Here is a 54926-nt window from a genome sequence, read left to right as displayed (position 1 = left end):
CTTCTTGAAAAATTCCAGGCTTCCCCGGCCACTGATGCCCGCCGTGCTCAGATAACGCGCGCCCGCCAGATCGGCGGAGCTTTCCTGACCGCGCGAAAAGGCCAGGAATTTGGACATCGCCGCCTGCTGGCCGAGGCCCATAATCCCCATGCCCGCTTCCGCGCCGCCCGCTGCGATGGCGGCCGCCCCCAGCACCAGGCTGAGCAAAGTCACGCCGGTCGCTTCGCGAATCCCTTCGCCAAAGCGGACGATATGGCCGCCTTCTATATGGCCCAGTTCATGCGCCACCACGCCCTGTAACTGGTTCACATTGTCGGCCTGCGCGATCAGCCCGCTATGCACCCACACATATTGGCCGCCAGCGACGAAGGCGTTGATTTCGGGATCGTTGATGACCAGCACCTGGACATTGCGCGGGGCCATGCCCGCCGCCTTGACGAGCGGCGCGGACATGTCTGCCATGAACGCCTCTGTCTCGGCATCGCGCAAGATGCTCTGCGCCAGCGCCGGGCGCGCCATCAGCATGAACACGCCCAGCAGAAGGGCAAGCCATCGGATCAATCGGACCATCACGCGCCGCCCATGCCATGCAGGCCATGAACCGCCGGTGAAGCGGCGCGCCAAACGAAAAACGCCGCTGCCGACCGGGCATGACCGGATAAGCAGCGGCGCTTGTTCATGGGCGAGCGATCCGGCTTTTATTGGCCGAACGTACGCTGCCACCAGCCGCGACGCGGCGTGCCATCGTCATTGACGCCTTCGGATTCGCTTTCCGCCGCGACAGGCTCGGCGGCCGGCGCTTCCTCGGCCGGAGCCGGTGCCTCGACGGCAGGCGCGGCCGCTTCGGCTTCCGCTGCGACATCGGCCTTCTTGCGACGGGTGCGCTTGGGCTTGGCAGGGGCTTCTTCGGCAACCGGCGCCGCGGCCGCGGCCGCTTCCGCCGCAGCGGCATCAGCCTCGATCTGCGCCTTGGTGCGCCGACCACGGCGGGGCTTGGCTGGCGCCTTCTCGGCAACGACCTCTACCGGGGCTTCGGCTGCAACCTCGGCGGGCGCGTCCTCGGCGACGGCTTCGGTCGCCGGCGCGCTGTCGGCCTTGGGCTTGCGGGCGCGGGGACGACGACGGGTCTTGGGCGCTGCCTCGGCGGGCGCTTCCTCGACCGCAGCCTCTTGGGCCACAGCGTCTTCGGCGACAGATGCGTCCTCGGTCACCGCCTCGGTAGTTTCCGCGTTCGCATCGGTTGCCGCTTCACCGCCTTCACGACGACGGCGACCGCCACGGCGACCACGGCGGCCACGACGACGGGCAGCGCCTTCTTCCTCGGCTTCGACGGGAGTGACGGTGGCTTCCGCCTCGCCATCACTATCCTCGTCCGCTTCATCGGCGCCCGCTTCCTGTGCCTCACCGGCATCGTCCGCAGCTTCGCCCTCGACGCGATTTTCATCGCGCTGGCCGCCACGACGGCGACGGCGGCGACGGCGACGGCGGTTGCCATCGCGATCCTCGCCCCGGTCGCCCCGTTCGGAACGGTCGCGCTCGGCGGCGGCCTCTTCCTCTTCCTCGGCTTGCGGCTCTTCTTCTTCCTCTTCTTCCTCGATCAGGTCGAGTTCGTCGTCATCCTGATCCATCGGCGCATAGGTCACGACGCGTTCGGGGCGCGGGCCGCTCGGCTCGACCGACATGCGTGCGCCCTCCACCTCGCCATCGGGCAGGACGATGATGCTGACGCCGTAGCGCTGCTCGATCTCGTCCAGTTCGCGACGCTTGTTGTTGAGGACGTAGAAGGCGGCTTCCTGGCTGGCGCGCAGCGTGATGATGCTGCCGCGACCCCGCGCTGCTTCCTCTTCCAGCATGCGCAGCGCGGACAGGCCTGCCGACGATGCGGTGCGGACCAGGCCGGTGCCTTCGCAATGCGGGCACTGGCGGGTCGATGCTTCCAGCACGCCGGTGCGCAGGCGCTGGCGGCTCATTTCCATCAGGCCAAAGCCCGAAATCCGGCCGACCTGAATGCGCGCGCGATCGTCCTTCAGCGCTTCCTTCATCGCCTTCTCGACCTTGCGGATGTTGGAGTTCACCTCCATGTCGATGAAGTCGATGACGACCAGGCCCGCCATGTCGCGCAGGCGCAACTGACGCGCAATCTCGCGCGCCGCTTCCAGATTGGTCGCAACGGCGGTCTGCTCGATGCCATGCTCGCGGGTCGACCGGCCGGAGTTGATGTCGATCGACACCAGAGCTTCGGTCGGGTTGATGACCAGATAGCCGCCGGATTTCAGCTGCACCACCGGGTTGTACATGGCGGCCAGCTGATCCTCGACACCGGCGCGCTGGAACAGCGATACCGGGTCGGCATAGCCCTTCACCTTGCGCGCATGGCTGGGCATCAGCAGGCGCATGAAGTCCTTGGCGGCCTTATATCCATGCTCGCCCTCGACAATGACTTCCTCAATATCCTTGTTGTAGATATCGCGGATCGCCCGCTTGATCAGGTCGCTGTCATTGTGGATCAGCGCCGGAGCGGCCGACTTCATCGTATTTTCGCGGATTTCGTCCCACAGCCGGGCGAGATAGTCGAAGTCGCGCTTGATCTCGACCTTGGTGCGCTGAAGGCCGGCAGTCCGCACGATGCAGCCCATCGACGAAGGCAGCGCCATGTCGGCGATGATCGACTTCAACCGCTTGCGGTCCGCCGCATTGCTGATCTTGCGCGAAATGCCGCCGCCATGCGACGTGTTGGGCATCAGCACGCAGTAACGACCGGCCAGCGACAGATAGCTGGTCAGCGCTGCGCCCTTGTTGCCGCGCTCTTCCTTGACGACCTGGACCAGCAGCACCTGGCGGCGCTTGATGACGTCCTGAATCTTGTAGCGGCGGCGCAGCGCCATCCGCTTGCGGCGCAGTTCGTCGGCGGCATCGTCGCCACCCCGGCTACGGCCACGCCCGCGACCATTGCCGCGCCCGCCCTCGCCTTCGGCCTGTTCGCCGCTCTCCTGCTCGTCATGCGCATCGTCATCATCATGATGATGGGTCGCCTCGACGGTTTCGACGCTGCCGCCTTCGCCGTCCTCGTCATCCTCATCGTCCAGATCGGCGCGCAGCGCAGCCTCTTCCTCGGCATGGGCGCGTTCTTCGCGCAACAGCGCTTCGCGGTCCTCACGCGGGATCTGATAATAGTCGGGATGAATTTCGCTGAAAGCGAGGAAGCCGTGGCGGTTGCCGCCATAATCGACGAAGGCGGCCTGCAACGAGGGCTCGACCCGCGTTACCTTGGCCAGATAGATATTGCCCTTGAGCTGCTTGTGCTCAGCGGACTCGAAGTCGAATTCCTCGATCCGGTTACCCTTGACGACCGCGACACGGGTTTCTTCCCGGTGGCGCGCATCGATCAGCATACGCATTGTCATGTAATAGTCTCCGGCGTGGACGGGCTGCGGCACTTGGCCGCGCCGCCACGCGATAGTGAAGGGACGGCCGCGTGCGCGCCGAAAGGGGCGCAGGTTGCGACATCGTCCAGGTTTGAAGGAAATATTGCGCGTCTGCTGCGTCGGCAGGGCCGGACAATTCGCCGGGCCGGACCATCCACGCCGCATCGCCCGTTACCGGGGCAAGCGTGGAATGGAATTCATGCCTCATGCAGCGTCAACCTGTTACTGGCATCCTGTGGCGCGCAGGGTGCGCGCCGATGCCGCTCTTGTTTCCCCGCATCGCCACCGTGAAACAGGCTAGTCTTGCGGGAATATGAATGGGTAGCAGTCAAAGACCCACGGGGCAACGGCTGCCTGAAATATTATGTCGTGTTCGCGTCTGTTCAAAAATGGGCGGAGCAAAGCCCGTTCCAAACCAGCACCCGTATCGCCGCTCGTGCTGAAAATCCCGTTAACCCTCTCATTTTACGGAGCCACAACAGGCTTTGCTTAATCCGGGGTTTAGCGTGGGGACGCTGAACGGATAAGCGCATGACATTTGGCTGGACGGCCCGCATCCATGCGATGCACAAGCGGCGCATGTTACAAAGCCTTGCCCTTGCAAGCACTCTGACGATGGCGGCGCCCGGCAGCGCCGGCGGCATTTATGCCGTCGATGTACGCGACGATCGCGTCATTGTTCGCTTCGACGATCGGGTCGATGGCGCGTCTGCCTTCCTGCTCGATACGCCACGCCGTATCGCGCTCGACATCAGCGGCGCGCAGATCAGTCGCGGCCAGTTCGCGCCTGGTAATGGCACGATCGCCGCAGTGCGTCAGGGCCAGTTGAGCGAAAGCACCGCCCGCGTCGTTCTCGATCTCGCCAGTCCAGCGACGCTGGGCGATGCGCAGATCGCGCCCGACGGCAAATCGCTCAGCTTCTCGCTCAAGGGCGCGACCGACAGCGTCTTTCGCACGGCGGTGGGTAGGGGCCGTACCAATTTCGACGCGCCCGCCAATATGAGCGCCCGGCCGCGAAAGCGGCTCCATTCGATCACCGTGCCGATCCCGTCCATGGCGCGCGGCGTCGCGCTGCCGCCGATCGAGGGCGCGCGTGACGGCACCCGTCCCCTGATCGTGATCGATGCGGGCCATGGCGGCCATGATCCGGGCGCGATCAACAAGGACAATGGCAAGCGCGAAAAGGATGTGACGCTGGCCATCGCCCAGGCGATCCGCGACCAGTTGGTCAAGTCGGGCCGCGTGCGCGTGGCGCTGACGCGCGACGATGACAAATATCTTGTCCTTCAGGAACGCTATGGCATCGCCCGCAAGCTGGGCGCAGACCTGTTCATTTCGATCCATGCCGACGCAGCGGAAAATGCCGAAGCGCATGGGGCGACCGTCTATACATTGTCCGAAACCGCTTCCGATCGCGAAGCGGCGCGTCTGGCGGCGCGGGAGAACAAGGCGGATATTATCAATGGCGTGAATCTTGGCGGCCAGTCGGGCGACGTCTCCTCGATCCTCATCGACCTGACCCAGCGCGAATCGATGAACATCTCGGCCAATTTCGCGCGCCTGCTCCAGCGCGAAGCATCGCCTTATGTGGCCTTCCGCAGCGCCTATCACCGCTTTGCTTCTCTAATGGTGCTAAAAGCGCCCGATACGCCATCGGTCCTGTTTGAAACCGGCTATATCAGCAATGCCGAGGACGCGGCCTTTCTCGCCTCGCGCGAGGGGCAGCAGAAAATCGCCCGCGGCGTCGCCCGCGCGATCGAGGTTCACTTCGCCCGCAAGCTTGCGATGCACGGCGGCGCGGCCGGGGGCTGATCGCGCCGAAACGCGTCGCTGGCGGGGAAGGGGGGGCAGGTTCGACGATCTGCGCTGGCCTTGGCGGCAATTTGACCTTAGAGCCTGATCCGTCATGGAAGAGGCCCGTTCCAATCCGCCCGCATCGTCCTTTGCCTATCGCCTGCGTCGCGACGCGGGGGGCGTGCTGGATCGTCTGCGCCCGCTCTGGCAGCGCCGCCTGTTTCGCTGGAGCGCGATCCTGCTGGGCGGCTTCCTGCTCTTTTGCGCGCTGTTCTGGCTGATCTTCGCGCGCGGCTTGCCCGACGCGGCGACGCTGCTGGAATATGAGCCGCCGCTGCCTACCATCGTGCGCGACATTAATGGCCAGCCGGTTCACAGCTATGCCCGCGAACGGCGCGTCCAGCTGCAATTCAGCGACTATCCCCCGCAACTGATCCACGCCTATCTGGCGGCGGAGGACAAGACATTCTTTGACCATCATGGCGTCGACTTCCCCGGTTTCGCTGGGGCCGTGCTTGATTATGCCAGCAAATTGGGGTCTGGCCAGCGCGCCCGCGGCGGATCGACCATTACGCAGCAGGTGGCCAAGAATCTGCTGATCGGCGACGAATATTCGCCCACGCGCAAGGTGAAGGAGATGATCCTGGCGTGGCGCATGGAAAATGTGCTGACCAAGCAGCAAATCCTCGAACTCTATCTCAACCAGATATTTCTGGGTCGAAACGCCTATGGCGTGCAGGCTGCCGCGCGCGCCTATTTCGACAAGGACGTCGCCGACCTCAAGCTCCACGAAATGGCCTATCTGTCGATCCTGCCCAAGGGTCCGGCCAATTACCGCCCCGAAAGCCCGACCGGCCATGCCCGCGCGATCGAACGGCGCAACTGGGCGCTGGGCGAAATGGTGAAGAATAATTGGATCACCCCTGCACAGCGCGACGCGGCCGTGGCCCAGCCGCTCGGCACCGTTGCCGCGCACGGCTCCGGCTTCGACGCGCGGGCAGGCGGCTATTATATGGAAGAAGTGCGCCGCCGCCTGATCAGCCTGTTCGGCGAAAAGGCGAGCGATGGTCCCAACAGCGTCTATGCCGGTGGCCTGTGGGTGCGCAGCCCCTATGATCCGGTGGTGCAGGAAAGCACCAAGAATGCGCTGCGCGGCGGGCTGTTGCGTTTCGACGCCGGGCGCGGCTGGTCCGGCCCGGTTGGTCATATCAAGATAGACGATGGCTGGGAGCGGGAACTGGCCTCCAGCTATATCGACGTCGATTATGCCGATTGGCGCGTCGCCGTCATCGTCAGCCGCACATCGACCGACGCGCAGCTTGGCTTTGCCGACGGCAGCACGGGCACTCTCCCCGCCAGCGCCGCGCAGAGCCCCTATCGCAAAACAGGTGGTCCGGCCTTCTCTGCAATGAAGCCCGGCGACCTGATCGTCGTTGCGCGCAATGGATCGAACTGGGCGCTGCGTTCCATTCCCGAAGTGTCGGGCGGCATGATGGTGGAGGAGGTTCATTCGGGCCGCATCCGCGCGATGCAGGGCGGCTTTGATTCGCGCCTGTCCTCCTACAACCGCGCCACCCAGGCGCTCCGCCAGCCCGGTTCGACCATCAAGCCCTTCGTCTATGCCGCCGCGCTCGACAGCGGCATGACCCCGGCCTCGATCATCGTCGATGGGCCGCTGTGCGTCTATCAGGGCGCGGGCCTTGGCCAGAAATGCTTTCGCAACTTCTCCGGCGGCAGCGCCGGGCCGCAGACGATGCGCTGGGGCGTCGAACAGTCGCGCAACCTGATGACCGTGCGGGCCGCCAGCCAGACGGGCATGGAGCGGGTCGTCCGCACCATCAAGGGCATGGGGATTGGCGACTACCAGCCCTATCTGTCCTTCGCGCTGGGTGCTGGCGAAACCACGGTCGAACGCATGGTCAATGCTTATGCGGCGCTCGCCAATCAGGGGCGGCAATTCCCCTCGCGCGTGATGGATTATGTGCAGGACCGGCGTGGCAAGGTCATCTGGCCCGAACGCTGGCGCGCCTGCGATGGCTGCAACATGGCCAATTGGGACGGCAAGCCGATGCCGCGCTTCGGTTTTGAGGGCAAGCAGGTGATGAACCCGATGACCGCCTATCAGGTCGTCCACATCGCCGAAGGCGTGGTCCAGCGCGGTACCGCCACCGTACTGGCCGACCTTAAGCGTCCGCTTTTTGGCAAAACCGGCACCACCAACGGTCCGACCAATGTCTGGTTCGTCGGCGGATCGCCCGACCTCGTCGCTGGCGTCTATATCGGCTATGATCAGCCGCGCAGCCTCGGCGGCTGGGCGCAGGGCGGCCGCATCGCCGCGCCGATCTGGAAGGCGGCGATGGCCCCCATATTGGAAACCATGCCAAAGACGCCCTTCATCGCCCCTGCGGGCATCCGCATGGTGGCGATCGACCGGCGGTCGGGCAAGCGCGTGTACGGCGCCTGGCCGACCAGCGAACCCAAGGCGGCGGTCATCTGGGAAGCCTTCAAACCCGAATCCGAACCCCGCCGCACGATCCGCAAGGAAGAGGCCGAAGAGCAAGCCAAGGTCGCCGCCACCCGCGCCGCCAGCCGCACCAGAGCGCGCACCGACAGCGAATTCCTGTCTGATCAGGGCGGGATTTATTGAGGTTTGACAGGCCGACTTTCTGCTGAACTAACTGATACCAAAGTCGGATATTTTTGCGATGGCCGCATGATGTGGCTTCGGGACTATCTGTGAAATTCCTCCCCTGGCAGGGGAGGTGGCTGGTCGCAGGCCAGACGGAGGGGTAGGGTGCGGCCATGCTCCACGGCCCGAAAGACACGCAACGCCGCGCCCGAACGCTTCGCCATACCATGACCTTGCCCGAAGTCTTGCTCTGGCAGGCACTGCGCGCGCGCCCGGCTAATCTTCGCTTCCGCCGTCAGCATCCCGCAGGCATTTACGTTTTGGACTTCTTCTGCCCACGACACCGGCTTGCGATTGAGGTCGATGGCGAGATTCATGGGCGCGGCGACCAGCCCAAACATGACGCCGCGCGCGATGCTTGGTTGGTGGGCGAGGGGATCAAGGTGGTCCGCATCCCCGCCGCCGATGTCCTGCGTGATCTGGAGGCGGTTGTGCTTCACATCATCGCCCAGGCGCGGGGAGAACTACCCCTCCGACGGACCTTGGGTCCGCCACCTCCCCTGTCAGGGGAGGATTGATCTTCCCAAATTGGCAGGCCTCGGATAGGGGCAGGCGTTTAAGGCGTTCCTCAGTCGACGCATCTGCATATCTGGAGACCACCCATGCGCGCCGAAGCGCTGCAATATATTGACCGCATCGACGCCGCGCTTGCCCTGCTGCGCCAGTCGCTCGACTGGGACCGCGCGCTTCGCCGCCTTGACGAGCTGAACGCGCGCGTCGAGGATCCGACCTTGTGGGACAATGCCAAGCTGGCGCAGGAGGTCATGCGGGAGCGGACCAGGCTGGACAGCGCCATCGGGGCGACCCGTGCCATTGCATCGGAAAAGTCCGACACTGCCGAACTCATCGAAATGGCGGAAGCCGAAGGTGACGAGGACATGGTGTCCGAAGCCATCGCGGCGCTGAAGGCGCTGGCCGACCGCGCGGATGAGGACAAGATCAAGGCGCTGCTGTCTGGCGAGGCCGATGGCAGCGACACCTATCTGGAAATCCATGCCGGTGCTGGCGGTACCGAAAGCCAGGACTGGGCCGAAATCCTCAGCCGCATGTATCGCCGCTGGGCCGAACGGCGCGGTTACAAGGTCGAACTGGTCGATTATCAGGCGGGCGATCAGGCGGGCATCAAGTCCGCGACCTTCCTGATCAAGGGCGAGAATGCCTATGGCTATGCCAAGACCGAAAGCGGCGTCCATCGCCTGGTCCGCATCAGCCCCTATGACAGCGCCGCGCGCCGCCATACCAGCTTCTCGTCGGTCTGGGTCTATCCCGTGATCGACGATGATATCGACATTGAAGTCAAGGAATCCGACCTCAAGATCGACACCTATCGTGCGTCCGGCGCGGGCGGGCAGCATGTCAACACGACCGATTCGGCCGTCCGCATCACCCATATTCCGTCCGGCATCATCGTCGCGTCGCAGAATGACCGTTCGCAGCACAAGAACCGCGCAACCGCGATGAACATGCTCAAGGCGCGTCTCTATGAAGCGGAACTGGCCAAGCGCGAAGCCGTGACGGCTGGCGAATATGCCGCCAAGACGGAGATTGGCTGGGGCCACCAGATCCGTTCCTATGTGCTGCAACCCTATCAGCTGGTGAAGGATCTGCGCACCGGGGTCACCTCGACCGCGCCCGACGACGTGCTGGACGGCGCGCTTGATCCCTTCATGGCCGCAGCGCTCAGCCAGAAGGTGACCGGCGAAAAGGTCGATGTCGAGGATGTCGACTGACATGAGCATGCGGGCGGTTCTGGCGGGCGTGCTTGCCTTGCTCACCGCCTGCGACCGCCTGTCGCCCGGTAACGAAACGGAGCGTTCCCCCGCTGCCGCGCCTTTCCCGCTCGCGGACCGCCCGGTGGCCCCGATCGTGTCGACCCGCTGGTCGAGCGAGGAGGCGCGCGACCGGGTGAATGAGGCGGAGGACATCATGGACCGCGCCGGGATCCGTCCCGGCATGACCGTCGCGGATATTGGCGCGGGCGAGGGCTATTATACCGTGCGGCTGTCCGCCCGCGTCGGCAAGAACGGGCGGGTGCTGGCAGAGGATATCATGCCGGAAGTGATCGAGGCGCTGTCGCGCCGCATCACGCGCGAAAAGCTGGACAATGTCAGCGTGAAGCTGGGCGCGCCCGAAGATCCCCGCCTCCCGGTCAACAGCTTCGACCGCATCTTGATGGTCCATATGTATCATGAGATTGCCGAACCTTATGCCTTTCTCTGGCACCTCAGCCCGGCGCTGAAAAAGGATGGCGAACTGATCGTCGTCGATTCCAACAGGCCGACCGAACAGCATGGCACGCCGCCGCGCCTGCTTGCCTGCGAACTGTCGGCTATGGGCTTTCGGCTGGAAGAGGTCATCCCCAAGCCGAGCGCAGGGGGCTATTTCGCCCGTTTCCGCCGCATCGCGGCTCGGCCCGACCCGTCCAGTATCGTCACATGCGCCTATCGCAGCGAAAATTAGGGTTAACGCCGCCCTGATCCTTTCTGGTGATTGGCTGTTGCTCGCAACTGCAATATGACTGTGTCGGGGAGATTCCAATCATGACCGACCATGCATCGCTCGCCCCCTCCGGGACCAAACCCCGCATCGCCGCGCGGCACAAGATGTTCGAGCCGGTGGTGCTGCACCTGCGCGGTATGCCGCTGCGCGCGCATATATTGGATCTCTCGACAACCGGCGCGCTTGCCCATTGCGATCGTCCGCCCTCCACGGGGGATCGCGTCATGATAGAGACGAAAGGGATCATGGTCGTCGCCCATGTCGTATGGGTCCGCGCCAAGCGTTTCGGCGTGCATTTCGACATCGCCTTGTCCGACGCCATGGTGGCCAGCCTTGTAAACGGCCTTTAGAGCATCACGCTTGAAATAGGAATCGAGGGATTCCCAGAAGGTCTGGAATGTGATTCACCGTTGTTGGAGGTGGATCATGGGAAAGTCCTATTCAACCGATCTTCGGGATCGGATCGCGGATCACATTGCATCGGGGCAATCGCGCCGCTCAGCTTCCCGTCATTTTGGGGTAAGCCCCAGTTGTGCGGTGAAACTGGCGCAGCGCGTGGCGAGGACGGGATCGGCGGCGCCTGCCCGGCAAGGACGGCCGCCCGGTGAGGGCAAGCTGGCGCCCCACATGACGGTTTTGGTCAGGTGGGTTGATGCCGAGCCGGATATAACCATGCCTGAACTGTCGGCCCGGCTTGCCGCGGCCACCGGTGTTCGGGCGCACCCTGCCTCGCTGTCGCGCGCCTTGCTCAAGGCCGGCTACAGCTTCAAAAAAAACGCTGCTGGCATCGGAATGCGGACGCGATGATGTGGTCCAGGCGCGCCGGGCCTGGCGCGTCTATCGGCAGCCCGCCTTGCGCAAGGAGCCGCATCGGCTGGTGTTTATCGACGAGACCGCAACCACCACGAAGATGACGCGGCTACGGGGACGAGCGCGCCGTGACCAGCGCCTCAAAGCGCGTGCGCCCTTTGGCCATTGGAAAACCCAGACCTTCATCGCAGCCCTGCGCTGCGATGGACTGACCGCGCCATGGGTCATCGACTGCCCCATGAACCGCACGACTTTCGAGACCTATGTCGAAACGCAACTCGCCCCGACGCTTCAACCCGGCGACGTGGTCATCCTCGACAATCTCTCCAGCCATAAAAGCGAGAAAGCCAAGGCGATCCTGAAAGCGCGCGGCGCGTGGTTCCTCTTCACACCGCCCTACAGTCCCGACCTCAATCCGATCGAAATGGCCTTCTCCAAACTCAAGGCACATCTTCGCCGAACAGGAGCCAGAACCATCGATGCCCTCTGGAAGGCTATCGGAAATATCTGCGACATCTACCCCCTGACGAATGCCGAAACTTCCTCAAAGCCGCTGGATATGCGTCCGATTAAAGGCTCGATGCTCTAGTCCCTGCGCCGCCAGCGCCGGAATAGCGAAACCCCCAATATCCCGCTGCCCACCACCGCCGCGATCGCACCGCCAGCGGAAGCCAGCGCCCATGCGCCTGCCGCCAGCAACCCGGTCAGGAAATCGACGATGATAAGGGTGAGGTGGATCATCCGGGGAAGGATCGGGCTATTGCCCCAATTCCTTCGCCTCCTGATATTTCAGCTCCAGAAAGCGGTTCTGCGTCGCCAGCTTGTCCAGATCGCCGCTGGCCAGGCTCTCGCTCATCCGCCCGATCTCCGCATCGATTACCGCCAGCCCCTCGACCAACTGCTTTTCGGGCACCCGGCCATTGCGTTCCTCGCGCCGCAACGGCTGCGGGATCGACTGATAGCCTGTCACCAGTTCGGGCAGATGATCCGCCAGCAGCCTGCGCACTTCCAGGGCAGCGGGGTCTTGCGGTCCCAGCTTTTCCAGTTGTGGCGCCAATATCTCCAGCTTCGTGCCGATACTGTCGACCAATGTCACTGCTGGGGCCGGCAGCGCCTTGCGCTGATTTTCCAGCCAGATTTCGGTCTGGAGCGGCAGGGCGGTGAGCGGCGTTTCCGCCAGTGCCTCGGTCCGCACGCGGGTTTCCGTCGGCAGCAGGCCGATCAGCAGCAATGCAGCGATCAACACCCCCAGCGCGATCATCACGCCGGTCGTCCCCAGTGGCACGACAAAGCCCGCGACCGCGCTGCCCAATATCACCGCCAGCACCGCCCAGAAGGCATATTTGACCTTGCGGATCAGCCCCGCATTGCGCCGCTGCCGCGCCCGCGCGGTCAGGCTCTGCCCGCGCTCGCTATGACGCCGCAGCACCGCTTCGGCATCGGCCAGCACGCGATCGGACCGGCTCATAACGACCACCGGATGTTGCTGGTGAACATCCTCATCCCTCGATCGCACTCAGCAGGGGATTGTCGGCCCGCGCTTCCTTCGACGCCTGCGCCTGACCCTCGGCCCTTGCGATATAGCCCTTGGACTTCTCGACCTCGTTCGACAGCGTCGTCACCGTCGTTTTCATATTCTCCAGCGCCTTGAGCTTGAACGTATCGATATTGTCCATCGTGTCGTAGATATTCTGGAACGCGCGCTGCAACGTCTCGATCGGGATCGTGCTCGATGCGGCCTGCTCGTGAATCTGGGCGGTCTGGCTCTTGAGCAATTCGCCGGTCGAATCGATCATGTTCGCAGTCGTCGTGTTGAGCGCGCTGATCTGCTCCAGCACCAGACGCTGACCCACCAGCGCCTGCGCCACCGTCACAGCGGTGCGCAGCGCCGCGACCGTCGTGGTCGACGCGCGGTCGACGCCCTTGACCAGTTCGACATTATTCTTCTTCACCAGATCGAGCGCCAGATAGCCTTGCACCGTCACGGCCATCTGGGTCAGCAGATCCTGCGTGCGCTGACGAATGTAGAACAGCGCGCTCTCGCGGATCGCCTTCGCCTTGGTCGGGTCGGTCGAATCCAGTTCCAGCGCCTTGGCTTCCAGCCGCGCGTCCATCGTCTTGCTGATGTGGATCATCTGTTCCAGACGGCCCATCGTCGCCCACATATTCTGCCGCTCGACATCGATCGCGGCATTGTCCTTGATCAGCGTGTCCTTGCCGCTGGCCAGCGATCCCAGGATGGAATTGATGTGGCTCTGCGCACTTTTATAGCTGTCGAAATAGTCACGCATCTTGTTGCCGAACGGGATGATGCCGAACAGCTTTTTGCGGCTGGTCAGGCTGCCGCGCTTGCCGGGGTCCAGATCCTCGACCGTGCGGCGCAGCTCGGCCAGGTCCGCGCCGACCTTGCTGTCGCTGTCCATCGCCCGCACCGGCCGGTCGAGGAAGCGGTTGCTATGCCCCGCGGCCTCGGCAATTTCCTTGCGCCCCATATTGGTCAACTGGTCGACCCGCGCGCCGAACGCGGGCGAATTGGAATCCTGCGCCACAAGATCGTCGATGAAGGCGTCAACCTTCTCGTCCAGCTTGGATTTCTTCTCCGCATCGATCGGCACCAGCCCCGCCGCCCGCTCGGCGCTCACGACAGGCACCGGATCGGGCGGCGTCAGGTTGAACGGATCGCTGGAGGATGTCGTTGTCGCAGTAGCGGTCGTGGCCATGATATCTCCCTTGGTGTCATATTGATATAGAACACCCGCGCTTCAAGGCGCAATCGACAGGATAAACATAGGGGCCGTGCCGTCCAGTGGGAAGCGCGCCATATGTCGCGCCTGCCACGCGCCCTTGCCGCAACGCATCATTTCCTGTAGGGGCGCGCCCGAAGCCTCTGTGTGACCTTGTGTCGGCCAGGGGAGCCCATATCCCAAAGGCAAGACATGTCCCTGCGTAATATCGCGATCATCGCGCACGTCGATCACGGCAAGACCACCCTCGTCGATCAGCTTTTCCGCCAGTCCGGCACGTTCCGCGACAATCAGCGCGTTGAAGAGCGGGCGATGGACAGCAACGATCTCGAAAAAGAGCGCGGCATCACCATCCTGGCCAAGCCGACCTCGGTCGAATGGGAAGGCACCCGCATCAACATCGTCGACACGCCCGGCCACGCCGACTTTGGCGGCGAAGTCGAACGCATCCTCTCGATGGTCGATGGCGTCGTCCTGCTGGTCGATTCGTCGGAAGGCGCGATGCCCCAGACCAAGTTCGTCACCGGCAAGGCGCTGGCGCTGGGCCTGAAGCCGATCGTCGTCGTCAACAAGGTCGATCGCCCCGACGAACGGATTCAGGAAGTGCTGGACGAAGTGTTCGATCTGTTCGTGTCGCTCGACGCGACCGATGAACAGCTTGATTTCCCCGTCCTCTATGCGTCGGGCCGCAACGGCTACGCCAACGAAGATGCGTCGATGCGGTCAGGTACGCTGACCCCGCTGTTCCAGAAGATCGTCGACCATGTGCCGCCGCCAGCGCTCGACGTCGATGCGCCCTTCACCTTCCTGGTGACCCTGCTCGATCGCGACAATTTTCTTGGCCGCGTGCTGACCGGCCGCGTCACCAGCGGCAAGGTGCGCGCCAACCAGGCGATCCACGCGCTCGACATGGACGGCAAGATCATCGAAACCGGTCGCGCATCCAAGATCATGGCGTTTCGCGGCCTCGACCGCGTGCCTGTCGAAGAAGCGCAGGCCGGTGACATTATCAGCCTTGCCGGGCTGGCGGTCGCAACCGTGGCGAACACGATTGCCGACGTTTCCGTGACCGAACCGATCCAGGCCCAGCCGATCGATCCGCCGACCCTGTCGATGCGCTTCGCCGTCAATGATTCGCCCATGGCCGGCCGCGAAGGCTCCAAGGTGACGAGCCGCATGATCCGCGATCGTCTGGAGCGCGAAGCTGAATCCAACGTCGCGATCAAGGTGACGGAATCGGAAGACAAGGACAGTTTCGAAGTGGCTGGCCGCGGCGAACTTCAGCTTGGCGTGTTGATCGAAACGATGCGCCGCGAAGGGTTTGAGCTGTCGATCAGCCGCCCGCGCGTGCTGTTCGACACGGACGAGGACGGCAACAGGACCGAGCCTTATGAAACCGTCATGATCGACGTGGACGATGAATTTTCCGGCACGGTTGTCGAGAAGATGAACCTGCGCAAGGCGGAAATGACCGACATGCGCCCGTCGGGCGGCGGCAAGACCCGCATCACCTTCTCCGCCCCGTCGCGCGGCCTGATCGGCTATCATGGCGAATTTCTGTCGGACACGCGCGGCACCGGCATCATGAACCGCCTCTTCGAAAAATATGGTCCGCACAAGGGACCGATCGAAGGCCGCAAGAATGGCGTCTTGATCTCCAACGGATCGGGCGAGGCCAATGCCTACGCCCTGGGCCCGCTCGAAGAACGCGGCATCCTGATGGTGGGCGTTGGCGAAGCGCTGTATGAAGGCATGATCATCGGCCAGAACGCCAAGACCGAAGATCTGGAAGTCAATCCGATGAAGTCGAAGGCGCTCACCAATTTCCGCGCCAGCGGCAAGGATGACGCGGTCCGCCTGACGCCGCCCTGGAAGATGACGCTGGAACAGGCCATCGCCTATATCGACGACGATGAACTGGTCGAAGTCACGCCCAAGACCATTCGCCTGCGCAAGCGCTACCTCGATCCGAACGAGCGCAAGCGCATGAGCCGGTCCAAGGCAGCCTGATCAAGCCTCCCCCTTTGCGGGGGAGCGACCGGCCAGACCGGCACGGGGGCGGGCGGCAACGCTCCGCCCCCATATTTTTGAAGGAGCCGGAACATGGCCGACCTCTATCTTAAAGCCCTGACGTCCGAGCGCCGCGCACTGTGGGCCGAATGCCGCCTCAAGGGATTGGCCAAGGACACGCCCCAACGTCAGCGAATCGTCGAGATCGATGCGCTGCTCGCCGCGCACAAGGCGAAACAGGACGGCAAACCGCGCGCCTGATCGTCGGGACCACGTACCTACGTACGTAACTAGATTGCATATCACTACCCTCTCATGTCACTTTAGCCACTAGCGCAAACCGAATCGCAACCTTGCGGGTGTGATATGCTTTGGCTGGACCTTGTGATGCCTGTAGCTTGTTGACGGGCAAAAGCGTCCACGCAGGAGGAACGAAGGAGTGGCCGAAACCCTGCCAGCCTTGAGCGAGGGTGAAAAGCAGTGCCTGCGGCTGGTGTCGCAGGGCTTCAATTCCAAGGAAATCGCGCGACAGCTGCATGTGTCGGAACATACGGTGGATCAGCGCGTCCGCACCAGTTTGCGCAAGTTCGGCGTCCCGTCGCGCAAGGAAGCAGCCCGCCTGTTTGTTTCGATTGAGCAACCACAGCCCCAAACTGGCACATATCAGCCTTTGATACATCAATCGCAGCGGCTTGCTTCCGATGCATCTCCTGCGTCATCCATCGCTCAGCCGGACAGGCCGGATGAGCAGACGGAACGAAAAGGGTTCCTGCGACGCATCCTCGCCTTCGGCCCACCGCTAGGGGGATCGATCAATGAACTGAGTATCGATGGCCGCATATTGGCGATGATCCGCGCCGCCGTACTGACCGGCGTTGGTGTCGTCACTTTGCTGCTGCTCATTGCCGGGGCCTTCAAGGCACTGGCCTGATCCTTCCTGTATCGCCACGCTGAAAACGCACCGCCTCGCATGGCGCCGTGCGAAGGAGATGACTTGTGCTCAATCTTGATCCCGCAAAGACCCAGGCCGTCGCCGATCAGACCAAGCAGGCTTTTGCCTCGCTGGACGGCGCGCTGGTCGATACCGCGCACCTCACGACCGCTTTTCTCGCTGCCGCTCAGGATTCCGGCCTTACCGCCGCCGAAAGCCAGCGCATCATCCTGCGCATCCATGAAAGCGCGACCAAGATTATCGAAGGGCGCAGCGACATGATCCGCGCGACGGCCCTGCTGACCCGTTGCATCGAACAAAGCCAGCATGCAGTCACCGCCTTCGGATGCCCGTTGGGAATGGACGCGCCCGCTCAGGACGATGTGCAGCGCCACCTGACCCTGGTCGCTTGACCAGGTGGAGCCGTCGGCATTGGATACACGTTTGATTTCTCCCCCCTCTCAACGGTGATCAAATGCTGGCGGCTTCTTTTTGGCTATTGATGCTTTTAACCTGCGCCTTCGCACTGGCCTTTGGGGGGCGGGACGGGCGGCGCTTCGTTGTCATTTCGGCGGCGGCGGTGCTGCTCACCATTCCCGCCCAGCTCGCCGGGTCGTGGCAGGCGACGCAATATTGGCTGATGACGGTCGACCTCTTGGCCTTTATCGCATTGCTCTGGCTGATGCTGCAAAGCCAGCGCTACTGGCCGGTATGGGTCTCCGCCTGTCAATTGATGACGGTGCTGTCCCATGTCGCGACCCTGCTGCTGCAAAGTTTTTCAGACCGCATCTATGAAGGGCTGAGTACGGTCTGGATCATCCCCCTCATGCTGTTTGCCATCATCGGCATCGAACTTGATCGAAAGTCGCTCCATGACCGCGCATATTCCGCCTGAGAGCATCGTCCCCAGCCAGGAGGCGGCCGACCTGATCGTCGCGCTGCAACGCTGTCTCTCCAATGTGCATGCCCGGCAGGAGGATGCGGCGGTTCTGGATGGCACTGGGGAGGGCCATTTGGCCGCGCTTTCGCGCTATATTGAAGCACGGCGCGCGCGTGCCACGCTGCTAGGTCCGAACTTGTTCAGCGATCCCGCCTGGGACATACTGCTCCTCCTCTATCAGTCCGGGCTGAACGGACAAGCGCTGACACTGGAGCAACTGAGCGAACAATCGCGCCTGTCGATGAGCGTCATCGTCGGGCAAGTCGGCGTTCTGGAAAGGCGCGGCCTTCTGGACGAACATCAAACCTCGCCCAACAGCCGCCGACGCCGCGCCGTGCGTCTTTCGCCGCTGGCGGTAGATGCCATGTCCTCCTGGTCGTCGCTCGCGTTCGACGCAAACGGCTGACGCGCCCACCGGCGCCATTCGCCCGACATTGCGAGGGTGTTCGCTGCCACCGGGCGATCGGGAAGGACAGCTATCCCTCAACTCAGGCTGGCCATGCCCGCGCTCCGCTCATATAGTCGCGCGCAACATCCTTCCCGCGAAAGCCTTTCATGCATCTTCTCATCGGTCTTGCGGGCATCCTGCTCATCCTTGCCATCGCCATTGCCCTGTCGTCCGACCGTCGCGCCATCCGGCTCCGCGTCGTCGGCGCGGCCTTCCTGTTGCAGGCGGGCATTGCCCTGATGGTTCTCTATGTTCCTGCCGGGCGCGCGGTCATTGCGGGCATGTCGAAAGGCGTGTCCAATCTTCTTGGCTATGCGCAGGCGGGCACCAATTTCATCTTCGGCCCGCTTGCCAGTCCCGAAATCGGCGGGGCCAGTTTCGCCATTGCTGCGCTGCCCGTCATCATCTTCTTCGCCAGCCTCGTGTCGATCCTCTATTATCTGGGGGTCATGCAGTTCATCGTCCGCTGGGTTGGCGGCGCGATCGAGGCGGTGACCGGCGTGTCGAAGGTGGAAAGCCTGTGCGCCGCCGCCAATATCTTCGTGGGACAAAGCGAAAGCCCGCTTGTCATCCGTCCCTATCTGGCGGGCCTCACTCCGCCGCAATTGTTCACGGTGATGACCAGCGGCATGGCAGGCGTTGCCGGCACGATCCTCGCCGCTTACGCATCCATGGGGATCAAGATCGACTATCTCCTCGCCGCCAGCTTCATGGCCGCGCCCGGCGGGCTGCTGATGGCCAAGATCATGATGCCGGACGTGCGGCTTCCGGTGCAGGGCGAATTGCCGCTGGGTGACGATCCCGACATTCATCTGCCCGAAACCCGGATCAGCGGGGCAGGGCCTGCCGCCTTGCTGCCCGAAGGGACGCCGGGCGAACCCATGCCGGTCGCCAGCCATGACGAGGAAAAGCCCGCAAACATCATCATGGCCGCCGCGCAAGGGGCGCAGACCGGCGTGAAACTCGCCGTCGCGGTCGGCGCGATGGTGCTGGCCTTCGTCGCGCTGGTGGCGCTGGCCAACGGCATATTGGGCGGCATTGGCAGCATGTTCGGCTACCCGACGCTCAGCTTCCAGCAACTGCTGGGCTATGTCTTTTCGCCGGTCATGTATCTGCTCAATATCCCTTGGGAGGAAGCGCAGGTCGCAGGCGGCCTGTTCGGCACGAAGGTCGTGCTCAACGAATTCGTCGCCTATATCAATCTGGGCCAGGTGCAGGGCGCGCTGTCCCCGGCCAGCATCGCCATCGTCACCTTCGCCCTGTGCGGCTTTGCCAATTTCAGCTCGATCGCGATCCAGATGGCGGTGACCGGCAACCTCGCCCCCAACCAGCGCCCGATGATCGCCAAGCTTGGCCTCAAGGCGCTGGTCGCGGGCAGCCTCGCCAACCTGATGAGCGCAGCACTGGCGGGACTGATGCTCAGCCTGCGCTGATCGGTCATTATCTACCCGCAACGTTTGACTCTATCGCTGCGCGCATAAATCCATTATGGTTAACCCCATGGGGGCAAAGACAGTTTTCGCGGCCGCGCTGGCGGTTTCGCTCGGATCGCCAATGGCTGTGGCGCAGGCGCCAAAGCCGGGCCGGTTGGAAACCTATAAGGACTGGACGATCGGCTGCGACAATCGCAACCGATGCGAAGCGGTCTCGCTGCTGCCCGAAGGCGGCGATCTGCCCGACATACCGTTGATGATCGGCATCGTCCGCGCCGCCGGACCCGATGCCCAGACCGAAGTCTGGATCAGCCGCGAGGGCAAGGGCCAGGCCGACGTCACCCTGTCCGTCGATGGCCGCAAGATCGCCAGCGCCATTGCCCGCGACGGCGAAGCCACGATCCGCGGGCCGCAGGCATCTGCGCTCGCCATCGCCATGGCGCGGGGCACGAGCATGGAGGTGCGCGCTGGCGCAAGGCTGCTTGGCCGTCCCTCGCTCGCCGGATCAGGCGCGGCGCTGCGCTATATGGACGCGCGGCAGGGCCGGGCAGGGACCACGACCGCGTTGGTGGCGACCGGCACGCTTGGCCCGACGGCTGTAAAGCCCGCGCCCGTAGCACCCGCCATTCGCCGCGCGCTCGTCCCAGCCGGTCCAGCGCCCGCCGCCCTGTGGCGTGAGGAACTGACCGCGCTCGGCAAATATACCGGCTGCACTGATGACATGCGCAGCGATCAGACGCCGGACCTGCAACGCCTCTCCAAAACCGAAACCCTCATCCTCGTCCCCTGCGGATCGGGCGCCTATAATTTCTCGTCCGTGCCGGTCATCGCCACTGGCGTTCCGGGCCGCCGATCCTTTCGCTTTGCCGCTTTCGATTTCAAGCCGGGCTGGAGCGAGGAGGCGGGCCATCCCATGCTGGTCAATGTCGGCTGGAGCCCGGAAAAGTCCCGGCTGGACAGTTTCGCCAAGGGCCGTGGCCTGGGCGATTGCGGCGGCAGCGAAGCCTATGTCTGGGACGGTCAGCGCTTCCGCCTGATCGAGGCGACCAGCATGGGCGAATGTCGCGGCGCCTGGCACTGGATCACGACCTGGACCGCGCGCGTCGTCGAATAGGCGGCGTCACACCATCTGCACGACCGGCCCCGCGCGACAGATGCGGTCGCGCCCGGACTGTTTGGCGTCATAGAGCGCCGTGTCCGCCGCGCTCAATGCGCCGTCCACCGCATCCCCGGCCCAACGGGACAGACCGGCGGAAAAGCTGATCGGGCGGCCATGAATCCGGCCGATCGGGTCCAGCCGCATCTGGTTGGCGATACGCGCCAGCGACCAGCAGGCTTCATCCTCTGCCGCGCCATGAAAGAAAACCACAAACTCCTCGCCACCCCAGCGCGCGACCCGATCGACGCGGCGCAACTGCGCGGACAGGCGGTCGGCAAAGGCGGCCAGCACCCGGTCGCCCTCATCATGGCCCAACTGGTCGTTGACCTGCTTGAAATGATCGATGTCGATGATCGCGACACAGCCGCGGCGCTGGTCGTGGGGCAGGGCGTCGAGCTGCGCCAGAAAACCGCGCCGGTTGGCAACCCCCGTCAGCGGGTCTTCATGCGCGGCGACATGCAGGTCGTCGATCTGCGCCCGTGTCGTGCTGGCGGCGCGATGGACCCCGGCATAGAGTGTCTGGATCACGTCGCCGACTTCCGGCAGCGCGGCATCCGCCTTGCCGTTGAACGTCTCCGCCAGCGCATGAATGGGGTTGAGCAACGCCCCCATGCCAATCAGCGCGATCGCTGTGCCCAACAGCGTCATCAGCGTCAGCACGGCAAATTCGGTCAGCGCGATCCGCCCGGTCGCCAGCCCCCAGCCACAATAGCCCAGCAGCGGCAAATGGGTGGCGATGAAACAGAGGGTGAAGAGGCGCAGGCGCAGCGAGCGCGGAAAAATGAATGACGTCGCGAGATAGAAATGCATGAAAGGCCCCGTAATTGCGAATGGTGCGCAAAGTCAGGGGGGCGACTGAATGCTTTCCCAACAAACAGGGTTAATTTGGCCAGGTGGGACGAGCCGTGCCGTAGCTGAGTCAGACGGGGGCGATTGTCAGCGCGATCCGCCCGGCACCCATTTGATATCGGTAGCGCCATTATCATTCACGCGGCGCGCCAGCACGAACAGCAGGTCCGACAGCCGGTTGAGATAGGCCAGCGCCTGCGGGTTCAAGGCCACGTCCGTCGCGGCTGCGGTTGCGCTGCGTTCGGCCCGGCGCGTGATCGCACGGGCCAGGTGGATGGCGGCGGCGGCAGGCGATCCGCCGGGCAGGATGAAACTGTCGAGCGGGGCCAGATCGGCATTCATCGCGTCGATATGGTTTTCCAGCCGCTCGACCTGGCTGGCAATGATCCGCAATGCCCATGGTTCGTCCGCACCGTCGGGGACAGGCGTCGCGAAATCCGCGCCCAGATCGAACAGGTCGTTCTGGATCGTCGTCAGCCAGGCCGCTTCCGGCCTGTCGCCCATTGCAATGATCGCCAGCCCGATCGCGCTGTTGGCCTCATCGACATCGCCCACCGCCTGCATGCGCGGCGCATGCTTGGGCAGTCGCGATCCATCGACAAGCCCGGTCGTCCCCGCATCGCCGGTACGGGTGTAGATCTTGTTCAGCTTGACCATGGAATCGGCTAATTGCCCTTGGACAAGAGCAGGATCGCGACGATGATGATCGCCGCCGCCTGAAACAGCACGCGGTTCAGCATCATCTTATTCTGTTTGAGCCGCGACGGGCTTGGCCCGCTGCCTTCGGGCGCGTTCAATTCCTCCTTGGTGACCTGAAGGAAGGAGATGATGCCGCGGATCAACGCAAACAGCGTTGCGCCCATGGCCAGGATGAGGGCGATGACAAGGACGGTGTTCATAGCCTGTAACCTAGGCGCTTGCAGGCCCGATGCCAACCGGAAAGCGTCCACCCCTAAGGTCAGCGACCAGTGCCGCCGCGCCCATGCCCTGAGCGCGCAGGTCCGCCAGCGCAATCGACCCGCTTCGCTTGGCCAGGCGCCTGCCATCGGCATCCACGAGCAAAGGATGATGGATATAGGCTGGAGAGGGCAGGTCGAGCAGCGCCTGCAACAGGCGATGCACGTCCGTCGCCCCCAGCAGGTCGTCGCCGCGCAGCACATGGCTGATCCCCATCGCGGCATCGTCCAGCGTGCAGGACAGATGATAGCTTGCCGGAGCGTCCTTGCGCGCCAGCACCACGTCGCCATGGGTGAGGGGCTCGGCCTGGTGCAACGCCTGTGCCGCCATCTGCGGGCATGACAGCGGAGAAAAGGACATCGCCTGCCATGTCACTGTGCCTGCCCGCGCCACGGCTTCCTGCATATCGATCCGCCACGCATGCGCCTCCCCCGCGCCAATCCGCCGCGTCCGCTCCTCCTCGCTCAATCCCCGGCACGTCCCCGGATAAACCGGCCCTTCCGGCCCATGCGGCGCGCTCGTGCTGGCGGCAATGTCCGCCCGCGTACAGAAACAGGGATAGAGCAGCCCCATGTCGCGCAGCCGTTCCAGCGCCGCGTCATAACTTGGCAGCCGCCGCGACTGGAAAACCACCTCGCCATCCCAGCCTATTCCCAGCCAGGTCAGATCCTCGATGATCCCCGCGACATGCTCCGCCCGGCTGCGCGTGCCGTCAATATCCTCGATCCGCAGGCGGAACGTGCCGCCCGCCGCTCGTGCCATGTCATGCGCCAGCAGCGCCGACCAGGCATGGCCGACATGCAGCCGCCCGGTGGGGCTTGGCGCGAAGCGGGTAACAACATGCTGTGGTGCGACGGATGATGTCATACAGGCTCTTGACGGGCGATATTGGTTAATGCTGTCATGCGGGAGTCATGTTGCTGGTTGATCAGCGACGTCGGCAAGGGGGTAGAGGCTTTCTATGTACCATCCCGACCTTATACGGCATCCGGAAAACTGTCCGGCATTGGTTTTGAACGCAGATTACACGCCGCTCAGCTATTATCCGCTGAGCCTGTGGCCGTGGCAGACCGCGATCAAGGCGGTCTTTCTCGACCGGGTCGACATCATCGCCTCCTACGCGCGGCAGGTGCACAGCCCCAGTCTGGACATGAAAATCCCGTCGGTCATCGCGCTCAAACATTATGTGAAGCCGTCCGAACATCCAGCTTTCACCCGCTTCAACCTCTTCCTGCGCGACAAGTTCGCCTGCCAATATTGCGGCAGCACCAGCGATCTGACCTTCGATCATGTCGTGCCGCGCCGCGCCGGTGGGCGCACCACATGGGAAAATGTCGCGACCGCCTGTTCGCCCTGCAACCTTAAAAAGGGCGGGCGCACACCCAAAGAGGCAGGGATGCAACTCCACGTCCAGCCGATCCGCCCGACCAGCTGGCATTTGCAGGAGCATGGCCGCGCCTTTCCGCCCGGCTATCTGCACGAAAGCTGGCACGACTGGCTCTATTGGGATGTCGAATTGCTGGCGTAACGGCACGGCATTTGCCGCGCTGCCTGCTTTTATCCGACCGGCAACCAGTCCAGGTCCATATCCTTGTGCCGGTTGGTATAATGGCCGATTTCCTCCAGCCGCCCCATCTGGTGCAGCGTGATGCGACCGTTGGAGCGGCTGATCAGCCCTTCCTGTTCCATCTGGCGGATCATGCGGTTCACATGCACCGATGTCAGGCCGATCGAATCGCCAATCTCCTCCTGCGTCAGCTTCAGGTCGAAACTGTCGCTGACGCTGTCGTCGGTCACCCGCAGCCGGTCGAACATGTCGAGCAGGAAGGAAGCGACCCGCGCCTTGGCCGATGTGCGGCCCAGCGACGCCAGCCGATCGGTCATCGCCACCCGCTCCGCATTCGACAGCAGGAACAACAGCGCGGCAACCCGCGGATATTCCTCCAGCAACCGGCGCAGCGCATGCTTGTCGAACGGGCACACCACCACGTCGGTCAGCGCGACCAGCGATTCGGGGGCCTTGCTGTAAATGGTGCTGGCCGACCCGATGAAATCGCCGGGGAAATAGACGCGCAATATCTGGCGGCTGCCGTCGGGCAGGATGACAAAACTCATCACCCGTCCTTCGCGCAGCACGAACAATTCGGTAACCGTATCATTGACACGCTGGATCATCCCGCCTCGCTTCATTTTGCGAGGATTTTCCTCCAGCCGGGCCAGGGCCGCCTTTTCCGCGTCGGACAGCGGCACATGCTTGGCCAGCCTTTCTGCGAAACAACTCGTTACCACCAATAAACCTCTTAAAAATTCTCGTTACGATGGCAAAACGCCCGAAGCGCCTTTTGGCTGCATTTTGGTTAACCGCACTAAACTCGATCAAGGTCTGATTAATTGTTTCCGGTTTACGGCAGGGCCCCATAATTCGGCGCCGGGTTACCTTGCACGGCGCGCGTTTGCCGCTATTAACCCTGACCTAATGGACCGCATCATCATCCGCGGCGGCAAAGTGCTCAACGGCCGCCTTCCCATCTCTGGCGCGAAAAACGCAGCGTTGACATTGCTGCCTTGCGCCTTGCTGACTGACGAGCCGGTGACGCTGCGCAACCTGCCGCGCCTCGCCGACGTCGACAGCTTTGGTCATCTGCTCAACCAGTTGGGCGTTTCGACCATGATCGAAGGGGCAAGGCCGGAAGATTTCGGCCGGGTCATGACCATGCGGGCCGGGCGCGTCACATCGACCGAAGCGCCCTATGACATAGTGCGCAAGATGCGCGCCTCGATCCTGGTGCTTGGCCCCCTGCTGGCGCGCGCGGGCGAAGCGCGGGTATCGCTGCCCGGCGGCTGCGCGATCGGCAATCGGCCGATCGACCTGCATCTCAAGGCTTTGGAAGCCTTTGGCGCGATTATCGAGATTGCGGCGGGCTATGTCCGCGCCAGCCTGCCCGACGGCGGCCTGCCCGGCGGCATCTACACCTTCCCGGTGGTCTCGGTCGGTGCGACCGAAAACGCCCTGATGGCCGCTGTTTTGGCCAAGGGCACCTGCATTCTGGAAAATGCGGCGCGTGAGCCTGAAATCGTCGATCTGTGCCGCCTGTTGCTGGCCATGGGCGCGGATATAGAAGGCGTCGGCACCGACAAGCTCGTCATCCATGGTCGTGAGCGGCTCCATGGCGCGACCTACCGCGTCATGCCCGACCGGATCGAGGCGGGCAGCTATGCCTGCGCCGCAGCGATCACCGGCGGGTCGCTGGACCTGATCGGCGCCAATGGGGAGGATATGCACGCGATCATCGCCGCGCTGCGCGACGCAGGCGTGCAGGTGGACGTTCACAAGGATGGCATTCGCGTATCGTCCGACGGCAAGCTCAAGCCGCTGACCCTGTCAACCGCGCCGTTCCCGGCCTTCCCCACGGATATGCAGGCGCAGTTCATGGCGATGCTGACCATGGCGGACGGCGCATCGGTGCTGACCGAAACCATCTTTGAAAATCGCTACATGCATGTGCCTGAACTGGCGCGCATGGGTGCGGACATCGCGGTCAACGGGCGCACGGCGGTCGTGCGCGGCGTCGACAGGCTGGTCGGCGCGCCGGTGATGGCGACAGACCTGCGCGCGTCGATGAGCCTCATCCTGGCGGGTCTTGCGGCGGAAGGCGAAACCCAGGTCAATCGCGTCTATCATCTCGATCGCGGTTATGAGCGGCTGGAGGAAAAGCTCTCCGCCGTCGGCGCCGATATCGAACGCGCCAGCGATGGCTGACCATAGCGGTCTGGGCACCGATCGTGGGGCGCTTCTGGCACTCTATGATCTGGATGCCGGCGGGTTTCGTCATCTGGACGAGATTACCGCCTTCGCCTCGACGCTTTGCGATGCGCCCATCGCTCTTGTCAGCATCGTGGAGGAAGCGCGCCAGCGCTTTCTGGCGCGCACCGGCCTCGACGCGGAAGAAACCCCGCGCGACGTGTCCTTCTGCGCACTGGCCATGCTCGGCGACGATATTTTCGTCGTGCCCGATGCCTGCGGGGACCCGCGTTTTGCGGACAATGCTCTGGTTACCGGCCCACCGCATATCCGCTTTTACGCCGGCGCGCCGCTGATCGACAGCGCAGGCGTGCCGCTGGGCGCCCTGTGCGTCATCGATACGCAGCCCCGCGCTGATCTGACCCCGATGCAGCGGCAGGGGCTGACCCTGCTGGCGCGGCAGGTGATGGTCGAACTGGAGGGGCGTCGTCGCGACCGCGATGTCATAGCCCGCCAACGCCAGGACGCAGCGGCCATTGCCGATAGCGACCGCATGTTCCGTACCTTGGCGGACACCATGCCGCAGATGGTCTGGTCGACCCTGCCCGACGGCTATCACGATTATTATAACGCCCGCTGGTATGAATATACCGGCGTCTTGGCCGGATCGACCGATGGCGAAGGGTGGAATGACATGTTCCATCCTGACGATCAGGAACGCGCCTGGGGCCGCTGGCGCAAATCGCTGGAAACCGGCGAGCCTTATGAAATCGAATATCGGCTGCGCCATCATAGCGGCGACTATCGCTGGACGCTGGGCCGCGCCCTGCCGATCCGCGACGGGGCCGGCACCATATTGCGCTGGATCGGCACCTGCACCGACATCCACGAACAGAAATTGATGATGGAAGAGCGCGAGATGATCGCGCATGAGCTATCCCATCGGATCAAGAATATCTTTTCGGTGATCGCCGGGCTGATTGGCCTGTCGGCGCGCCAGCACCCGGAAATCGGCGCCGTTGCCGAAGATTTGCGCGATCGCATTCTTGCGCTTGGCCGCGCCCATGATTTCGTCCGCCCGCACAGCGCCGAATCCGCGCCGCAGGTCGGGCAGGGGCAGGGGCTGCTCTGGGGCATATTGGACCAGATTTTCGCGCCCTATAATGCGCGGGATCGCTCGCGCATCGCGCTGTCGGGCGACAATGTGCCGATTGATGATCGCTCGGCAACGCCTCTGGCGCTGCTATTCCATGAACTGGCGACCAATGCCGCCAAATATGGCGCGCTGTCGGTGCCGGATGGCCGGATAGCCCTGCATATCGCGCGTGAAGGGGCGGATGTGCGTATCGACTGGCAGGAATTGGGCGGGCCAGCGGTTCAGTCGATGCAGCCGGACGGTTTTGGCAGCCGCCTCATCACCTTGAGCGTGGAGCGGCAGCTGGGCGGGCGGATCGCGCGGGACTGGTCTGCTGACGGTCTGAAACTCAGCCTCTGGATACCAACCCGCTCGATGAGCCGCTCTGTAGGAACGGAATAAAGCCTGCAATCTCTGCGGCGTGCAATTCGGGCTCTTCCGCCGCGGCCAGTTGCAGCGCGGCGGAAATGCTTTGCGAACGAAACGGCTTCGTGATCACGCCGAGCGCCGCGACAGACGCCTCGCCGATTTGCGACGGATTGGCGGTCACATAGATAACACGAATGCCATAGCGGCTCGCCAGTTCCATGCCGATGATCGGCCCGGTCGGCCCATCGCGCAGATTGAGGTCGACCAAAGCTATGTCGCAGGATTCCGCGCAGGCCAGCGCAGCCGGACGATCGGCAGCAATCGCGCTGACATCGAATCCCGTTTCCTCGACAATCTGTTCAATCTCCAAAGCGACGAAAATCTCGTCCTCAACTATCAAAACTCTCTTGCTCATTCCTGGGGCCTGTATGATTTAGGACAAGAAATGCTCCGCTGCCCGCGCGGTTCCCCCCAGGCGACAAGAATCCCTTGGCGATGGGCCGACAGGCAGCATCACCCCTGCACGCTGCTCCAGATGGTCTCGAAGTTGGTGGCGTCCTTCATCAACAGGACAGAGGCTGGATAGCCGCCCTCGCTGGCCTTGCGCGCGGTATCCGTCGCACTCTCCAACGCCGCTGCCTGCGTGTCGAACGGGCCATAATAGGTGTTGTTCAGGTTGATTTTCCACACGCCCTCATGGGTCAGGACGATGTAGCGGGCATGGGGCAGGGTGGGGGACATGGATTACAAAACCTCTGTATTATAATGATGCCACGCCATGATGGCGGCGGCGCCGCGATGCGGACGCCAGGCTTCGGCAAGCTGGCGGGTCGCCTTTTCGCTTGGTCGTTCGGGCAGGCCCAATATCCGGCCCACCTCTATCTGCACCGCCAGATCACCCGCAGGCCAGATGTCGGGCCGTCCTTCGGCAAAGAGCAGATAGATTTCCGCCGACCAACGGCCAATCCCCTTGATCTGGATAAGCTGCGCAATCGCTTCCTCATCGTCGGCGGGCAGGGCGTTCAGATCCAGCGCCCCGCTCAGCACCATTTCCGCCAGACTGCGGGCATAGCCCTGCTTCTGGCGCGACAGGCCGCAGGCACGCAGCGCGTCATGATCGCGCGCCAGAAGTGCATCGGGCGCGCAGCCTGCGCCAAGGTCCGCCTCCAGCTTGCGCCACACCGCCGCTGCGGCCGCCACGCTGACCTGCTGACCGACGATCGTGCGCAGCAGCGTCTCATAGCCCGGCTCCCGCAGGCGCGGCTCAGGATAGCCAACCCGCGCCAGCGCCGCGACAAATCCCGGCTCGATCGCGGCGATGGCGTCCAGACTGCCGCGCAACGTCTCTGCTGTCGTCACCATCTGTTGTTTCCTTCCACCCTTGATTTCCCGACGTCTGTCCGTCAGAGCGGCGAAGAAAATTCTTGGGGACTGGATAGATGCCGAAACTGATTGTGGTCAACCGTGCGGGCGAAGAACAGGCTGTCGATGGCGACAATGGCCTGTCGGTGATGGAAGTCATCCGCGACAACGGCTTTGATGAACTGCTGGCCCTGTGCGGTGGCTGCTGCTCCTGCGCGACCTGCCATGTCTATGTCGACCCCGCCTTTGCCGATTCGCTTCCAGCGATGAGCGAGGATGAAAATGACCTGCTCGACAGTTCGGACCATCGCAACGACACCAGCCGTCTGTCCTGCCAGGTCGTTCTGACCGACGCACTGGATGGCCTGCGCGTCACCATCGCGCCGGAAGATTGATTTTAGACCGCACCGGCCCACGCCTCCACCCGGCCTCCCGCTCAGTATATATTGCGGTAGGTCGGGCAGACGTGCGGGCCGGTGCGGCTCCGTTCAGTAAAATTTACCGTTGCAGCCGCAGCGTGGCGGCGGGCGCCTCGCTGGTCAGCGGGGTAACCCGCCAGACGATACGCTTGCCATTGGCCGCCGTCTGCGCGCCATCTTCCTGATTCTGGCTGATAATCTCCGCATCGCTCGTCAGCGTGAAGCTGCCGTTCAGCGCCTTGGCCGCTGCTTCGCCCGGCCCGCCAGCGCCCAGCGATGGACCCTGGCTCTTGTCAAATCCGTTGGCAAAGCCCGGCGCCTTCACCCGCACCCGATCATCCCCGCGCAATTCCACCGCCACGAAGGGTAGCACGATCTGCGCGTCGATGTTGAAGGGAAACAGGAAGGCATGGGTCAGCCGACCGCTGATCGCATAATCGATGTCGAATATGCGATTCCCCATATAACGTACTGATTTAAAACCTTTTTCTTTCGTCAGCGCCTCGGCGATCGCGCGCATTTGCGCATCGTTACCATTGTCGGCTTCACTGTCGAACTTCTCCGCCGCAATTTGCAACAGCTGCGCTGGCGCGGTCTCTTCATCCTCGCTCGCCGGTTCAGGGATGCCCATCGCCCCCTTGCCGCTGTCAGACGCGATGATCTCGCCCTTATAGGCAAAGCTGAAACTGCGGTCGGCCCGAATATCGAGCGAGGAATCGAACTTGCCCGGCGTCACCAGGCACGCCGACAGCGCCATCACCCCCGGCAATGCCAGCATCCAACGCAACAGACGATTCATGGCGACGTCCCCCCAGACTTGGCCGCCCGGTCGGCTGCCTACCGGCTGGCGGCGGCGTACAGGGCGATGGCCGCGGCGTTGGATACGTTCAGGCTCTCCATCCGCGGACTGATCGGCAGTTTAGCCAAAATGTCGCAATGCGCCATGCTGTTGTGGCGCAGCCCTTCGCCTTCGGCGCCCAGCACCAGCGCCACCCGCGATTCGCCGATCGCGTCGCCCAGATTGGTATCGGCCTCGCCATCCAGCCCGATCCGCCAATAGCCCGCCTCGGCAATTTCGTCCAAAGCGCGCGCCAGATTGACCACCCGCACCCATGGCATGATTTCCAGCGCGCCGGACGCCGCCCGCGCCAGCACCCCCGATTCGGGCGGTGCATGCCGGTCCTGCGTGACGATGCACAGCGCATCGAACGCAGCGGCGGAGCGCAGGATGGCGCCGACATTATGCGGGTCGGTCACCTGATCCAGCACCAATATGGGCCGCGTGTCGTCACGCCCTTCGTCCAGCACGTCGCCCAGCCAGACATCGTCCAGCGGCTCGACCTCCGCGACGATGCCCTGATGGGGCGCGTCGGACGGGACCATGCGGCCCATATCGGCCACATCGGCATAGACGATCGGCAGCACCGGGGGCAGATCCAGCGCGCTCAGCGCTTCGCGGGTGCCCCATATCTTGCGCACGACGCGGTTGGGATTGGCCAGCGCCGCGGTGACGGCGTGACGACCATAGAAGCGCGGGAACGCGCCCTTGGGCTTGGCGGAACGATGACCTCTTTTCATGGAAGCGCTCTTTTCACATCCGACCATTGACAGGCAAGCCTCCTTTCGCCATTGAGCCGCCTCCAGCGCGGGAAAGAAGCTTTTTCCTCTCCGCGACGGGTATGGACAGGTGGCCGAGTGGTTAAAGGCAGCAGACTGTAAATCTGCCGGGCTACGCCCTACGTTGGTTCGAACCCAACCCTGTCCACCACCCTTTTCATCGGGTGGCGCGGATCAAGCCTCTCCCTGCAACAGCTTTATCTTTGGTGCCGCACGGTCAGCAGATAGTTGATCGCCTTGTTCTCTGACAAAGTGAAGCCGCGCGCCGGATCGAAGCTCAGGCCGCTACTGTCGATCACCTCCAGCCCGGCCTGCTCCAGCAACGTGGTCAGTTCGTCCGGCGTGATGAACTTGCCCCAGTCATGCGTTCCCTTGGGAATGCCGCCGATGCTCTCGCCGATCGTGATCATGGCCAGGCGGGACAGGGGGGTGCGGTTGGGCGTGGACAGAATCATAAGGCCATCGGGCGCCAGCTTGTCCGCCAGTGCGCGAACGAACGCCGCGGGATCGGCGACATGCTCGATCACCTCCATCGACGTCACCAGATCAAATCCCCCGTCCGCCACCGCTTCCACCGGCGTCGCACGATAATCGATCGCCAGACCCTGCGGCGCGGCATGGGCGCGCGCCGCCGCGATATTCTCCGGCGCGGCGTCCAGCCCGGTCACGCTTGCCCCCAGCCGTGCCAGCGGTTCGGCCAGCAGCCCCGCACCGCACCCCACATCCAGCGCGCGCTTGCCCGCAAGCGGCTCGAAATCATGCGTTTTGCCGGGCCAGTGCGCATCGATCGCGGCGCGAATATAGGCCAGCCGCACCGGGTTCAGCTTGTGCAGCATCGCGCTGCTGCCCTGCGGGTCCCACCACTCGGCCGCCATCGTGCCGAAATGGGCGGCCTCTTTGGGGTCGATGGTCGATGTTGCGTTGCTTGCCATATCCGTATCCGCTGCTAAAGAAGCGCCGTTTCGCCCTTCTGGGACATTTTCTGTCTCACTCCTATTCCTTTTGACAGGCAGGTTCGACAAGCAAATGGCGCGCATCGTGATGAAATTCGGCGGCACCTCCATGGCGGGGATGGAACGAATTCGCAACGTGGCCGCGCGGGTCAAACATGTCGTGGCCCAGGGCCATGAAGTCGCTGTCGTCGTGTCCGCCATGGCGGGCGAGACGGATCGCCTCGTCGGCTTCTGCAAGGAAGCGTCCGCCCTTTACGACCCGGCCGAATATGATGTCGTGGTCGCTGCCGGTGAACAGATCACCAGCGGCCTGCTGGCAATGACCTTGAAAGCCATGGACGTCGACGCGCGCAGCTGGCTTGGCTGGCAGCTGCCGATCAAGACGATCGAGGCCCATGCCAAGGCGCGGGTCAGCAGCATCGACACCGACGCGCTGCTCGCCGCGATGGGCGCGGGCCAGGTGGCCGTGATCCCCGGCTTTCAGGGGATGATGGCCGATGGCCGCGTCTCGACGCTGGGCCGGGGCGGCTCGGATACTTCTGCCGTCGCGGTCGCCGCCGCGATCAAGGCGGATCGCTGCGACATCTATACCGATGTCGATGGCGTCTATACCACCGACCCGCGCATCGTGTCGCGCGCACGCAAGCTTGACCTCGTCACCTATGAGGAGATGCTGGAACTGGCCTCGGTCGGCGCGAAGGTGCTGCAAACCCGGTCGGTCGGCCTCGCCATGAAGGAAGGCGTGGTCGTGCAGGTCTTGTCCTCCTTCGATGATCCCACCCAGACCGACCTGCCCGGCACGCTGATCGTCAGCGACGAGGAACTGGAAGCCAAGCGCAAGGAAAACAAGATGGAACGTCAGCTCATCACCGGCATCGCCCATGACAAGAATGAGGCGAAGATCATCGTGACCCGCGTGCCTGACAAGCCGGGCGCGGTCGCCAGCATCTTCACGCCGCTGGCGGACGCGGCGATCAACGTCGACATGATCATCCAGAATGACTCCAAGGATAACGAAGAGACGGACGTCACCTTCACCGTCCCGCGCGCTGACCTGGCGCGCAGCGTCGACATCCTTGAAGCCAACAAGGACGCGATCGGCTTCCGCCGCATCATCACCGACACCGAAGTCGCCAAGATCAGCGTCGTGGGTGTGGGCATGCGCAGCCATGCCGGTGTCGCCGCGACCATGTTCAAGACGCTGGCCGATCGCGGCATCAATATCGAAGCCATCTCCACCAGTGAGATCAAGGTCAGCGTGCTGATCGACGAGGATGAAACCGAACTGGCCGTCCGCGTGCTGCACACCGCTTATGGTCTCGACGCGCCGGCAGCCTAGTCGCTTCGCTCTTTACTTCCATCGTCATCCCCGCAAAGGCGGGGATCCATCTCCCGGCCTCACGACTGGCGGTGGCTTTTGCGCTTCTTTAGGTTCGACACATGACCAACGCCAAACTCACTGCACTCATGGCCCGCGGCACGCAGTTTCTGGGCTGCGACACCGCCATTTTGTGCGGGGCGATGAGCTGGGTGTCGGAACGGCATCTGGTGGCGGCCATATCCAATGCCGGGGGGTTTGGCGTGATTGCCTGCGGCGCGATGACGCCCGCCCTGCTGGACGCGGAAATCGCCGCGACCAAGGCGCTGACCGCCAAGCCTTTCGGCGTCAACCTCATCACCATGCACCCGCAACTGTTCGACCTGATCGACGTCTGTGCCAGGCACGACGTCACCCATGTCGTGCTGGCGGGCGGCTTGCCGCCCAAGGGCAGTATCGAGGCGATCAAGGCCAAGGGCGCGAAGCTGATCTGCTTCGCCCCCGCTCTGGCGCTGGCCAAGAAATTGGCCCGCTCCGGCGTCGATGCGCTGGTGGTGGAAGGCAATGAGGCGGGCGGCCATATCGGCCCGGTTGCGACCAGCGTGCTGGCGCAGGAAATCCTGCCCGAAATGAGCGGCCAGTTGCCGGTGTTCGTCGCGGGCGGCATTGGCCGGGGCGAAGCGATCGCCGCCTATCTGGAAATGGGGGCTGCGGGCGTGCAATTGGGCACCCGCTTTGCCTGCGCCACCGAAAGCATCGCCCATCCCGCCTTCAAAAAGGCCTTCTTCCGCGCGTCGGCTCGCGATGCCGTCGCCAGCGTCCAGATCGACCCGCGCCTGCCGGTCATCCCCGTGCGCGCGCTCAAAAATGCGGGCATGGACAATTTCACCGCCAAGCAGCGCGAAGTCGCCAACCTGCTCGATGCCGGTGCGGTCGACATGGGCGAAGCACAGTTGCAGATCGAACATTTCTGGGCTGGCGCACTGCGCCGCGCGGTGATCGACGGCGATGTCGATGGCGGGTCGCTGATGGCGGGCCAGTCGGTCGGGATGGTGACCAAGGAAGAACCCGTAGCCGACATCATCGCGCAACTGATGGCGGAGGCGGCAGTGGCGCTGGAGCGACGGGCTGCCTGAATTCGCGCGATGAACGGTTAATCCAGCATATTTCCTCCGGCCGGAATGCCCGGCATGACGGTGCGCAGCCCATCGGAGAAATTGATGATCGTCCTGCGCCGTTTTTATGGCCGTCTTTCGCTTGTGTCGCTGGCCGTGCTGGCGGCCTGTTCGACCCCTGTCGCGCCGCCCCCGCCACCCACGCCGCCGCCGCCGCTGGTCGAAACGGTCAGGCCTCGTCCGCCCATGGGCGCGGTGGAAAATATGAGCATCCCGGAAATTCAGGATGGCAAATATCTGACCCCCAATCGCAAGGTCACGTCGAACACGGCGCTATGGCATGTCCGCATGGCGCTGAACGTCGCGGCGCTATCCTGCCGCAGCTCTGCCGATCTTGCGCGTCTGCAATATAATCGCCTGCTGCATGTTCACGGCCCCATATTGACGCAGGCCAACGAAGCGGTCGATCGCAATTACAAGGTCGCCTATGGCGCCGCCGGGTTCGGCGCGCGTGAACGGCTCAACACCACCGTCTATAATTTCTTCTCGCTGCCGCCCGTCATGAAAAGCTTTTGCCCGGTGGCCGAAGCGGTGGGGGCCAAGCTGTTGGCGATGCCATCCAGCGCCCTGCTGGACTATGCCCCGACCGCGCTGGCCGAACTCGAAAAACCGTTTCAGGATTTCTACGCGGCCTATGCGGATTATCTGCGGCGGCTGGCCGAATGGCAATCGCGCTTTGGCGGAACGGTGACCGTATGGGCGGTGCCCAGCCCGCTGCCCCCGCCGCCCGTGCCGCCGGGCGAGGCGCCCCGCCAGGGCTTTGCCCCCAGCGTGACGAGCGCGATCCAGCAAAACCTGCCGCCACCGCCCGATGCGGCACCTGCGGCACAGCCGGCCCGTCCGCCTGCCGCAGCGCCAACCCAGCCCGCCACGCCGGGTCCAAAGCTGATGGTTCAGCCGCTGCCGACCAATACCGAATGAGCGCCCCCCGCCGTTGCGCATGAGCAGTGGCGGGCGCATCATGACCGGCGAGTCGTTTGACAGTTAGCCCGCATGCCGGCGCATCGCGGGGCCAAGGAGGAGAGAGACGATGGCCTATATGGACGGTTTCGTGATCCCGGTGCCCAAGGGCAACAGGCAAGCCTATCGCGATCTGGCCGCCATGGCCGCGCCGATCTTCATCGAACATGGCGCGATCCGCGTGGTCGAATGCTGGGGTGACGATATAAAGCCGGGCAAGGTCAACGACTTCCGCACGGCCGTAATGGCCGAGGAAGGGGAAGATGTCGTGTTCTCCTGGATCGAATGGCCCGACAAGGAAACCCGCGACGCCGGATCGGCCAAGGTCATGGCCGACGAGCGGATGAAGCCGGAGGATGGGCAGGACATGCCGTTCAGCGGCGCACGCCTCATCTATGGCGGCTTTTCGGTATTGGTCGACGAAAAGGCCTGAGCCGCTGGGCGGGAGATGGACAATGACTGATCGCAACGGGCAATTTTTCTGGGTCGAGCTGATGACCAGCGACCCGCAGGCGGCGCTCGCTTTCTACAGCGATGTCATAGGCTGGACCACTATGCCGTTCGGCGAGGATGGCGGCTATACGCTGGTCGTCGGCAGCGCCGGGCCGTTGGGCGGGGTGATGGCCATCCCGGATGAGGCCAGGGATTGCGGCATGACCCCCTGGTGGGGTGGCTATATCGCCTCGGCCGATGTCGATGCGGATGCCGCGCGGCTGGTCGCGGCAGGGGGCAGGATCAAGCGCCCGGCGGAAGATATTGCGGGCGTTGGCCGTTTCGCGGTGATGGGCGATCCGGGCGGCGCGACATTCATGCTGCTCAAAGGCTCCAGCCCTGATGGCGTGGATGCGCCGTCGCCCATGGCGCTGGGCCATGTCGGCTGGCACGAACTTTACAGCGGCAATTTCGACGCCGACATGGCCTTCTACACCGGCCAGTTCGGCTGGGCCAAAGGCGACGCCATGGATATGGGCGACATGGGCGTCTATCAACTCATCTCCCAAACGGGCGGCGGCGATTTTACGAGCATGACCGGGGGCATCATGCCTCTCCCCAAGGAAATGCCCGTGCCGCTCTGGCTCTTCTACTATGTCGTGGCCGACATTGACGCCGCGGCGCAGCGCGTCACCGCAGGCGGCGGCACCATTCTCAATGGCCCGTCCGAAGTGCCCGGCGGCAGCTGGATCATCCAGGCGCGCGACCCGCAGGGCGCGATGTTCGCGCTGGTGGGCGCGCGCGGGGCGGAAGCGGCATGAGCGAGGGCGCGCATGAGCTGTCGGTCAGTTGCACCATCGCAGCCCCGCGCGCGACATGCTGGGCGGTGTGGACCGACCGCAAGGCGGAATGGTTCTGTCCCAAACCCTGGCGGGCCGAAGTCATCGAGGAAGATTTGCGCCCCGGCGGTCGCAGCGCGGTCCAGATGTTCGGGCCGGATGGAGAGGAAACCGGCCCGATGGAGGGCGTTTTTCTGGAGGTGGTGCCGGGCCAGCGGGTTGTCACCACTGACGCCTATGCCGCAGGCTGGGTTCCGCAAACGCCCTTCATGACCGCCATCTGGACCTTCGCGGACGAGGGCGAAGCCACCCGCTTCACCGCCATTGCTCGTCATTGGGACGCAGAAGCCAAGGCCCGCCATGAGGCAATGGGCTTCCATCCCGGCTGGGATCAGATGATGGCGCAGTTCAAGGCCTTGTGCGAGGGCGCGGCGGGATAACGCCCTTCGCCGACGTCGCTACGGCCTCACCGCAGACCGCAACCTTTATCCGCTACTCTGTCCCATAGCGGGGCAGGGCGGCGTTAACCCCGTTCCTGTCTTGGTCGCTGCGTCGCGCGCGCCTATCCTTACCGCCATGCGCATCCTGTCCACCAGCCTCCTCGTCTCCGCCGCCATCGCCTCGACCGCGCTGGCGCAGGGCAATCCCGCCCCTTTCACGCTTGCCGAATCGGGCCGCGCCTTTGGCTCGCTGGCCGATGCGCTGGGCGCGATCGGCGATGGGCGCGGCACGGTGGTCGTTGCGCCGGGCACCTATCACCAATGTGGTGTCCAGCAGGGCGGCGATGTCACCATTCGCGCCGCGACGCCCGGCACGGTGATTTTCGACGGCGTCCCGTGCGAGGGCAAGGCGGCCCTGGTGCTGCGCGGGCGGGCGAGCACGGTCGACGGCATCATCTTTCAGAATATCCGCGTGCCCGATGGCAATGGCGCAGGCATCCGCCTGGAAAGCGGCAACCTGACCGTCCGCAACAGCCTGTTCCGCAATAGCGAGGAAGGCATATTGACCGGCGATTATGATGGCGGGCAGGTCAGCATCGACAAATCGACCTTCCGTCATCTGGGCCGTTGCGACCGCGATCTGGATTGCGCCCATGGCGTCTATATCGGGCGTCTGGCGGCACTGACCGTCACCAACAGCCGGTTCGACCTTGGCGATGGCGGCCATTATCTCAAGACCCGCACCGCCCGCGTCACCATCACCGGCAACAGCTTCGACGATAGCGGCGGCAAGCTCACCAATTACATGATCGACCTGTCCAACGGCGCGAGCGGCATCATCAGCGGCAATGAGATGGTGCAGGGCAAGGACAAGGATAATTGGTCCGCCTTCATCACCGTCGCCACCGAAGGCCGCGAACATGGAAGCGCGGGGCTGGTGATCGAAGGTAACAAGGCGGGTTTCGTGCCTGGCCTGGAGCGCAATTCCACCTTCGTCGCCAACTTCACCGACGACGCGGTGCGGATCGGCGCGAATGACCTTGCGCCAAGCATGAAGGTCAAGGACCGGCGATAGAGGATTATCGCAGCCCTCGTCCGGGCTGAGCCTGCCGGAAGCCATGCTTTTGTTGTGCCAGAGGACGACTTTTCGACAAGCTCAGGATGGGCGGGATATGGGGTTGTGTCGAACAATGGGTCGTCGGATACTGCGATCATGCGAACCACCTATGACAGCGCCGCCGTCCGGCTTTACCATCTGGGTGACGATGGCGGCGCGACGACATTGATGTACGGCCCCTTGAGCGAAGCGCTGCGCGTGGCCGAACAGCAGACGCAGGAAACGCAGGACGGCCTGTATCTGGCGACCGACAATGACGTGGTCGCCTATCTCGACCTGATCGAATCCTAGCCGTCGGCAAAGCCGAAGGGCGCGCGGGTCCGGCGATAATCGTCGGGCAGCATGTCCCGCCCGATCGGCGGGGCGGAGCGGGCCAGGCACTGGGGACGATGGCACAGGCGGCAGGTGACGCCGATCGGGGTCGGGTCCGGCGTCGGCTGGTCCTGCGTATAGACCAGCCGATGGGCGTGCTCGGCCGCGCAGCAGAGCGCAATCGCCCGCTCCACCCTTGGCGCGCCCCAGCCGCCGCCGCCCGCCGTGACGGTCCGGGCGATCGAGAAGAAGCGCTGCCCGTCCGGCAGTTCGAGCCATTGGGTAACGACTTCCCGCGGCGTCTCGAACACCCGATGCACCGACCAGAGCGGGCAGGAGCCACCATGGCGGGCAAAGGGAAATCCTGCCCCGTCGAGCCGCTTGGACGCATTGCCCGCCGGATCGACGCGCAGGAAGAAGAAGGGCACCCGCTCCTGTCCCGGTTTCTGCAAGGTGGTCAGCCGATGCGCGGTCTGCTCGAAACTGGTGCCGAACTGCCGCGCCAGCGCCTCGACATCGTAGCGCCGCGTTTCGACCGCCTTGGCGAAGGCGGAATAGGGGATCAGGATCGCCGCCGCCCCATAGCTGGCCAGCGCCCGCCGGGCGAGCCTGCGGCCGCTTTCCCCGGCAAACTGGCCGTCCTTCAGGATCGCGTCGAAACTTTTGCGCATCTCCAGATAGGCGATCTGAAGCGCCAGCTGGAATTGCGAACTGGCGGTGTCGAGCGTATCGTCCAGCAGCACCGCATCGCGATGCCGGTCATAGCGGCGCAATGATCCGGCCATGACGTCTGACGGCAGGCGGCGGACGCGCAGATTGTGTTTGACGCGCAACCATGCCGTCAGCCCGCCCTCGGCCTCCGCTTCCGCCGCCAGCTTTTCCGCCGCATCGTCGAGCAGCGGAAAACTGTTGCGGCGGGCGGCCAGGAAGCGGCGCGATTCGGCCACCGGATCGGGAACTTCCTCCGGCGCATCCTGCCCAACAGCGCGGTCGGCGAGCGCCAGATGCTCCTCCCTGTAGCTGGTGTAGAGCCGCAGTAGTGCTTCGGTAATACCGGGATAATTGACCGCGACATCCCCGGTGGCGAGAGTTGGCAGGTCCAGATCGGCGAACATCGGGTCTTTCAGCACCGCATGCAGTCGCGCGGTCTGCTCCGCGCCGCCATCGCCCGCCACCTCCGCCATATCCAGCTTGTAGGTCCGCGCGAGTCGCAGCAGCATATCGGCCGTCAGCGGCCGCTGGTTGCGCTCCAGCAGCGCGACATAAGAGGCGGAAATGTCCAGATCAGCAGCCATATCGGCCTGGGTCAGGCCAAGGTCGCGACGCAACCGCCGCAATCGCGGCCCCATATAAACCGGGCTATCCTTGCGCATTGCAGCGGCTCCTGTGCAGACTTTACAACTTTACAGCATAAATTTGTAAAGATCGACAACTGAACTTCAGCAGGACTGCCGCACTGCAACAGAGGGGATTAGGGCATGCCGCAACAGCTCACTTCCCACGCAAGGACGGCTCATGACCTATCAGGACAATATCGCAAAGGCGCAGCAGCTCATCGGCAGCCATCCCGGCACCTGGGACGGCATCAATGCCGAATCCGTCGCGCGCATGAAGCTGCAAAACCGTTTCAACACCGGCCTCGACATTGCGAAATATACCGCTGGCGTCATGCGCCGCGATATGGCCGCCTATGATCTGGACCCTGCCAACTACACCCAGTCGCTCGGCTGCTGGCACGGCTTCATCGGTCAGCAGAAGATGATCGCGATCAAGAAGCATTTCGGCACGACCAAGCAGAAATATCTGTACCTGTCGGGCTGGATGGTCGCGGCGCTGCGCAGCGACTTCGGCCCGCTGCCTGACCAGTCGATGCATGAAAAGACCAGCGTTCCCGCGCTGATCGAGGAACTATACACGTTCCTCAAGCAGGCCGACGCCCGCGAACTGGGCCTGATGTTCCGCGATCTCGACAAGGCGCGCGAAAGCGGCAACGCGGTCGAGGCTCAGCGCCTGACCCACGCGATCGACAATTATGAAACCCATGTCGTTCCGATCATCGCGGATATCGACGCAGGCTTCGGCAATGCGGAGGCGACCTACCTGCTCGCCAAGAAGATGATCGAGGCGGGCGCTTGCGCGCTCCAGATCGAAAATCAGGTCAGCGACGAAAAGCAGTGCGGTCATCAGGACGGCAAGGTCACGGTGCCGCATGAGGACTTCCTCGCCAAGGTTCGCGCCTGCCGCTACGCCTTTCTGGAACTGGGCGTTGACGATGGCATCATCGTCACCCGCACCGACTCGCTGGGCGCGGGCCTCACCAAGCAGATCGCGGTCAGCAAGGAACCGGGTGACATTGGCGACCAGTATAACAGCTTCCTGGATTGCGAGGAGATTGACCCCGCGAGGGCGAAGAATGGCGACGTCATCCTGAACCGCGATGGCAAGCTGCTGCGGCCCAAGCGCCTGCCCAGCAACCTGTTCCAGTTCCGCGAAGGCACTGGCGCAGACCGCTGCGTCCTCGACTGCATCACCTCGCTCCAGAATGGCGCGGACCTGCTGTGGATCGAAACGGAAAAGCCGCATATCGAGCAGATCGCCTCGATGGTCGACCGCATCCGCGAAGTCATCCCCAATGCCAAGCTGGTCTATAACAATTCGCCCAGCTTCAACTGGACGCTGAACTTCCGCCAGCAGGTCTATGATGCATGGGTCGAAGCGGGCAAGGATGTCAGCGCCTATGACCGGGCGCGCCTGATGAGTGTCGATTATGACGACACGGATCTGGGCCGGGAAGCGGATGACAGGATCCGGACCTTCCAGAAGGATGCAGCGGCGCGGGCGGGGATTTTCCACCACCTGATCACCCTGCCGACCTATCACACCGCGGCGCTCAGCACCGACAATCTGGCCAAGACCTATTTCGGCGAAGAAGGGATGCTCGGCTATGTCGAGGGCGTCCAGCGCAAGGAAATCCGTCAGGGCATCGCCTGCGTGAAGCATCAGAATATGAGCGGCAGCGACATTGGCGACGATCACAAGGATTATTTCGCCGGTGAAGCCGCGCTCAAGGCGGGCGGCGTCCACAACACGATGAACCAGTTTGCGGCCTGACGGCTGCTGAACTAGCCAGTTCGCGGGGTACTCGACACTCCTCCGCGATTTGGGTGGAAGGACTTGACGACCCGGCGGCGCACCGTCGGGTCGTTCTTTCCGTTTTAGTGGGTGTTGGTATTCCCGCGCAGGCGGGAACCCAGTCCCGCCGTCTGAACTGGATTCCCGCCTGCGCGGGAACACGCTGCGTTTCAATCGCTTCTTGGCGTCAAACAATGCCTGCCCGCTGCCGCACCGTCTTCTTCAATATGTCGAGCGGCATCGCGCCCAGCGTCAGCACGTCGTGAAACGCCTTGATGTCGAAAGCGGCGCCCTGCTTCTTCTTCACCTCGGCGCGCAAATCGTTCCAGACCGTGTGGCCGATCTTGTAGCTGCACGCCTGTCCCGGCCAGACGGTGTAGCGGTCGATCTCGCCCTGACTACGACCCCTTGCGATGCCGGTGGTGGCGATCAGATAGTCGGTCGCCTTTTCCCGGCTCCACCGTTTGACGTGCATCCCTGAGTCCACGACCAGCCGTGTCGCGCGGAACAGCAACGACTGGAGATAGCCGACCTGCCCCAGCGGATCGCCGTCGAACATCCCCATTTCGTCAGCCAACTGCTCGGAATAGAGCGCCCAGCCTTCCGAATAGCCGCTATAGCCGCCGCGTCGCCGGATCATCGGAATGGCGTCCGATTCCAGCGCGACCGACACTTGCAGATGATGACCCGGCACTGCCTCATGATGGGTCAGCGTCGCCAGCCCGAATTTGGGCCGGTCGAACGTGTCGCGCAGGTTGATATAATAGATGGCGGGGCGCGACCCATCGAGCGAGGCGTTCTGATAATAGCCGCCCGGTGCCCCCGCCTGGATCGTCACGGGAACGCGGCGGACCTCGACCGGCGCCTTGGGCACGGTGTTGAAGGCTTCGCCCAGCCGCTTTTGCATGGCGATGATCTGAAGGTTCAGTTGCGCCAGCAGCGCCTCTCGGCCCGCATCGGTATTGGGAAACAACTGGTCGGGGCGCTGGTTCAGCGCGACCAGACGCTCGCCGACGCTCCCCTGGCTCATCCCTTCGCCCTTCAGGATCGTGTCGATGCGTGCGCTGATCTGCGCCACCTGATCCAGGCCGATCTGATGGATTTCATCGCCGGTCAGCGCGGTGGTGGTCGCCGCTTCGGCGGCGGCGGCGTAAAAGGCTTCGCCGTCGGGCAGACGCCATACGCCCGCGTCATGGCTGGCCTTGGCCCGCAATGCCTGCACCAGCGCGCGCTGCCGGTCGAGCGCGGGGAATATCTTTTCCGCCACGATCTTTTCAGCCAGTGCCGCACGTTCGGGCGGCAGGCCAGCGGCAGCAAGTTTCTTTGCGAAGGACGCGACAAAGACCGTTTGCGCGGCCGGCTGATCGCGCAGCGCAGCCTGCATCTTGAGCGTCGTGTCGAGAATATAGTCGGGCGCGAACACACCCTTGGCGGCATCCGCCTTCTGCCGCGCAAGTTCGCCGTCCATGGACGCTGGGAAGGCTTCCAGTCGGGCCAGATAGGCATCGGCATCCGCCGCATCCCTGACCCGATGTTGCGAATCCAGAAAGTCAGGCGTCTCGCGATAGCTGCCGGTCAACTGGCTCAGCACATAGGGCGCATAGCGGCCCGCCGTCTCGCCATAGCCGAAGCGTTCGCCGCCAATAGAGCGCGCAAGCTGGTAAGTGACGACGTCGTAATCTAGCTTCGACGCATCGCTCAAGGCCGCGCGGTCGATGCTGGCGAGTTGCCGTGCCTGCGCCTTGCTGCGCGCCAGGTCGCGCGCGACCCCGGCGGCGGACGTGTCGCTCAGCTTGCCCCGCAGCGCCGCGCGCTCCCCGGTGTCGAGGCCAAGCCGGGTGGCCTGTTCGGGCGAATCCGCCAGCCGTTCGTAAAAGAAGCCATCGAGCATGGCGCGCAGCCGGGCATCGGCCGTAGCGGGCTGGGCAAAGGCGGGGGTGGCGGCGGCCGTCAGTGCGGTCGCGCCGCTGGTGGCAAGGAATTGGCGTCGGTTCACGACAGGAAACTCCGTCTGTCTGGGGAAGGGCGATAATGATGTAACGCCCGTGATGCCCCCTTGTGCCGCCCTTCCAAGGGCTTGGCTAGGTCTTGCCTCAGATAAGCCAGCCTTATGCTTTGCGTCGCTGGTTGCGGCTATACGGCCCCATGCCCATGCGATACGGCTGGACCTGCCTGTATCAGCGGAGCCATGCCATGCCCTACACACTCATCACCGCCAACCGCAATTACAGCAGCTGGTCGCTGCGCCCCTGGTTGTTGATGACCGCGCTCGGCATCCCCTTCATCGACCGGATCGAGCCCTTTGCGCAGGCCAGCAATTATGCCGCATTCCGCAGTTTTTCGCCGACGGGACAGGTGCCTGCGCTGATCGATGGCGACCGCACCGTCTGGGATTCGCTGGGCATCACCCTCTATCTCGCCGATCGCCATCCGGCCGTCTGGCCCACAGACGAAGCCGCGCGCGCCTGGGCGCAATGCGGGACGGCGGAAATGCACAGCGGCTTTGCGACCCTGCGCAATGATTGCACGATGAATGTCGGGGTACGGGTCGAGCCGCATATGCATTCACCCGCGCTCAACCGGGACATTGCGCGTCTGGCGGAGCTTTGGTCCGAAGGTCTGGCGCGCTTCGGCGGACCGTTCCTGGCCGGTTCGGCCTTCACCGCCGTCGATGCCTTCTACGCCCCGGTCGCATTCCGCGTACGCACCTATGGTCTGGATGTTGGCCCTGTGGGGCAGGCCTGGGTCGATCATATGCTCGCATTGCCCGCCATGCAGGCATGGGAAAAGGCCGCATTGGCAGAGACATGGCGTGAAGACAGTCATGAGGCAGAGATCGGCGCTGCCGGACGGATCGTCGCGGATTATCGCGCTGTGTAACTTTGTTGCCGACCAGATGGACAAAAGTGTCGTTTACTACCCGCTTCCCCCTTTTCCCCCGATCTTTCCGGGTCTAGGGGGGGAACCACTATGGTTAAGCTCCGCACCCTCTATGAGAAGATCTGGGACGCGCATGTCGTCGAGCGCCGCCCGGATGGCACCTGCCTGATCTATATTGATCGCCACCTCGTGCATGAGGTGACGTCGCCACAGGCGTTTGAGGGGCTTCGCCTGGCCGGGCGAACGGTGCGGCGGCCGGACCTGACGCTGGCCGTGCCGGATCACAATCTGCCCACCACGCCGCGCCGCGACGCCGATGGCAATCGCATCCCGATCGCCGACCCGGAAAGCGCGCAGCAACTCGCCGCGCTGGAACGCAATGCCCCCGAATTCGGCATCCGCCTGATCGGCGACGCCGATGTGGAACAGGGCATCGTCCATGTCGTGGGGCCGGAACAGGGCTTCACCCTGCCGGGCACGACCCTGGTATGCGGCGACAGTCATACATCATCGCATGGCGCGCTGGGTGCACTGGCCTTCGGCATTGGCACGTCGGAGGTCGAGCATGTGCTGGCGACGCAGACATTGCTGCTCAAACAATCGAAGACGATGGAGGTCGTGGTCGAAGGCGAACTGGGCTTTGGCGTAACCCCCAAGGATGTCGCGCTGGCGATTTGCGGCCATATCGGCACCGCTGGAGGCACCGGCTATGTCATGGAATATCGCGGCTCGGTGTTCCGCGACATGTCGATCGAGGGGCGGCTGACCGTCGCCAATATGTCGATCGAGGCCGGTGCGCGGTCGGGCTTGTTCGCGCCTGACGAAACGACTTTCGCCTATCTGAAAGGCCGCCCGATGGCGCCCAAGGGGGCCGACTGGGATGCTGCCGTCGCCTGGTGGCGCACGCTGGCGACCGACGAAGGGGCCGTTTTCGACAAGACGGTGGTCATCGACGCCGCCGACATCGTGCCGACCGTGACCTGGGGCACCAGCCCTGAAGATGTCGTCGCGGTGACGGGCGTGGTCCCGAACCCCGACAGTTTCGAGGACGCGTCCAAGCGGGCGGCGGCGCAAAAGTCGCTCGACTATATGGGGCTGACCGCCGGACAGAAACTGGCCGACGTGGCGATCGAGCATGTCTTTATCGGCAGTTGCACCAACAGCCGGATCGAGGATCTGCGTGCTGCTGCGGCTTTGCTCGACGGGCGGCACATCGCCAGCGGCATCAAGCACGCCATGGTGGTGCCGGGATCGGGTCTGGTCAAGCGGCAGGCCGAAGCCGAGGGGCTGGACCGCATCTTCACCCAGGCGGGCTTTGAATGGCGCGAGCCGGGCTGTTCGGCCTGCCTCGGCATGAACCCGGACAAGGTGCCGTCCGGCGAGCGCTGCGCATCGACCAGCAACCGCAACTTCATGGGCCGTCAGGGACCGGGCGCGCGCACGCATCTGGTATCGCCTGCAATGGCGGCGGCGGCGGCGATCACCGGCCGGCTGACCGACGTGCGCGAACTGTTGAAAAAAGAAGAGGGGATGGCACTGTGAAAAAGATCTTCTGGCTGCTCACGCTGGGCGCATTGGCAAGCGCGGCGATGGCCGCGACGCTGGGTCGGGCCGAGGATATTCCCGCCACGGAAGCAAAGCAGGCGCGCTGATGGACAAGCTGACGACGGTTGAGGGCAAGGCCTATCCGTTCGGGATGAAGAATGTCGACACCGACATCATCATTCCGTCGCACTGGCTCAAGACGATTTCGCGCAACGGCATGGGCAAGGGCGCGTTTGAAGTGCTGCGCAAGGAGCCGGGCAACGTCTTTGACGATCCGGCCTATGCCGGTAGCCCGATCCTGATTGCAGGCGACAATTTCGGCTGTGGCTCCAGCCGCGAACATGCCGCCTGGGCGCTGGACGATCTGGGCATCCGGGTGGTGATCGCGCCCAGCTTTTCCGACATTTTTTCCAGCAATGCGTTCAAGAACGGCATCTTGACCGTCGTTCTGCCGCAGCAGGCGATCGATCGGCTGATGGAAGTCGCGCAAGGCCCGGCAGGGACGCCCGACGAAATCCATGTCGATCTGGAACAGCAGACGGTCACGACCCGGTTTCAGGATCGTTTCAGCTTCGATATTGACCCGTTCCGCAAACATTGCCTGATGGGGGGACTGGATGAAATCGGCCTGACGCTGGGCGATGCCGATGGCATTGGCGTCTATGAAGCAAAAATGGCGCAGGATCGCCCCTGGACCATCCCCGTCGTTGCGTAACGACGCGCTTCTTCCTATCTCTTTTTCTACCATCAGGTTTCAGTGGGGCTTTTGGGCATGACGACTTTCGACGATCGCGAACGGGCCTTTGAAAATATGTTCGCGCATGATCAGGAAATGCAGTTCCGCATCCAGGCGCGCCGCAACCGCCTGCTGGGGGAATGGGCGGCGGCCAAGATGGGGCTGACGCCGGAAGAAACCGATGCCTATGCCAAGGCGGTGGTGCAGGCCGATTTCGAGGAAGCCGGTGACGAAGACGTCATCCGCAAGCTGGTGGGCGACATGACGTCGGCCGGTATCGACATTGACGAGCCGGGCGTGCGCGCCGCGCTGGAAGAACAAGCGGTGGTCGCCCGCCGCATGTTCATCGAAGCGCAGTAAGGCACGACCGATGCCAATGGCCGCCGATGACATTGCCGCCATGATCCGCGCGGCGATTCCCGATGCCGATGTCGAAATTACCGATCTCGCTGGGGATGGCGACCATTATGCCGCGCGGGTGGTGTCGGAAAGTTTCCGCGGGATGAGCCGGGTGGCGCAGCAGCGCGCCGTTTACGCGGCGCTTGGTGGACGGATGGGCGGCGTACTGCACGCCTTGCAACTGACCACCGCGGTTCCCAACTAGACACGCATCACAGATTCGCGCCCACAAGCGGTGCCAGACAGGAATGGACTTTCGATCATGACCGACGCCGTGCATCAGCGGATTGCCGAAATCGTGGGCGCCAATGACGTGGTGCTCTTCATGAAGGGTACGCCGCTCTTCCCCCAATGCGGCTTTTCCAGCCGCGCCATCGCGATCCTCGAACATCTCGGCGTCGCGTATGAAACGGTCGACGTCTTGCAGGACCAGGCCGTGCGGCAGGGGATCAAGGCCTTTTCCGACTGGCCGACCATCCCCCAGCTTTATGTGAAGGGCGAATTTATCGGCGGCAGCGACATCATGATGGAAATGTATGAAGCTGGCGAACTGCACCAGTTGATGACGGACCAGGGGGTCGCTGCGGCCAGCTGATCCTGACCGAAATATACTGCCATGCAGGGCGGTCCGTTGATCGGGCCGCCTTTTTTTGTGCCGATTATGGGGGGATTCACCGGGTTGGGGGTGCCGACGGAGACCTGGCAGCACCCCCAGGGTAGTTACACGGTGGGTTATGCAATGAAAGCTGCAACCGCCGTGCCACAATGATCGGAGCGCGCAAATCCGCGGTTACAAGGGTTAACGGCGCGTGCCGCCGACAGGCTTTTGTCAAAAATCCCGACATTTTCACGCTGCGTCGAGCGCCGTCTACCGGGCGGTCTTATCGCTATTGACTACAGTCGTAATCAATGCGACTACATCTGTAGTTGGAAAAGGAAGCGAGAGTCGCGTGGCGCAAGTGGGTGAAAAGATCAGCGAAGCCGAACTGGTGGTGATGGAGGCGCTGTGGGAACAGTCGCCGCTGACCGCCAATGACGTGGCCGATCGCGTCACCGCCGCGCGCGACTGGAGCGCCCAGACGGTCAAGACATTATTGTCGCGGCTGATGGCCAAGGATGTGATCGCCGCCGATCAGGATGGCCGCCGCTTCCTCTATCGGCCCCTTGTCGCGCGGGAGGATTATGTCGCCAGCGAATCGGGACGGCTGGTCAACCGGCTGTTCGGCGGGCGGGTGTCGCCGCTGGTCGCGCAGCTGGCCAGCCAGGATCAGTTGAGCGACGATGACATTGCCGAGCTTGAGGCAATCCTGAAAGGGCTGAAATCATGAGCGTCTGGATGGTTGAAACGCTGATTGCCACGACGCTGCTGATGGCGCTGGTCATGTTGTTGCGACGGCCGGTGGCGCGCTGGCTGGGGGCGGGGGCCGCCTATTGCCTTTGGGCGGTGCCGTTTGCGCGAATGCTGCTGCCCGCGCTGCCCGGCGACGTCGCCAGCCCCTCTCCCTTGCATGTCGCCGTCGATCAGGCGGGCCTGCCCGATCTGCTGGCCATTGCGCCCGCGCCGCAGGTGGCGGCGGAGGCGAGCTTTCCCTGGCTGGAGGTCGGCATCGGCATCTGGTTTGCCGGGATGCTGGCTTTCCTTGTCATACAGGCGGTCGGCTATGCGCGGTTCCGGCGGCACATGCTCACCGGCGCCACGCCGATTGGCGAGGAAGGCCGTATCCGTCTGATCACCAGCCCCCACGCCAGCGGCCCGCTTGCCTTCGGTGTGCTCAAACCCTTCATCGTGCTGCCCGCCGATTTTGCGCTGCGCTATGACGCGCTGGAACAGGAAATGGCGATTGCGCATGAACGCGCCCATCATGCCCATGGTGATCTGGCCGCGAACATGATTGCGCTCGCGCTGCTCGCCATCCACTGGTGCAATCCCATCGCCTGGATCGCCTATCGTGCCTATCGCGCCGATCAGGAAACGGCCTGCGACGCCCGCGTACTGGCGCTTTATGGCCAGGATCAGGCCCATATTTATGGTCGCGCGATCCTGAAGGCCGCTGGTGGCCGTCAGTTCGCCGCCGCCTGTCATCTCACTCGTATTACAACATTGAAGGGGAGGCTCATCATGCTCTCGCGCCACGAAATTTCACTCCACCGGATCAGCTGGGGCATGGCCGCCGTCGCGATGGTGACGGCTACGGGCCTCGCGCTCACGGCGTCGGGCAGCCGCGCCGCGCAGCAGATGGCCGCCATCAGCGACACGGTGGAAACCGCAGACTTTGCACGCCTGTCCGATCTGGTCGCCAAACCCGCCGCCGCCAGCGTGCCGCAGACGCCAGACGTTCCCGACGTTGCAGCCGTCCCGACAGCAGCGACTATCGACACCGACATGGCCGTCGCACCGCCGCCTGCGCCACCCGCTCCGATCGTCCCTGCCGCGGATATGGTCGCGCCGGTCGCGCCCGTCCCGCCCGTTCCCCATGTGCCGCCCGTAACCGTTCGGGAGGAAAAGGGCGCCATCATCGTCACCCATGCCGATGGCCGGGTCGAGCGCCACCATATCCCGACCGACGCCGAAATCCGCCGCATGGTACCGCGGGTCGACGTCCGCAACGGCTGTGAGGGCAGCCAGACCGTCAGCCAGCGTGAAAGCGTGGATGGCGACGGTCGCCGCACCATCCGCGTGCGCATCTGTCAGGCGCAGATCGAAGCGCAGGCCCATCGCGCGGCGCGCGCGGGACTGGTGGCGGCCCGCGCCCAGGTCGCAAGGACCGCGCATATGACCGACCGCGTCCGCGCCGACGTGCTGCGCGATCTGGACGACGAAATTGCCAAGATTGACGGGCAGGGGGACTGACCCGGCCCGTTCGACCGGGTCACCCGGATTGTACAGGCGAAAGCCATCCATGGGTCCGCCCGTGGATGGCTTTTTTTGCGTCGCGGCTAGATCAGGCCGTCGGCGCGACGGCACAATGGCGCACAAATGCGTCGAGCGCCTGATCGGCATCGATCAGGCGCTCGGACAGGACACGCAGGTCCGACATTGGAAAGGCGCCGCCGCACCGTCGCGATCGACGGTGGCGGGCCTCACCGCATGGCTTTAGCCCTGGCGGGCCTTGAAGCGGCGGTTGGTCTTGTTGATCACATAGGTACGGCCGCGACGGCGGATCACGCGGTTATCGCGATGACGGTCCTTGAGCGACTTGAGCGAGTTGCGGATCTTCATGGAAGTCTGCCTTCTTAGAATCTGGCTTTAGCGGAAAATCGAAGCGCTGCCCCTATGGGCGGAGAGGGCTTAAGTCAAGTCCACTGGCAAGACTTTTGCCCCCGTTCATCCTTCATGCAGCAAGTTGATGGCTTGGAGCGTTGAAGGAATTATGCTGTTCGCGTCGTTTAGCGGATATGCCCCCGTTGGAGTAGATGCCATGTCCAAGCGCCTTATCCTCGCCGCCAGCCTTGCCCTGTCCCTCAGCGCATGTGCCACGGCGATTCCCCCGGTGGAGGTTACGCGCTTCCATATCGGCAATCCCGCACGCAGCGGCACGATCGCGGTGGAGGAAATGCGCGGCAATCCCGACGTCAGCCTGGAATTCCGCACCTATGCCGCCGCCGTGGCGCAGGAATGGCAGCGTGTCGGCTTCACGCCCGTATCGGCAGGGGAGACCAGCGACTATGTCGCCAGCGTCGCTTTCCGCCGCAGCTTTCGCCCGTCGGGCGTCGACCGTGGCAGTGACCGGCCAGTCAGCGTCGGCGTGGGCGGTGGAATCGGCAGCGGCGGCTTTTCCGGCATGGGCGTGGGCGTCGGCATCAACCTGTCGGGCAAGCCGAAAGACATTGTGACGACCGAACTGCACGTTCAGCTTCGCCGCCGCGCCGATTCGACGATGATCTGGGAAGGGCGTGCGTTGACGGAGGCGCGCGAAGGCACGCCAGCCGCGCAGCCGGGCCTCGCCGCACAAAAGCTGAGCGCTGCGCTGATCGAGGGCTATCCGGGCGAATCCGGCCGCACTATAACCGTCAAATGACCATATCCATCACCAGCGCATTCGACAGCGGCAATATCCGCGTCCTTTCCATCACCGACACGCCGGAGCATGTTCGCGCCGAGCTGGAAATCGTGACCGACCATCAGAGCGATTTCTATCAATGGTTCCATTTTCGGCTCGCCAACGCCGCCGGGCGATCGGTGGAACTGGCGATCGTCAATTGTGCCGGGTCGGCCTATCCCGATGGCTGGACCGGCTACAGGGCGCGGATCAGCGAGGATCGCGAAAGCTGGACCCAGGCCGATACCAGCTATGCCGACGGCACGCTCACGATTCGGCTGGAACCGGACAGCAATGCGCTATGGGTCGCCTATTTCGCGCCCTATTCGATGGAGCGCCACCATGATCTGATCGCCTTTGCCGCCAGCCAGCCGGGCGTCACCCACCGCGAACTGGGGCTGACGCTGGATGGCCAGCCGCTCGACCTGCTGACCATAGGCGACGGTCCCAAACAGGTGTGGCTCTATGCCCGTCAGCATCCGGGCGAAACCATGGCGCAATGGTGGATGGAAGGCGCGCTGGAACGGCTGTGCGACGAAGAGGATTCGGTCGCGCGTTTGCTCAGGCAACAGGCGACGATCCATCTGGTGCCCAATATGAACCCGGACGGCAGCCGCCGCGGCCATTTGCGCACCAACGCGGCGGGCGTGAACCTCAATCGCGAATGGCACGAACCGTCGATGGAGCGTAGCCCGGAGGTATTTCTGGTCCGCGCGGCGATGGACGAAACCGGCGTCGACCTCGCCCTGGACGTGCATGGCGACGAAGCGATCCCGGCGGTATTCATCGCCGGCTTTGAAGGCATCCCTTCCATCACGGAACGGCAACTGACCCTCTACCATCGTTATCGCGACACGCTGGCGGCGCGCACGCCGGATTTCCAGACGCGGCTTGGCTATCCTGTGGCGGGGGAGGGGCGGGCGAACCTGTCCATGTCCACCAACCAGCTTGCCGAACGCTTTGGCGCGGTGGCGATGACGCTGGAAATGCCGTTCAAGGATAATGACGACCTGCCCGACGCCGATTTCGGCTGGTCGCCTGCCCGTTCCGCGCAACTGGGCAAGGATTGTCTGGCCGTGCTGGCGGAGATGATCGGGGAAATCTAGGAATGAAGTGTTCCCGCGCCGGCGGGAACGCGCAGCCTATTTCCAGTCAAAGGTCAGCGGCGCTTCCCGAAACGCAAAGCGATCAAGATGGTCCGCCACGACTTTCTTGAAAGCCGCCACATCTGCGTCCGGGGTCGGATCAATCGTCACGACCAGCGCATCGTCCTGCGCGGCCATGCGGATCGGTCCCATCGGGAAGGCGATGATGCCCGATTGCGGGTCGAACTCCGTTTCGAACTTGTGGCTCCAATGCTTGCACAATTGTTGAAGGTAACGGCTGGCATTGGCCGTGGGGATATGAGCGGTCAGCGTCATCGCGTCAGAGCCTTTCGATTTTGGTGGCGGCTTCGTCGATCAGGGACGCGACGTCGAACATGGTCTGGGCGTCGGCCCCTTCCTTTTCCAGCCGACCCTGTATCGCCATGCGCAGATTGTGCATGGCCCGGCGGACGGGGGCGCTGTCGGTGCGTTCGGCTTTTTGCGCCAGCGACGCGATTCGCTCCATCACCAGCGTCAGCCCGGCCTTATGCTCGTCCAGATAGGCCGTGCCTTCGTCGGTAATCGCAAACAGCTTGCGGCTGCCCTGTCCCGGCTGTTCGGCGATCAGGCCCATATCGGCCAGCAGCGTCAGCGTGGGATAGACGACGCCGGGGCTGGGCGCATAGACCTCGCCCGACAGGCTTTCAATCTCCCGGATCAGGTCATAGCCATGGCGTGGCATGTCGGCGATCAGCTTGAGCAGGATCAGCTTGAGCGCGTCATTGTCGAACAAGCGCCGCCGACCACCGCCGCGTCCGCCGCCGCCCAATGGCCCGCTCCCACGGGGACCGTCGCCCCGTCCGAAACCGCTCCGACCAAAGCCTTCAGGGCCGGCAAAGCGCCGATGGCCGCGCTGGCCATGCTCATGGTGACGACCGCCCCGGCCGTCATATGTGTAATGGAAATGCATCATTCATCTTTCAGTACGTTTCAAGATGCACTGAGATATATCGTAAAAATATCGAGTGTCAAGCGTTAAGATATATCTTTTGTGGATGACTGTCAGAGAGCAGCGAAATCGATGGCCCTATGCCGGTCGAGCCGGCGCGAATGATCCTCCAGCGGATATTTAAGCCCGCTGGCACAGTTGAACAGCACTGCGCGATCCTCGCGTCCGATCAGCCCTTCGTCCAATGCGCGGCTGTAGGCGGCCAGCGTTGCGCCGCCTTCCGGGCAAAGCAGCAGGCCATCGTCCCGCGCCACGTCGCGCACCGCTGCCATGATCGCGGCATCCGACACCGCCAGCGCCGCGCCACCGCTGTCCCGAACGGCCCGCAGGATCAGGAAGTCGCCGACCGCGCGCGGCACGCGAATGCCCATCGCGATGGTGTGGGCATCCTCCCACCGTTCGGCAAATTCCACGCCTGCATCGAAAGCGCGGACCATCGGCGCACAGCCTTCCGCTTGCACCGCGAACATTTTGGGGCGTTTAGACCCGATAAAGCCAATCTGCTCCAGCTCATCAAACGCCTTCCACATGCCGATCAGCCCGGTGCCGCCGCCAGTGGGATAGAAGATTGCGTCGGGCAATTCCCAGTCCAGCTGTTCGGCCAGTTCCAGCCCCATCGTTTTCTTGCCCTCGATCCGGTAGGGCTCCTTCAGCGTCGAAAAATCGAACCAGCCACGTTCCTTCGCCCCTTGCCCGACGATCGCGCCGCAATCGTCGATCAGCCCGTTGACGCGATAGACGCGCGCACCCTGCGCCGCGATTTCGCGTACATTGATTTCCGGCGTGTCATCCGGGCAAAAGATGATCGCTTCCATCCCGGCGACAGCGGCATAGGCGGCCAGCGCTGCGCCGGCATTGCCGTTGGTGGGCATCGCGATCTGGGTCACGCCCAGCTCTTTCGCCATCGAAACCGCCATCACCAGCCCGCGGGCCTTGAACGATGCAGTCGGCAGGCGGCCCTCATCCTTGGCGATCAGATGCGCGCCACCCAATCGCGCGGCAGTGCGCGACAGGGCGACCAGGGGCGTGGCATTTTCGCCCAGGCTGACGATGTTGCTGGTGTTGCGCACCGGCAGCAATTCGCGCCAGCGCCAAAGGTCCATCGGCCGCTGCGCCAGGACATCCTTGGTCAGCGCTGCCCGCACCCCGTCCAGATCGTAACGGACCAGCAGCGGCTTTCCCGCCGCGGACAGGCCATGCAGCTTGTCTGCCGGATAGTGGC

59 protein-coding genes, 1 tRNA gene and 1 pseudogene (1 of these 61 running past the window's edge) are annotated in these 54926 nt (G+C 63.6%); 39 read left to right on the top strand and 22 right to left on the bottom strand.

Translation table 11 applies throughout. The features are described 5' to 3' along the window. Window positions 1–570: the 5' portion of a M48 family metalloprotease gene (locus SX1_RS14265; protein WP_026149779.1), read on the bottom strand. The gene continues 780 nt to the left of window position 1, outside the view; 570 of the gene's 1350 nt are visible here — the first part of the coding sequence; it begins with the start codon at window positions 568–570; its stop codon lies off the left edge, out of view. 128 nt (window positions 571–698) lie between these two features. Then, complete coding sequence (locus SX1_RS14255) at window positions 699–3392, bottom strand: Rne/Rng family ribonuclease (RefSeq protein ID WP_019053524.1); 2694 nt, start codon at window positions 3390–3392, stop codon at window positions 699–701. Between the two features lie 564 nt (window positions 3393–3956). Here SX1_RS14255 and SX1_RS14250 point away from each other — a divergent pair. From SX1_RS14250 to SX1_RS23815, 7 genes and pseudogenes are all read left to right on the top strand, one after another. After that, window positions 3957–5237, top strand: coding sequence for an N-acetylmuramoyl-L-alanine amidase (locus SX1_RS14250; RefSeq protein ID WP_019053523.1), 1281 nt, complete (start codon window positions 3957–3959; stop codon window positions 5235–5237). Between the two features lie 94 nt (window positions 5238–5331). Next, window positions 5332–7866 carry a penicillin-binding protein 1A gene (locus tag SX1_RS14245; RefSeq protein WP_019053522.1) on the top strand — a complete coding sequence of 845 codons (2535 nt, stop codon included), beginning with the start codon at window positions 5332–5334 and terminating at the stop codon, window positions 7864–7866. Window positions 7867–8021: 155 nt separating this feature from the next. Then, window positions 8022–8426 (top strand): endonuclease domain-containing protein, encoded by a 405-nt coding sequence (locus SX1_RS23820; protein WP_081609962.1) that lies wholly within the window; start codon window positions 8022–8024, stop codon window positions 8424–8426. 84 nt (window positions 8427–8510) lie between these two features. Next, window positions 8511–9638 carry a peptide chain release factor 2 gene (gene prfB / locus SX1_RS14235; protein WP_017181450.1) on the top strand — a complete coding sequence of 376 codons (1128 nt, stop codon included), beginning with the start codon at window positions 8511–8513 and terminating at the stop codon, window positions 9636–9638. Between the two features lies 1 nt (window position 9639). Continuing rightward, window positions 9640–10368 carry a class I SAM-dependent methyltransferase gene (locus SX1_RS14230; RefSeq protein ID WP_019053520.1) on the top strand — a complete coding sequence of 243 codons (729 nt, stop codon included), beginning with the start codon at window positions 9640–9642 and terminating at the stop codon, window positions 10366–10368. 80 nt (window positions 10369–10448) lie between these two features. Then, window positions 10449–10757: a PilZ domain-containing protein gene (locus SX1_RS14225; RefSeq protein WP_019053519.1), complete on the top strand. Its 309-nt coding sequence runs from the start codon at window positions 10449–10451 to the stop codon at window positions 10755–10757. Window positions 10758–10833: 76 nt separating this feature from the next. Next, window positions 10834–11790, top strand: a pseudogene (locus tag SX1_RS23815) (IS630 family transposase). Between the two features lie 12 nt (window positions 11791–11802). On the opposite strand, the gene SX1_RS24535 reads toward SX1_RS23815, so the two are convergent. From SX1_RS24535 to SX1_RS14200, 3 genes are read right to left on the bottom strand one after another with little or no spacing between them, the layout of a single operon-like run. Further along, entirely contained in the window at window positions 11803–11958 is a 156-nt protein-coding gene (locus tag SX1_RS24535) for a hypothetical protein (protein ID WP_017181447.1), read from the bottom strand. A 16-nt stretch (window positions 11959–11974) separates the two neighbouring features. After that, window positions 11975–12685 (bottom strand): hypothetical protein, encoded by a 711-nt coding sequence (locus SX1_RS14205; RefSeq protein ID WP_019053517.1) that lies wholly within the window; start codon window positions 12683–12685, stop codon window positions 11975–11977. Window positions 12686–12716: 31 nt separating this feature from the next. Then, on the bottom strand, window positions 12717–13937 hold the full coding sequence (locus SX1_RS14200; RefSeq protein ID WP_017181445.1) for a toxic anion resistance protein: 1221 nt from the start codon (window positions 13935–13937) through the stop codon (window positions 12717–12719). 216 nt (window positions 13938–14153) lie between these two features. Here SX1_RS14200 and typA point away from each other — a divergent pair, with 216 nt between their 5' ends. The 8 genes from typA to SX1_RS14155 all read left to right on the top strand — a co-directional run bounded on the left by typA (window position 14154) and on the right by SX1_RS14155 (window position 20837). Continuing rightward, a complete protein-coding gene (typA, locus tag SX1_RS14190; RefSeq protein ID WP_017181444.1) occupies window positions 14154–15971 on the top strand; it encodes a translational GTPase TypA in 1818 nt (605 codons plus the stop codon). Between the two features lie 93 nt (window positions 15972–16064). After that, a complete protein-coding gene (locus SX1_RS24530) occupies window positions 16065–16232 on the top strand; it encodes a hypothetical protein (RefSeq protein ID WP_019053516.1) in 168 nt (55 codons plus the stop codon). A 178-nt stretch (window positions 16233–16410) separates the two neighbouring features. Continuing rightward, a complete protein-coding gene (locus tag SX1_RS14180; protein WP_017181442.1) occupies window positions 16411–16902 on the top strand; it encodes a response regulator transcription factor in 492 nt (163 codons plus the stop codon). 65 nt (window positions 16903–16967) lie between these two features. Further along, on the top strand, window positions 16968–17315 hold the full coding sequence (locus SX1_RS14175) for a hypothetical protein (RefSeq protein WP_017181441.1): 348 nt from the start codon (window positions 16968–16970) through the stop codon (window positions 17313–17315). A 62-nt stretch (window positions 17316–17377) separates the two neighbouring features. After that, window positions 17378–17797, top strand: a complete 420-nt coding sequence (locus SX1_RS14170) for a hypothetical protein (RefSeq protein ID WP_019053515.1) — start codon at window positions 17378–17380, stop codon at window positions 17795–17797. After that, entirely contained in the window at window positions 17775–18248 is a 474-nt protein-coding gene (locus tag SX1_RS14165) for a winged helix DNA-binding protein (RefSeq protein ID WP_019053514.1), read from the top strand. The genes SX1_RS14170 and SX1_RS14165 overlap by 23 nt, the downstream gene beginning before the upstream one ends. Before the next feature lie 149 nt (window positions 18249–18397). Then, window positions 18398–19723 (top strand): NupC/NupG family nucleoside CNT transporter, encoded by a 1326-nt coding sequence (locus SX1_RS14160; RefSeq protein WP_017181438.1) that lies wholly within the window; start codon window positions 18398–18400, stop codon window positions 19721–19723. Window positions 19724–19790: 67 nt separating this feature from the next. Then, window positions 19791–20837 (top strand): DUF1176 domain-containing protein, encoded by a 1047-nt coding sequence (locus tag SX1_RS14155; protein WP_019053513.1) that lies wholly within the window; start codon window positions 19791–19793, stop codon window positions 20835–20837. A 6-nt stretch (window positions 20838–20843) separates the two neighbouring features. Here the strand turns inward: SX1_RS14155 and SX1_RS14150 are convergent, their stop codons facing one another. From SX1_RS14150 to gluQRS, 4 genes are all read right to left on the bottom strand, one after another. Continuing rightward, window positions 20844–21692: a GGDEF domain-containing protein gene (locus SX1_RS14150; protein WP_019053512.1), complete on the bottom strand. Its 849-nt coding sequence runs from the start codon at window positions 21690–21692 to the stop codon at window positions 20844–20846. Between the two features lie 126 nt (window positions 21693–21818). Then, window positions 21819–22388, bottom strand: a complete 570-nt coding sequence (locus SX1_RS14145; protein WP_019053511.1) for a cob(I)yrinic acid a,c-diamide adenosyltransferase — start codon at window positions 22386–22388, stop codon at window positions 21819–21821. Window positions 22389–22396: 8 nt separating this feature from the next. Further along, complete coding sequence (locus tag SX1_RS14140) at window positions 22397–22630, bottom strand: twin transmembrane helix small protein (RefSeq protein WP_017181434.1); 234 nt, start codon at window positions 22628–22630, stop codon at window positions 22397–22399. Window positions 22631–22640: 10 nt separating this feature from the next. Further along, the gene (gene gluQRS, locus SX1_RS14135) at window positions 22641–23555 is read right to left on the bottom strand and encodes a tRNA glutamyl-Q(34) synthetase GluQRS (RefSeq protein ID WP_019053510.1); all 915 of its coding nucleotides are present in this window, start codon (window positions 23553–23555) and stop codon (window positions 22641–22643) included. A gap of 94 nt (window positions 23556–23649) precedes the next feature. On the opposite strand from gluQRS, the gene SX1_RS14130 reads away from it, so the two are divergent. Then, on the top strand, window positions 23650–24216 hold the full coding sequence (locus SX1_RS14130; protein WP_017181432.1) for an HNH endonuclease: 567 nt from the start codon (window positions 23650–23652) through the stop codon (window positions 24214–24216). Between the two features lie 29 nt (window positions 24217–24245). Here the strand turns inward: SX1_RS14130 and SX1_RS14125 are convergent, their stop codons facing one another. Beyond that, window positions 24246–24980 carry a Crp/Fnr family transcriptional regulator gene (locus SX1_RS14125; RefSeq protein WP_019053509.1) on the bottom strand — a complete coding sequence of 245 codons (735 nt, stop codon included), beginning with the start codon at window positions 24978–24980 and terminating at the stop codon, window positions 24246–24248. Window positions 24981–25164: 184 nt separating this feature from the next. Here SX1_RS14125 and murA point away from each other — a divergent pair, with 184 nt between their 5' ends. Both murA and SX1_RS14115 read left to right on the top strand, forming a co-directional pair. Beyond that, complete coding sequence (murA, locus tag SX1_RS14120; RefSeq protein ID WP_017181430.1) at window positions 25165–26448, top strand: UDP-N-acetylglucosamine 1-carboxyvinyltransferase; 1284 nt, start codon at window positions 25165–25167, stop codon at window positions 26446–26448. Then, complete coding sequence (locus SX1_RS14115; protein ID WP_019053508.1) at window positions 26441–27967, top strand: PAS domain-containing protein; 1527 nt, start codon at window positions 26441–26443, stop codon at window positions 27965–27967. Before murA ends, SX1_RS14115 begins: the two co-directional genes overlap by 8 nt. On the opposite strand, the gene SX1_RS14110 is transcribed toward SX1_RS14115, so the two are convergent. From SX1_RS14110 to SX1_RS14100, 3 genes are all read right to left on the bottom strand, one after another. After that, entirely contained in the window at window positions 27915–28349 is a 435-nt protein-coding gene (locus SX1_RS14110) for a response regulator (protein WP_019053507.1), read from the bottom strand. The genes SX1_RS14115 and SX1_RS14110 overlap by 53 nt on opposite strands. Window positions 28350–28447: 98 nt before the next feature. Further along, window positions 28448–28675, bottom strand: coding sequence for a hypothetical protein (locus SX1_RS14105; RefSeq protein ID WP_019053506.1), 228 nt, complete (start codon window positions 28673–28675; stop codon window positions 28448–28450). Between the two features lie 3 nt (window positions 28676–28678). Next, the gene (locus SX1_RS14100) at window positions 28679–29296 is read right to left on the bottom strand and encodes a DNA-3-methyladenine glycosylase family protein (protein ID WP_019053505.1); all 618 of its coding nucleotides are present in this window, start codon (window positions 29294–29296) and stop codon (window positions 28679–28681) included. Window positions 29297–29373: 77 nt separating this feature from the next. Between SX1_RS14100 and SX1_RS14095 the strand changes: the two genes are divergently transcribed. Next, window positions 29374–29691 (top strand): 2Fe-2S iron-sulfur cluster-binding protein, encoded by a 318-nt coding sequence (locus SX1_RS14095; RefSeq protein WP_017181425.1) that lies wholly within the window; start codon window positions 29374–29376, stop codon window positions 29689–29691. A gap of 103 nt (window positions 29692–29794) precedes the next feature. Here the strand turns inward: SX1_RS14095 and SX1_RS14090 are convergent, their stop codons facing one another. Continuing rightward, window positions 29795–30514: a hypothetical protein gene (locus tag SX1_RS14090; RefSeq protein WP_026149775.1), complete on the bottom strand. Its 720-nt coding sequence runs from the start codon at window positions 30512–30514 to the stop codon at window positions 29795–29797. A 38-nt stretch (window positions 30515–30552) separates the two neighbouring features. Continuing rightward, window positions 30553–31293, bottom strand: a complete 741-nt coding sequence (locus SX1_RS14085) for a TrmH family RNA methyltransferase (protein ID WP_017181423.1) — start codon at window positions 31291–31293, stop codon at window positions 30553–30555. Window positions 31294–31396: 103 nt separating this feature from the next. Between SX1_RS14085 and SX1_RS14080 the strand changes: the two genes are divergently transcribed. Then, window positions 31397–31483, top strand: a tRNA-Tyr gene (locus SX1_RS14080). A gap of 46 nt (window positions 31484–31529) precedes the next feature. Here the strand turns inward: SX1_RS14080 and ubiG are convergent. Then, on the bottom strand, window positions 31530–32264 hold the full coding sequence (gene ubiG, locus SX1_RS14075; protein ID WP_019053503.1) for a bifunctional 2-polyprenyl-6-hydroxyphenol methylase/3-demethylubiquinol 3-O-methyltransferase UbiG: 735 nt from the start codon (window positions 32262–32264) through the stop codon (window positions 31530–31532). 94 nt (window positions 32265–32358) lie between these two features. Here ubiG and SX1_RS14070 point away from each other — a divergent pair, with 94 nt between their 5' ends. From SX1_RS14070 to SX1_RS14035, 8 genes are all read left to right on the top strand, one after another. Further along, on the top strand, window positions 32359–33624 hold the full coding sequence (locus SX1_RS14070) for an aspartate kinase (protein ID WP_019053502.1): 1266 nt from the start codon (window positions 32359–32361) through the stop codon (window positions 33622–33624). 101 nt (window positions 33625–33725) lie between these two features. Then, window positions 33726–34739, top strand: a complete 1014-nt coding sequence (locus SX1_RS14065) for an NAD(P)H-dependent flavin oxidoreductase (protein WP_017181420.1) — start codon at window positions 33726–33728, stop codon at window positions 34737–34739. A gap of 45 nt (window positions 34740–34784) precedes the next feature. Beyond that, a complete protein-coding gene (locus SX1_RS14060) occupies window positions 34785–35699 on the top strand; it encodes a hypothetical protein (RefSeq protein ID WP_019053501.1) in 915 nt (304 codons plus the stop codon). Between the two features lie 109 nt (window positions 35700–35808). Next, on the top strand, window positions 35809–36171 hold the full coding sequence (locus tag SX1_RS14055; protein ID WP_019053500.1) for a DUF1428 domain-containing protein: 363 nt from the start codon (window positions 35809–35811) through the stop codon (window positions 36169–36171). 22 nt (window positions 36172–36193) lie between these two features. After that, window positions 36194–36991 (top strand): VOC family protein, encoded by a 798-nt coding sequence (locus SX1_RS14050; RefSeq protein ID WP_019053499.1) that lies wholly within the window; start codon window positions 36194–36196, stop codon window positions 36989–36991. Further along, window positions 36988–37449: an SRPBCC domain-containing protein gene (locus SX1_RS14045; protein WP_019053498.1), complete on the top strand. Its 462-nt coding sequence runs from the start codon at window positions 36988–36990 to the stop codon at window positions 37447–37449. Before SX1_RS14050 ends, SX1_RS14045 begins: the two co-directional genes overlap by 4 nt. 136 nt (window positions 37450–37585) lie before the next feature. Further along, the gene (locus tag SX1_RS14040; RefSeq protein ID WP_019053497.1) at window positions 37586–38524 is read left to right on the top strand and encodes a right-handed parallel beta-helix repeat-containing protein; all 939 of its coding nucleotides are present in this window, start codon (window positions 37586–37588) and stop codon (window positions 38522–38524) included. 138 nt (window positions 38525–38662) lie between these two features. Then, window positions 38663–38857 carry a hypothetical protein gene (locus tag SX1_RS14035; protein WP_026149774.1) on the top strand — a complete coding sequence of 65 codons (195 nt, stop codon included), beginning with the start codon at window positions 38663–38665 and terminating at the stop codon, window positions 38855–38857. On the opposite strand, the gene SX1_RS14030 is transcribed toward SX1_RS14035, so the two are convergent. Further along, window positions 38854–40251 carry a helix-turn-helix domain-containing protein gene (locus tag SX1_RS14030; protein WP_019053495.1) on the bottom strand — a complete coding sequence of 466 codons (1398 nt, stop codon included), beginning with the start codon at window positions 40249–40251 and terminating at the stop codon, window positions 38854–38856. The two genes, SX1_RS14035 and SX1_RS14030, sit on opposite strands and share 4 nt — an antisense overlap. Before the next feature lie 142 nt (window positions 40252–40393). On the opposite strand from SX1_RS14030, the gene SX1_RS14025 reads away from it, so the two are divergent. Continuing rightward, window positions 40394–41989 (top strand): isocitrate lyase, encoded by a 1596-nt coding sequence (locus SX1_RS14025; protein ID WP_019053494.1) that lies wholly within the window; start codon window positions 40394–40396, stop codon window positions 41987–41989. Between the two features lie 208 nt (window positions 41990–42197). On the opposite strand, the gene SX1_RS14020 is transcribed toward SX1_RS14025, so the two are convergent. Continuing rightward, complete coding sequence (locus SX1_RS14020) at window positions 42198–44006, bottom strand: DUF885 domain-containing protein (RefSeq protein ID WP_019053493.1); 1809 nt, start codon at window positions 44004–44006, stop codon at window positions 42198–42200. A 197-nt stretch (window positions 44007–44203) separates the two neighbouring features. Between SX1_RS14020 and SX1_RS14015 the strand changes: the two genes are divergently transcribed. The 8 genes from SX1_RS14015 (at window position 44204) to SX1_RS13975 (ending at window position 50421) form a co-directional block, all read left to right on the top strand. Then, entirely contained in the window at window positions 44204–44890 is a 687-nt protein-coding gene (locus tag SX1_RS14015; RefSeq protein ID WP_026149773.1) for a glutathione S-transferase family protein, read from the top strand. A gap of 90 nt (window positions 44891–44980) precedes the next feature. After that, window positions 44981–46432: a 3-isopropylmalate dehydratase large subunit gene (gene leuC / locus SX1_RS14010; RefSeq protein WP_019053491.1), complete on the top strand. Its 1452-nt coding sequence runs from the start codon at window positions 44981–44983 to the stop codon at window positions 46430–46432. A gap of 109 nt (window positions 46433–46541) precedes the next feature. Continuing rightward, complete coding sequence (leuD, locus tag SX1_RS14000) at window positions 46542–47150, top strand: 3-isopropylmalate dehydratase small subunit (protein ID WP_017181406.1); 609 nt, start codon at window positions 46542–46544, stop codon at window positions 47148–47150. Between the two features lie 57 nt (window positions 47151–47207). Beyond that, window positions 47208–47531, top strand: a complete 324-nt coding sequence (locus SX1_RS13995; protein WP_017181405.1) for a DUF1476 domain-containing protein — start codon at window positions 47208–47210, stop codon at window positions 47529–47531. Between the two features lie 10 nt (window positions 47532–47541). Further along, window positions 47542–47775, top strand: a complete 234-nt coding sequence (locus SX1_RS13990; RefSeq protein WP_026002095.1) for a BolA family protein — start codon at window positions 47542–47544, stop codon at window positions 47773–47775. A gap of 57 nt (window positions 47776–47832) precedes the next feature. Then, complete coding sequence (gene grxD, locus SX1_RS13985; RefSeq protein WP_017181403.1) at window positions 47833–48165, top strand: Grx4 family monothiol glutaredoxin; 333 nt, start codon at window positions 47833–47835, stop codon at window positions 48163–48165. Between the two features lie 364 nt (window positions 48166–48529). Next, window positions 48530–48898: a BlaI/MecI/CopY family transcriptional regulator gene (locus tag SX1_RS13980; protein ID WP_026002094.1), complete on the top strand. Its 369-nt coding sequence runs from the start codon at window positions 48530–48532 to the stop codon at window positions 48896–48898. Then, on the top strand, window positions 48895–50421 hold the full coding sequence (locus tag SX1_RS13975; RefSeq protein ID WP_019053490.1) for a M56 family metallopeptidase: 1527 nt from the start codon (window positions 48895–48897) through the stop codon (window positions 50419–50421). The genes SX1_RS13980 and SX1_RS13975 overlap by 4 nt, the downstream gene beginning before the upstream one ends. A 243-nt stretch (window positions 50422–50664) precedes the next feature. On the opposite strand, the gene ykgO is transcribed toward SX1_RS13975, so the two are convergent. Beyond that, window positions 50665–50790 carry a type B 50S ribosomal protein L36 gene (ykgO, locus tag SX1_RS13965; protein ID WP_003046794.1) on the bottom strand — a complete coding sequence of 42 codons (126 nt, stop codon included), beginning with the start codon at window positions 50788–50790 and terminating at the stop codon, window positions 50665–50667. 199 nt (window positions 50791–50989) lie between these two features. Between ykgO and SX1_RS13960 the strand changes: the two genes are divergently transcribed. Together SX1_RS13960 and SX1_RS13955 are read left to right on the top strand one after the other, a co-directional pair. Beyond that, window positions 50990–51589, top strand: coding sequence for a hypothetical protein (locus tag SX1_RS13960; RefSeq protein WP_026149772.1), 600 nt, complete (start codon window positions 50990–50992; stop codon window positions 51587–51589). Continuing rightward, window positions 51586–52716 carry a M14 family metallopeptidase gene (locus tag SX1_RS13955; protein ID WP_019053487.1) on the top strand — a complete coding sequence of 377 codons (1131 nt, stop codon included), beginning with the start codon at window positions 51586–51588 and terminating at the stop codon, window positions 52714–52716. Before SX1_RS13960 ends, SX1_RS13955 begins: the two co-directional genes overlap by 4 nt. A 36-nt stretch (window positions 52717–52752) precedes the next feature. On the opposite strand, the gene SX1_RS13950 is transcribed toward SX1_RS13955, so the two are convergent. From SX1_RS13950 to SX1_RS13940, 3 genes are all read right to left on the bottom strand, one after another. Continuing rightward, a complete protein-coding gene (locus SX1_RS13950) occupies window positions 52753–53031 on the bottom strand; it encodes a DUF2218 domain-containing protein (protein WP_017181397.1) in 279 nt (92 codons plus the stop codon). A 4-nt stretch (window positions 53032–53035) separates the two neighbouring features. Further along, window positions 53036–53668 carry a PadR family transcriptional regulator gene (locus SX1_RS13945; protein WP_019053486.1) on the bottom strand — a complete coding sequence of 211 codons (633 nt, stop codon included), beginning with the start codon at window positions 53666–53668 and terminating at the stop codon, window positions 53036–53038. Window positions 53669–53757: 89 nt separating this feature from the next. Beyond that, window positions 53758–54926: threonine synthase (locus SX1_RS13940; protein ID WP_019053485.1), on the bottom strand; the 1169-nt coding region annotated here is incomplete at its 5' end.

Source organism: Sphingobium xenophagum NBRC 107872 (assembly GCF_000367345.1).
Lineage (GTDB): Bacteria > Pseudomonadota > Alphaproteobacteria > Sphingomonadales > Sphingomonadaceae > Sphingobium > Sphingobium xenophagum.
The sequence above is the reverse complement of the archived record's forward strand: the minus strand, read 5'-3'. Positions and strand labels throughout refer to the sequence as shown.

Coding starts and splice junctions, on each gene's coding strand:
- SX1_RS24530 (WP_019053516.1), top strand. CDS start 16,065: ATGGCCGACCTCTATCTTAAAGCCCTGACGTCCGAGCGCCGCGCACTG.
- SX1_RS14060 (WP_019053501.1), top strand. CDS start 34,785: ATGCCCGGCATGACGGTGCGCAGCCCATCGGAGAAATTGATGATCGTC.
- SX1_RS14110 (WP_019053507.1), bottom strand. CDS start 28,349: ATGAGCAAGAGAGTTTTGATAGTTGAGGACGAGATTTTCGTCGCTTTG.
- SX1_RS14065 (WP_017181420.1), top strand. CDS start 33,726: ATGACCAACGCCAAACTCACTGCACTCATGGCCCGCGGCACGCAGTTT.
- SX1_RS14070 (WP_019053502.1), top strand. CDS start 32,359: ATGGCGCGCATCGTGATGAAATTCGGCGGCACCTCCATGGCGGGGATG.
- SX1_RS14115 (WP_019053508.1), top strand. CDS start 26,441: ATGGCTGACCATAGCGGTCTGGGCACCGATCGTGGGGCGCTTCTGGCA.
- SX1_RS14150 (WP_019053512.1), bottom strand. CDS start 21,692: ATGCATTTCTATCTCGCGACGTCATTCATTTTTCCGCGCTCGCTGCGC.
- SX1_RS13945 (WP_019053486.1), bottom strand. CDS start 53,668: ATGATGCATTTCCATTACACATATGACGGCCGGGGCGGTCGTCACCAT.
- SX1_RS14050 (WP_019053499.1), top strand. CDS start 36,194: ATGACTGATCGCAACGGGCAATTTTTCTGGGTCGAGCTGATGACCAGC.
- SX1_RS13960 (WP_026149772.1), top strand. CDS start 50,990: ATGTCCAAGCGCCTTATCCTCGCCGCCAGCCTTGCCCTGTCCCTCAGC.
- leuD (WP_017181406.1), top strand. CDS start 46,542: ATGGACAAGCTGACGACGGTTGAGGGCAAGGCCTATCCGTTCGGGATG.
- SX1_RS14230 (WP_019053520.1), top strand. CDS start 9,640: ATGAGCATGCGGGCGGTTCTGGCGGGCGTGCTTGCCTTGCTCACCGCC.
- SX1_RS14145 (WP_019053511.1), bottom strand. CDS start 22,388: ATGGTCAAGCTGAACAAGATCTACACCCGTACCGGCGATGCGGGGACG.
- SX1_RS14130 (WP_017181432.1), top strand. CDS start 23,650: ATGTACCATCCCGACCTTATACGGCATCCGGAAAACTGTCCGGCATTG.
- SX1_RS14025 (WP_019053494.1), top strand. CDS start 40,394: ATGACCTATCAGGACAATATCGCAAAGGCGCAGCAGCTCATCGGCAGC.
- SX1_RS14170 (WP_019053515.1), top strand. CDS start 17,378: ATGCTGGCGGCTTCTTTTTGGCTATTGATGCTTTTAACCTGCGCCTTC.
- SX1_RS14250 (WP_019053523.1), top strand. CDS start 3,957: ATGACATTTGGCTGGACGGCCCGCATCCATGCGATGCACAAGCGGCGC.
- SX1_RS14165 (WP_019053514.1), top strand. CDS start 17,775: ATGACCGCGCATATTCCGCCTGAGAGCATCGTCCCCAGCCAGGAGGCG.
- SX1_RS23820 (WP_081609962.1), top strand. CDS start 8,022: ATGCTCCACGGCCCGAAAGACACGCAACGCCGCGCCCGAACGCTTCGC.
- SX1_RS14205 (WP_019053517.1), bottom strand. CDS start 12,685: ATGAGCCGGTCCGATCGCGTGCTGGCCGATGCCGAAGCGGTGCTGCGG.
- SX1_RS14100 (WP_019053505.1), bottom strand. CDS start 29,296: ATGGTGACGACAGCAGAGACGTTGCGCGGCAGTCTGGACGCCATCGCC.
- SX1_RS14035 (WP_026149774.1), top strand. CDS start 38,663: ATGCGAACCACCTATGACAGCGCCGCCGTCCGGCTTTACCATCTGGGT.
- SX1_RS14040 (WP_019053497.1), top strand. CDS start 37,586: ATGCGCATCCTGTCCACCAGCCTCCTCGTCTCCGCCGCCATCGCCTCG.
- SX1_RS14245 (WP_019053522.1), top strand. CDS start 5,332: ATGGAAGAGGCCCGTTCCAATCCGCCCGCATCGTCCTTTGCCTATCGC.
- SX1_RS14200 (WP_017181445.1), bottom strand. CDS start 13,937: ATGGCCACGACCGCTACTGCGACAACGACATCCTCCAGCGATCCGTTC.
- SX1_RS14095 (WP_017181425.1), top strand. CDS start 29,374: ATGCCGAAACTGATTGTGGTCAACCGTGCGGGCGAAGAACAGGCTGTC.
- prfB (WP_017181450.1), top strand. CDS start 8,511: ATGCGCGCCGAAGCGCTGCAATATATTGACCGCATCGACGCCGCGCTT.
- SX1_RS13995 (WP_017181405.1), top strand. CDS start 47,208: ATGACGACTTTCGACGATCGCGAACGGGCCTTTGAAAATATGTTCGCG.
- typA (WP_017181444.1), top strand. CDS start 14,154: ATGTCCCTGCGTAATATCGCGATCATCGCGCACGTCGATCACGGCAAG.
- SX1_RS14085 (WP_017181423.1), bottom strand. CDS start 31,293: ATGAAAAGAGGTCATCGTTCCGCCAAGCCCAAGGGCGCGTTCCCGCGC.
- SX1_RS14055 (WP_019053500.1), top strand. CDS start 35,809: ATGGCCTATATGGACGGTTTCGTGATCCCGGTGCCCAAGGGCAACAGG.
- SX1_RS24535 (WP_017181447.1), bottom strand. CDS start 11,958: ATGATCCACCTCACCCTTATCATCGTCGATTTCCTGACCGGGTTGCTG.
- murA (WP_017181430.1), top strand. CDS start 25,165: ATGGACCGCATCATCATCCGCGGCGGCAAAGTGCTCAACGGCCGCCTT.
- grxD (WP_017181403.1), top strand. CDS start 47,833: ATGACCGACGCCGTGCATCAGCGGATTGCCGAAATCGTGGGCGCCAAT.
- SX1_RS14140 (WP_017181434.1), bottom strand. CDS start 22,630: ATGAACACCGTCCTTGTCATCGCCCTCATCCTGGCCATGGGCGCAACG.
- ykgO (WP_003046794.1), bottom strand. CDS start 50,790: ATGAAGATCCGCAACTCGCTCAAGTCGCTCAAGGACCGTCATCGCGAT.
- SX1_RS14225 (WP_019053519.1), top strand. CDS start 10,449: ATGACCGACCATGCATCGCTCGCCCCCTCCGGGACCAAACCCCGCATC.
- SX1_RS14090 (WP_026149775.1), bottom strand. CDS start 30,514: ATGAATCGTCTGTTGCGTTGGATGCTGGCATTGCCGGGGGTGATGGCG.
- SX1_RS14030 (WP_019053495.1), bottom strand. CDS start 40,251: ATGCGCAAGGATAGCCCGGTTTATATGGGGCCGCGATTGCGGCGGTTG.
- SX1_RS13955 (WP_019053487.1), top strand. CDS start 51,586: ATGACCATATCCATCACCAGCGCATTCGACAGCGGCAATATCCGCGTC.
- SX1_RS13975 (WP_019053490.1), top strand. CDS start 48,895: ATGAGCGTCTGGATGGTTGAAACGCTGATTGCCACGACGCTGCTGATG.
- SX1_RS14105 (WP_019053506.1), bottom strand. CDS start 28,675: ATGTCCCCCACCCTGCCCCATGCCCGCTACATCGTCCTGACCCATGAG.
- SX1_RS13990 (WP_026002095.1), top strand. CDS start 47,542: ATGCCAATGGCCGCCGATGACATTGCCGCCATGATCCGCGCGGCGATT.
- SX1_RS14155 (WP_019053513.1), top strand. CDS start 19,791: ATGGGGGCAAAGACAGTTTTCGCGGCCGCGCTGGCGGTTTCGCTCGGA.
- SX1_RS14255 (WP_019053524.1), bottom strand. CDS start 3,392: ATGCTGATCGATGCGCGCCACCGGGAAGAAACCCGTGTCGCGGTCGTC.
- SX1_RS14045 (WP_019053498.1), top strand. CDS start 36,988: ATGAGCGAGGGCGCGCATGAGCTGTCGGTCAGTTGCACCATCGCAGCC.
- gluQRS (WP_019053510.1), bottom strand. CDS start 23,555: ATGACATCATCCGTCGCACCACAGCATGTTGTTACCCGCTTCGCGCCA.
- ubiG (WP_019053503.1), bottom strand. CDS start 32,264: ATGGCAAGCAACGCAACATCGACCATCGACCCCAAAGAGGCCGCCCAT.
- leuC (WP_019053491.1), top strand. CDS start 44,981: ATGGTTAAGCTCCGCACCCTCTATGAGAAGATCTGGGACGCGCATGTC.
- SX1_RS13950 (WP_017181397.1), bottom strand. CDS start 53,031: ATGACGCTGACCGCTCATATCCCCACGGCCAATGCCAGCCGTTACCTT.
- SX1_RS14015 (WP_026149773.1), top strand. CDS start 44,204: ATGCCCTACACACTCATCACCGCCAACCGCAATTACAGCAGCTGGTCG.
- SX1_RS14160 (WP_017181438.1), top strand. CDS start 18,398: ATGCATCTTCTCATCGGTCTTGCGGGCATCCTGCTCATCCTTGCCATC.